Raw genomic sequence first — 57,671 nt, 5'->3', positions numbered from 1 at the left:
TCGGAATATTCAACAAGATCAAACGGCGGGTCCCCGCCCACATCGCCGTCTGCTGCTCCGCCTCGGTGTCGAAGAGGCGTACGGCCACGCTCGTGCCCTCGTCCACCAGCGCCGGGTACGCCTTCAGTGGCTGGCCCCCGCGCCGGGTCTCGAACGTGCGCGGCAGCGTGCCGAGCGTCCAGGACGTCAGGCCGGTGCGCTGTTCCAGGCCGGCCGGCGCACCGCCGCCCCCGGACGCACCGCTGCCGCCGCTCCTGGCGGGCCGCTCGGCGGCCTGCGCGAAGGCCTTGCTGAGGGCCGCCTGCGTCTTCGGCTTGAGCTTGAGGCGCAGCGCTTCGAGGTCCTTGGCCTCGGCCAGCTTGCGGCGGCGCTCGTCGATCACCCGGAAGGTGATCTTCAGATGGTCCGGGACCTTGGCCACGTCGAAGTCGGCCGGGTCGACCGGGACGCCGACCATCCGCTGGAGCCCGGCCGCCAGGGACGTGGTGAGCGCGCCCTGGAGGGGCACGGTCGAGTCCAGGAAGCGGGCGGCGAAGTTCGGCGCCGGCACGTAGTTGCGACGGATCGGTTTGGGCAGCGAACGGATCAGTTCGGTCACCAGTTGTTCGCGCAGGCCCGGGATCTGCCAGTCGAAGCCTTCGGAAGAGACCTGATTGAGCACCTGGAGGGGGATGTGGACGGTCACGCCGTCCGCGTCCGCGCCCGGCTCGAACTGGTACGTCACACGGAACTTCAGCTTCCCCTGCCGCCACGAGTCCGGGTAGTCGTCCTTGGTGACGGCCTCGGCGGACTCGTTGATGAGCATCGAGTGCTCGAAGTTGAGCAACTCCGGCTCGTCATGGCGCTTCTTCTTCCACCAGGAGTCGAAGTGGGCTCCGGACACGATGTCTTCGGGCAGCCGCTGGTCGTAGAAGTCGAAGAGCGTCTCGTCGTCCACGAGGATGTCGCGCCGCCGGGCGCGGTGCTCCAGCTCCTCGACCTCGCCGAGCAGGGTGCGGTTGTCGTGGAAGAACTGGTGGTGGGTGCGCCAGTCGCCCTCGACCAGGGCGTTGCGGATGAACAGGTCCCGGGAGGTCTCCGGGTCGATCCGTCCGTAGTTCACCTTCCGCTGGGCGACGATCGGCACGCCGTACAGCGTCACCCGCTCGTACGCCATCACCGCGGCCATCTTCTGTTCCCAGTGCGGCTCGCTGTACGTCCGCTTCACCAGGTGCTGGGCCAGCGGCTCGATCCACTCGGGCTCGATCCGCGCGTTCACCCGTGCCCACAGGCGGGACGTTTCGACCAGCTCCGCCGACATGACCCAGCGCGGCGGCTTCTTGAAGAGCGCCGAGCCGGGGAAGAGCGCGAACTTCGCGCTGCGGGCGCCGAGGTACTCGTTCTTGGCGTCCGTGTCCTTCAGCCCGATGTGCGAAAGCAAACCGGACAGCAGGGAGGTGTGGATGGGTGCGGGCGCCGCGTCCTGCTCGCTCAGGTGGACGCCCATCGTCTTGGCGACCGTCCGGAGCTGCGAGTAGATGTCCTGCCACTCGCGTATGCGCAGATAGTTCAGGAACTCGCTCCGGCACATGCGGCGGAACGCCGAGGACGACAGCGCCTTCTGCTGCTCGCGGACGTACCGCCACAGGTTCAGATACGCCAGGAAGTCGCTGGTCTCGTCCTTGAACCGGGCGTGCTGCTGGTCGGCCTGCTGCTGCTTGTCGGCGGGCCGCTCACGCGGGTCCTGGATGGACAGCGCCGCCGCGATCACCATGACTTCGCGTACGCACCCGTTGCGGTCGGCCTCCAGCACCATCCGGGCCAGCCGCGGGTCCACCGGCAACTGGGACAGCTTGCGCCCCATCGGGGTGAGCCGCTTCTTGGGGTCCTTCTGCTGGGGGTCGAGCGCGCCCAGCTCGTGCAGCAGGTCGACGCCGTCCTTGATGTTGCGGCGGTCCGGCGGGTCGATGAACGGGAACTTCTCGATGTCGCCGAGGCCGGCCGCGGTCATCTGCAGGATGACGGAGGCCAGGTTCGTGCGCAGGATCTCGGCGTCGGTGAACTCCGGCCGGGTGAGGAAGTCCTCCTCCGAGTACAGCCGGATGCAGATGCCGTCGCTGGTCCGGCCGCAGCGGCCCTTGCGCTGGTTGGCGCTGGCCTGCGAGACCGGCTCGATCGGCAGCCGCTGGACCTTGGTGCGGTAACTGTAGCGGGAGATCCGGGCCATGCCGGGGTCGATGACGTACCGGATGCCCGGGACGGTCAGCGAGGTCTCCGCGACGTTGGTCGCGAGCACGATCCGGCGGCCGGTGTGGCGCTGGAAGACGCGGTGCTGCTCGGCGTGCGACAGGCGCGCGTACAGCGGCAGCACCTCGGTCTGCGGCAGATTCTTCTTGTTGAGCGCGTCCGCGGTGTCGCGGATCTCCCGCTCGCCGGAGAGGAAGACCAGGATGTCGCCGGGGCCCTCGCCGCGCAGCTCGTCCACGGCGTCGCAGATCGCGGTGATCTGGTCGCGGTCGCTGTCGCTGCCGCCCTCCTCCAGGAGCGGGCGGTAGCGGACCTCGACCGGGTACGTACGGCCGGAGACCTCGACGATCGGCGCGCCGGCGGGCTCGTCCCCGCCTCCGGCGCCGGCCGCCGGTACGGAGGCGAAGGAGCCGAAGTGCCGGGCGAACCGTTCCGGGTCGATGGTCGCGGAGGTGATGACGACCTTCAGGTCCGGCCGCCGGGGCAGCAACTGGGCCAGGTACCCGAGGATGAAGTCGATGTTGAGGCTGCGTTCGTGGGCCTCGTCGATGATGATCGTGTCGTACTGGCGCAGCTCGCGGTCGGTCTGGATCTCCGCGAGGAGGATGCCGTCCGTCATCAGCTTGACGAGGGTGTCCGGGCCGACCTGGTCGGTGAAGCGGACCTTCCAGCCGACCGCCTCGCCCAGCGGGGTTCTCAGTTCCTCGGCGACCCGCTCGGCGACCGTGCGGGCGGCGATCCGGCGCGGCTGGGTGTGCCCGATCAGCCCGCGTACGCCGCGGCCCAGCTCCAGGCAGATCTTGGGGATCTGGGTCGTCTTGCCGGACCCGGTCTCACCCGCGACGATCACGACCTGGTGGTCGCGGATCGCTTCGAGGATCTCGTCCTTCTTCTGGCTGACTGGCAACTGCTCCGGATACGTGATCGCGGGCACCGCGGCGCGGCGCTGCTCGACCCGCAGCTCCGCCTCCTCGATCCCGGCGACGATCTCGGTGAGCACGGCCGCGCGGGCCTCGGGCTTGCGGATCCGGCGCGCGCCGTCGAGCCGGCGCCCCAGCCGCTGCTGGTCGCGCAGCATCAGCTCGGGCAGCCGCTCCAGGAGAGCGGGCAGGGCGGGGGCGGCACCGTCGGGCCGGGCGGAGGCAGGCTGACTGGACATACGAACCCCAGGATCTCACCTCCGCGAATACGGTGGCGAACGAATTGCGGGCGGTGCGCGGACGGGAGGGGACGCGGCGCCCGTACGGACGGGGTCGCCGGCGCGTCCCGGGCCGCCCGGTGGGCGCGCCCGCCGCCCTCCTCGCTGTTCCCTCGCACAGTGGGCCGACCAGCAGGAGAATGTCCGGGTTGGGTGCTTTAGCGTGGCCATATGTCTGATCAGCACGGTGACCTCCCCCAGCCGCACGGCGCCCACGGACGGCCTCCCAGCAAGGCCGAGAGATGGGCCGCCTTCAAGAAGTCGCCGTTCCTGCCCGCCACCGTGCTGGTCTTCATCCTCGCCATCGCCGCCGGTCTCTTCGCGGGCTCGTACACCTACACCATGGCCAACCCGACCCCGCGGCACATCCCGACCGCCGTCGTCGGTCCGCCGGACTCCCCGCACGGCAAGGCCTTCGTCGGCGGCATGGAGAAGGCCCTGAACGCCTCCCTCCAGCTCCATGCGTACGACTCGTACGCCGCCGCCGAGAAGGGCATCGAGGAGCAGGAGGTCTTCGCGATCCTGCGGGTGCGGGACAAGAGCATGGAGCTGGACGTGGCCGGGGCGGCGGGTGCCCAGGTCGCGCAGGTGCTCGAACAGGCGGGCCCCGAGGTGGGCCGGGCGGTCGGCGTACCGGTCGAGGTCAAGGACCTCAAGCCGCTCCAGGAGGGCGACCCGCGCGGGCTCGCCCTCTTCTACATCTCGCTCGCCGCGGTGATCATCGGCTTCGTCGGCGCGATCCAGTTGAGCGTGCACGCGCGCGGGCTCAATCCGCTGGAGCGGATCGCCTTCACCGCGCTGTACGCGCTGCTCGGCGCCTTCGCGATCGCCGCGGTCGTGGACTGGCTGCTGGGCGCGCTGGACCTGCCGTTCGTGGAGTCCTGGCTGATCCTGGCGCTCACGATGTTCGCGTCCGGCATGGTCTTCACGATGTTCAACACCCTGATCGGGCGCTGGGCGATGATCCCGACGTGGGGCCTGATGGTGCTGCTGGGCAATCCGTCCTCGGGCGGCGCGGTCTCCTGGCCGCTGCTGCCGTCCGTCCTCGGGCACATCGGCCGCTGGCTGCCGCCGGGCGCCTCGATCAACGCGCAGCACACGGCCGTCTACTTCGGCGGCTCGCAGCACCTCTTCCCGTTCCTGGTGCTGGCCGGCTGGGCGCTGGTCTCGTGCGCGGTCTTCTGGACGTGGCGGCACCGGCACCCGGGCGGGCGCGAGGTGGGGGCGCTCACTTCGGGGGCGCACCGGGCGAGCGCTCCGGGCGCGCCGGGCGCCTGACGTACGCGGGGCCGGCCCGCGAGGGGCCGGCCCCGGCGTCCGCCATACGGGCGAAGGACAGCGAAAGGAAGCGATAGGAAGCGAAAGGAAACGAAGGGCAACGAACGAAAGAGGCCCCGATCCGAAGATCGGGGCCTCTTTCCACTGCTGGTGGCTGGGGCCGGGGTCGAACCGGCGACCTATCGCTTTTCAGGCGATCGCTCGTACCAACTGAGCTACCCAGCCACAGCGGTCCTGACGGGATTTGAACCCGCGGCCTCCACCTTGACAGGGTGGCGAGCACTCCAAACTGCTCCACAGGACCTTGCACTGTGCGAGATCAGGCGTACCTAGTCTCGCACACGGTAATGCGTGCCCCCAACGGGATTCGAACCCGTGCTACCGCCTTGAAAGGGCGGCGTCCTGGGCCACTAGACGATGAGGGCTGATGGCCCGCCTTGGTGCCTTGTAGGGCGCCGTCGGGGACGTGAGAAGCATATGGGATGCAGGGACCGTTCGCCAAAACGGTTTGTTCGAGCCCGGCGGCGGAGGTGTTCGGCAGGGTGACCGGCGGGCGGCCGGGGCCGGTGCCGCCCGTGCTCCCCGGCCGCCCCGCGGGCCTACGGGGTGCCCGGGGAGGGCGAGCCGGGCGGGGCCGAGGAGGTTCCGGGGGAGCGGGTGTCCGGGGACGGGGTGGCCCCCGGCCGGTTCTCCTGCGGCAGGTGGCGGCTGACCTCGGCCTTCGACAGTCCCAGCCCGCCGAGGGTGATCTCGTCCCACGCCTGGAGGCGCCGGGTCTCACGGTCCAGGTAGAGGACGGACGCCTGCACCGGAGCGGGTTTCCTGCCCTGCACCGCGCGCAGCCCGCCGCCGCCCGTGGAGCCTTCGATCATCAGCCGGGTGCCCTGGGGGAGCACGCTGTTCTCGCGGTGGTGGACATGGCCGGCCAGGGCCAGCGGGACCAGGCCGTCGGCCTCGCCCGCCGCCACCGGGTTGTGGGCCAGCGCGATGTCCACGGGCGTGCCCGCGAGCCGCTGCGTACGGAGCGAGTCGGCCAGTTTGCCGCCGGCCGTGCGCTCGGAGAAGTCCCCCTCCGCGACGACCGAGCGGTCCGGTGTGAACTGCGGGTCGCCGACCCCCGCGATCCGCAGCCCGCCGACGGTGACCGCCCGCCCGTCGTCGAGGACCGTGGCGTTCTCGCGGCTCTGGAGGTACTTCTGCGTCGTGGCGGAGTCGTGGTTGCCGCGCACCCAGACGTACGGCGCGCCGAGCGTGGCGACCGGGTCCAGGAAGGCGTTCTCGGCGGCCGAGCCGTGGTCCATGGTGTCGCCGGTGTCGATGATCACGTCGATCTTGTACTGCTTCACCAGCGACTTGATGATCTGCCAGGCCGCCGGGTTGAGGTGGATGTCGGAGACGTGCAGCACGCGGATCGTGGTGGGGTCGGGCGCGTAGGCGGGCAGGGTCGAGGTGGCTTCGTACAGCTTGGTCACGTTCGTCACCAGGCGCGCCAACTCCCGCTGGTAGACGTCGAACTCGCTGACGATGTTGCGGGCGTTGCCGACCACCGAGGGCGCCGAGGACAGCAGCCCGGAGAACTTCGGCTCCAGGACGGACTTCGGGTTCCAGGTGGCGTACGCGGCGGCGCCCGACGAGGCCAGCAGGACGAGCGCCAGCCCGCCCGCGGCCAGCGCGCGGCGGGGCCGCCGGTAGACGGCCAGGCCCAGCGCGGTGGCGCCGGAGACCACCGCGACGCAGGAGCGGAAGGCGAGGGTGCCGGTGCCGCCGAGGACGTCGCGGGTGACCTGTTCCTGGAGGCCGGCGAACCGTTCCGGGTGGTCGACCAGGGCCTGGGCCCGTACGGGGTCCAGCCGGTCGACGTCCACGTCCAGGCGTATCGGCGCGTAGTGGCTGCGCAGCTCCAGGGCGCCCAGTGGCGAGACGTTGATCTTCGTGCCGCCGGAGAACGACGGGCGCAGTGTCATGTTCGTGTCCACCGGCCCCACGGGGGTGTGGACGCTGCCGACGATCAGCAGACCCAGCCAGGCGCCGAGCAGGGTGACGGCGAGCAGCCCGAGGCCCCGGGCATACGGGTGCGGGGTGTGGGTGAGGGTGCTGGTGGGGGCGGTGTGGTGGGAGCGGTAGTCGCGGAGGACGGCGGCGGGCAGGCCCCGCACCCGGGCGAGCGAGGCGCGGAGCAGCCGGAGCACGGGAGAGCCGGGGGAGGAGCCCCCGGGCGGCGCGACACGGGCCATTGGGCACGCATGCCCGGGCGCCGCGCCCGTCATGCCCGGAAAGCGGCCCCCGGTGCCGGCCGTCGGCGATCTCGCGCGGCACCGCTGCCGTACGGCGGCGTGGCGGACAATGGGTGGTGTGCTGGAGATGACGCGCGAGGAGTTCGAGGAACTGGTGGCCGAGGCGCTGGACCGGATCCCGCCGGAGCTGACACGGCTGATGGACAACGTGGCGGTGTTCGTCGAGGACGAACCACCGGCCGAGGACCCCGATCTCCTGGGGCTGTACGAGGGGACGCCGCTGACCGACCGCGGCGAGTGGTACGCGGGTGTGCTGCCCGACCGGATCACCGTCTACCGCAACCCGACCCTGCGGATGTGCGACACCCGCGAGGACGTGGTGGCGGAGACCGAGGTGACCGTCGTGCACGATACCCCGTCGTACACCTCTCTGGGTGATCTTCGCCTGATCGGGTGATGCCGCAAGGTTTGCAGCTAGCCCCAGCCCAGTGCGTGGAGCCGTTCGTCATCGATGCCGAAGTGGTGCGCCACCTCGTGAACGACCGTCGTGGCCACCTCGTGAACCACTTCATCCCGGTCCCCGCACATGCGGAGAGTAGGCCCCATGTAAATCGTGATCCGGTCAGGCAGTACACCCGCGTACCACTCACCCCGGTCGGTCAGCGGCGTGCCCTCGTACAGCCCCAGGAGGTCGGGGGCCTCGGCTGGAGGCTCGTCCTCCACGAAAACGGCCACGTTGTCCATGACCCGTGTCAGCTCCGGCGGGATGGTGTCCAGCGCGTCGGACACCAACTCTTCGAACGTCTCTCGCGTCATTTCCAGCACACAGCCATTGTCGCTTGGTCTGGAGGACGCTGGGAGGAGCACAGGACCCCGCCCGCACGCCACGAGGGAGCGCACGGGCGGGGCCGGGGCCCGGGTTACGACTGGGCGTGTACGGGAGCGCCCTGGGCCCGGAGCTGGGCTAGCTGCCGCTGGTACAGAGGGCCCGCGACGTGCGCTGCTCGCGCCTCAGACGGCGCCGCCTCCTCGATGAGGTGGTGGGCCGCCGCCTTGAGGTATGCCGCCCACGCCAGCACGTGCTGTTGCGCACTTCGGCCGCACTCCTGGGGCTCACCTGGCAGACAGAGCGGGAGGGCCGGACTTACCTTGTTCGCCGCGTGTCGCACGCACCGGGCGATCGTCAGCCACTGGTCCTCGGACCGATGAGCGCCCGTCTGTCCTTCCTGAAACCACCGGCCGAAGTCGTCTCCGTGATCATCCATACGTGCGCTCCTGCGGTCCTCTGAGTTACGCGGGTGCGGCGATCGTAGCGGCCTTCGCCGCCGCGTCTGCCTCCTGCGGATCGCAGTGCCCCACAGAGGGGACGCAGGGCGTGCACGGGCCGCACATGGGCAGGAACTGCGGGGGTGTACAGGACTGTGCCCCCTCGCCGTGTACGGCGGTAATGCCGGCCGTTACGGCGGCCATCCGTGCGCCGCCCCAGATGTCGGCGAGTGGCGTTTCCCGCACGTTGCCCATGGTCAGGAACCGGCCCAGCACGCACGGCCACACATCACCGGTCGGACTGATAGCGCACTTCTCGTGACCGCAGTGCCCGCACAGGTCGGCGATCGTCGGTGCGGCCCCTCGGCTGGCCCGTCCGAACGCCCGGGCCCGGTCACCTCCGACCGTGCCCACGCCAAGGTTCATAAGGTCCTTGGCCGCTTCCTGGACGCGCTGCTCCTGGCGGACAGCGACCACGCCACCGCGCACTGGGATACCGAGGCTGAGCGCCTTTTGGATGTTCCTTCGGGTCCGGCGGTGTGATCCCCGGAGGTTGGTCACCTTGTCGTGGTCGTCCGGCGTGTCGGAGTAGTACGACGCGGCGAGCTTGACCCCGCAGTCCGTGAAGGTCGCCCACAGGTGATCGCGAACGTGGGCGAGGTTGGAGAAGACTTCCACGGACAGGCCCGCCCCGTGGGCGTGCCGGATCAGGCTCGACAGGTGCGGATAGAGCGTCGGTTCTCCGCCGATGAACTGCACGTCCAGCGCGCCCAGGGCCGCGAGCTGGTCAATGGTGCGTTTCCAGTCCTGGAGGGTCATCGTGCCGTGCGTCCCCTTCGGGGACGAGTCCGCGTAGCAGTGATCACAGAACTCGTTGCAGAATCCCGTGACCTCCAGCCATGCGAATTTCAGTCGGTTCCGGGCAGGGCTCATCGCCGCCTCCTTGCGACTGTGGATGAGAGATTGCCCGCCCCTCAAGCGGGTTGCGCGGCGTGGGGGAACACGGTGTTGCGCGCCGTCAGGCCACCGCGAGAGGGGCGGGGGCTAGCGGGCCGTGCGTTCCTGTTGCGGCCCTTCGGACGGAAGCGGCGGGATCGCCGCCCGTCCCTCGTTCAGCTCCAGACGGCGCACGAGCGCCACGTCCTCGTAGGTACGGGCGAACGTCGGGTGCCCCGCGCGGCCTGTGTGCGCCATCATCGCCAGGTCGGCCGCCTTCAGGTCGGTGGTCGCCGCCAGCGTCCACGAACATCCGCCGCTCAGGCACTGCGCCGTCACGGTGACCTCGCTTTGCGGATGTGTGCCGATGGCGTGCTTCACGGCGCGGATCACGCTGCGGGTGCTCACGGCCGCACCACCGGGGGACCGATCGGCAACGCCACCATGCGCCGCTCGTGGGGGTGGTTGCGGATCTCCACGTTGCAATCGGCTGCCGCCGACCGGTCCACGTAGCCGTTGGGCGCGCCGTTGCCCGTCTCGTACGCCGTCCGCCAGCTCGCAGCGTGCGCGCATACCGGGCAGCCTTCCACCGGCACGGGCCATAGGTCCGGCAACGGCAGTTCCACCAACGGTTCCGAGTAGCTGCGTCGCGGCGCGAAGTAGGCCCGGCTCACGACCAGCTCCCGACGGGGCGAGTCCAGACCCGCGCCCGCGCGTGCTCCTCGTCGGTGGGCTTGCGTAACTGGTCCGGCCGGACTGCCCACTCCGCACCGCCACCCGGAGGAACGAGGTACGCGGACCCTTCGAGGAGTCTGCGTACCTCGCCGATCCGATCGTTCGTTGTGTCCACCGCGTATGTGCCCGTGGTGGGGGTCCAGTCGTGGGCCATGATGCATCGCCGTCCCCTCGCGTGGTCCGATGACATTCCACGCTAGGAACGGCAACTCTCAGTTGTCTGTGGCACTTTGGAGACCCGCCAGCGGGAAGTACCACAAGCCTTTAGAGCGGCAGCCCCACGACGTCAGCCATGGCCCGCATGTCCGTCGTCAACGTCCGCCGCCCCCGGATCACCCGGCCGAGGATGTCACGGGCATAGCGCTGGTTCGGTAGCCATTCCGGGCTGTCGGAGCGGATCTGTTCCAGCTTGCCGAACGCCTCTGCATAGTCGCCGGTCTTGGCGTACGCGTCGGCCACGTCCAGCAAGTGGCGGTTTCGGTTGTTAGACGTGGGCTTGAGGCTGAAGACGGGCACGCGTTCGGCGATACGGAGCACCATGTCAGGCCGGTCGGTCACGCTGGCGTTCTCGGCGGCCTTGAGCTTGACCGTGGTCGGCCCGAACGTGCGAAGGAAGTCATTATTCGGGGCGTGCTCACGCCCCAGCGCCACGGCTGCCGCTGTGGCGAACTTCAACGCGTCCTCGGCGTCGCCAGGCTGCGAGTTCCGCACGGCCGCAGCGGACACGCGTAGCAGCATCCAGCCCCACGTACTCAGCTCCGCCGGGGTCGCCCGGGACATCCGGGGCTCGGTCTCGTCGGCCCACTTCACGGCCAGGTCATACGCCTTGCCCAACTCGCCCTGACGTAGCAGCAACCAGCACAGCGTGTTGACCGTGGCCGCACCCTCCATGCGATCCGCCGAGTCGTCGAGGGCGCGGTCTAGCGCCGTCTCGGCGGCTTTGAACTGGCGGGTCTGGACCATGAGCCACCCAGCGAGCTGCAATAGCCGTACCCGGACCGCACGGCCCTCTGAGCCCAGCGCGTCAGCGTCCCGCAGCAGGGGCGGCAGCAGCACCGATAGTGCCGTGTACTGATCGCCGGAGAATAGGGGCGCCGAATCCTTCAGGGCGCCACGTACCCCGCTGACCGTCGGCGGCTCGTCGTCCAGCCCTGGGGCGACGGGGGGACGCTCCAGGGCATCCCGAACGGCCGCCCAACGATCCACTGTGTCCGCACTGGCATCCTCCGGGTTCGGTTCACCGGCCAGGCGCATCGTCGGCACCCTCAGCGCGTGTGCGAGCTTGCGCAGTGTCTCCAGACGGGCCGTCTCCCGCTCGCCCTGTTCGAGTTTCCGGATGGCCGAGAGGGAGACTCCCGACGCGTCCGCTAACTCACGCTGTGACAGCCCGCGACGCTTGCGGACTTCTTTTACCCTCTGCCCCGCAGTGCTCATGCTCCGAGCGTACGACGCGGACCCCGCCCAGGACACGGGAAAGGCCCCGCACCTGCCCAGCGAAGGGCAGGCGCGGGGCCATGGAAACGAAGGGGAGCGGGAGCCCAGTAACGCCAAGGCGTCCGGCCGTCCGGGCACCTCACGCCGGCCGGGGGCAAGCCTTCGGATCGAAGGGACTCGGAGCGCCGAAACCCCGGTTACGGGCCCTTACGGGAAGCCGCCGATCCGACGTACCCACTGGTCACAGGCCAGTTGGTGCGTGGTCGGCGGTCTTTGGCGGACCTTGGAACCCGTACAGCCAGCGGCCCGCTATCACGCTTCGGTCTTCCGACCCGGCCGAAGGGGGTCACCCCCCAGGGCGAAACGGACATGCCAGGCGCCGCGGGCTTCGGATTGCGATCACGGACCGTGAGGCCGGCGGACGACACAGCGTGATCACTCACGCCAGGTCGCCCGGATGCCGACGCTCCGGCCTCCGCCGGGACGGGCGCCGCCGACGTGCCGCCGCGCCCTCCGCGCTGGACTTCCGCGCGTGATGCCAACGACACAGAGCCTGAAGGTTCGCCACGTCGTGGTCATCACCCGGGACGATGTGGTCCACCTCCGTGGCTGGTGCCGTGCACCGCGCCCCCGTGTCCCGCAGGACTCCCCGGCACTGGAAGCCGTCACGCTTCGGTGCGCTGGCCGGGGCGGAGGGGGCATGCCCCACCTCTGTGGGGAGCAGATCACCTTCGGCTCCCGGTCAGTTCGTGTCGTTCCTCTTGGAACAGGTCAGCCATGTGGCCGACGCGGTAGCGGGCGTCCGCCACGTCCACGTCCGCCGCCTCCAGGCCCAGGGCGGGGGCTAGCGTGCGGATCTCATCCACGCTGCCGGAGTGCGGCGTCCACCCCGTTGCTAGGTGATTGGTCAGCGCCAGAGCCACACGGCCTGTGGCGTCGCTGCGGTGAGTCTGGCCCGTGAGCCAGGTGGCAAAGTTCATGTGCGCCTCCGCGGCGTCTCAGCGGCCCCGCGGAGCCGCGTGCGGAAGGCGGGGGCCCAGGTATGCCAGACCCCCGCCAGAAGGTGTGTCAGGCGCCGGGAAGCAGATCCTTGGCCTCCGCCGGGGACATATCCGCCGGTACCTCCAGAGCGCTGATCAGGCGACCCTCCGCCCGCTCCTTCAGTTCAATTCGTCGGAGCCTGGCCCGGTCCTGGCTGCGCGGGTGGTTGCGGGCCAGGATTTCCCGCTGCCACACCGGAGGGTCCGCCAGCAGTTCCTCACGGCTCATGGTCGCCCAACGGCCGGATGCCACAGGGTCGTTGGTGCCCAGGACGCGGTACAGCTTGGCCCATGTCTCATGCGCCTCGTAGAACCAGCCCAGTCGCTCCTTATCGATAGACGGGGCGTGCCCCTTCGGACCGCCTCCCAGGCCCAGGTCTGCGGTGACCTGACCCAGGCTGTTACTCACTCGAATCCAGGTGTTGAACGCGGTCTCGGCCGCCGTGACGGCCTCCAGCGCCTTGGCCTGGAGGCCGTCGAACTTGGTCAGCAGACGTTCCCGGGTCTCCTCAATGACACCGGTTTCCTTGAGGAGCTGGCGGTATTCATGCCGTGCGCTTTCGACCAGTTTCACGCGAGCTTCGCACTCCAAAAGTGCGTCCGCGCGCCGCGCCTCAATGTCCATGCGCTTGTATGCACCCTTGGGCTTCGGTCCCTCGCCTGAGAGGTAGGCATGGTGCTCCGCCAGTCGGCGCTTTTCCGCCTCTTCTCCCTCGTGCCCCGCCCGCTGCCAGTTGTCCAGGGCGTCCGATGCCTGGTCGTGCAGTTCCGTGACCTTGGCCCAGGCAGAGTGCACCCGTTCCGGCGCTTCCGGGAGGTGTTCCCGAACCGTCAGGTGATTGTAGAGGCGGCCATGCAGATGGCCGGACTTACGATCCAGCTCGTCCATTTTCCTCATGATTCATTTCTCCAGATGAGTTGAGATTGGTTTCCGGCTCAGGTGCTTGCCCGGGGCGAGATGCTTAGGAATTTGTTTGCTGATCCTCATGCCGCGTTGAGTAGATGGGCCGGAGGGCGGAGCGGGCATCGGGTTCGGCTATTCCGCCGTTGTTGTAGGCGTTGCACACAACGTCACCAAGGTCCCGGCAGGCTTCGCCCTGCAAGGCGGAGAACTTGGCGGCGAGGTCGCCGGAATCTGTGCGGTTTGCCAGCTCATGCGCATCGCCAAGAGCAGCGATGATCCGCCGTGAAAGGCGAATGCGGTTGAGGATCACGTGATCTCCATGGGATTTGGGCATATGAAAACCCCGTGCCCCGGAGTTCCGGGACGCAAGGGTGGTGGGCCGGTTGGTGCCCGGTCGCCGCCGGATGAGGCAAGCCCTAGAGACGCCTAGGGCTTTCTACGTGAGGGTTAACTGGGGGGCGTGACACCAGGGGGATGGCGCGGATACATCGCCCCCGGAATGGGGCGGCCGGCCGGGCTATTGCATTTTTCCGCCAGCGCAATGCTGCTGCCTTTCCTGAGTGTCCCGTTGTCCCGTCCTGTCCCGCCCCGCGCGGAGCTATCGGGCCTGGTTGAAAATGTCGGTCGCCGGGGGCGCCGACTCGGATTCCGGCTCCTCCGGTTCGTTGTCGTCCAGGGGAGGCAGAACGCGTTCCCACGCGTCGCGGAGGTCTTCCCAACGCCAGCCATATGTCCGTTCGCTGCCACTCCGGACGCGGACGGATTTCAATCCGTGTTCCCGCAGTAGGCGCCCCACGTCCTCCGGCCGCAATTCCTCTCGTCCGTCGAACCGGGAGAACGCCAAGGGGTCGAGGTCCAGTGCGGCCGTACAGGCGTCATTACGGCTGATGCTGGCTGTGAGCCTGCCCCGGCGCTCCAAGTCCCTGAAATGGGTTTGTAGCGCCGCCAGGAGACGCATGGAGGCGGAGCCTGTGGCGCTCCCGTCGCGTGATTCCTCTTGGGCCGCATCTAGCGCCGCCATGCAGCGTTCCTGCCAGTAATCTCCGGCGGTAGCCGCAACGGCCCACAGACACGACCAGATCTCATGGTCGCGACCGTCCACCTTGTCCCTGACTTCCGAAGCCAGGAGTTCAGCCAACAGCTTTTCCTTTTTGGTGAACCTGTGGGCCGTGTCCTTGGCCCACCGGGCCACGCTTTCTCGAACTTCGGCCAGTTCATCATCATGCGCCAACGGGAAATACGACTCCGGCCGTTCCTCCCGGCGAGCGCGCGTGGTGTGAATAACGAACGTGCGCGTCAGGAGGGCGTCAGGAAGACGAGCCGTCGCCAGTCCGGCGAACGCCACCGGGGCGAAACACGAGTACCGGATCACTTCCGTTTGCTTGTCCTTGTGTGCACGGTGTACCACCGCGCCGCGCTTGTATCCGGCGTTAAGGATGATGGTTAGGTCATCCTGGCTACCGGCTGAATTGGCGGAGTAGGTCCGATCCAGCTCATCAGGGAAGAGCACGATGGGGAAGGCGCCCAGTTCTCCCGACTCTTCCGCCGCCGCAATGAGTCGCAGCATGGCCGCCGACGACATCGAACCCACGTCCTGGCCATTGGCGACCAGCTTGGAAAGGATCTCCAGAGCGCGTGTCTTACCGGACCCGGGAGCGCCGGAAAAGATGCCGAGTCGTGGTGCAATGGGAAGTCCGGGGCACTGCGTCAGCAGGTGTGTGTAGGCCGTCCACAGAACCGCCACCGTGAAATGGTGCGGACTGGGGAACCATATGAACCGCCGTAGCGCCGCCTCAATGTCCGCCAATGCTTCCGCACCGGTCGGGATCGGTGGTTCTGCCTTTGCTTCTGTCTCTGCCAGCTTGTCCGCCTGGAAAGTCCACCCATCAATCTCGATGATGTCCGTCATGCGTCCACCGCCGGAACAAGGCGGTAAGAACGGCCCCGGTACGGAGTGGCGTCGAACACGCGCCTGCCCCGCAGCACGATGTCCGTACAGTGAGAGCCACGGGGGCCGTAATGGGTACTTGCGTCTGTGGCGGACCGCCCGGCACCGTGAATATGGATGCGGGGGCAGTAGGGGCACTCGACCCGATACGTCCACGGGTCGCCGGGAGCCTGTGGCTCTACCGGACGCGCGGGCGCGTCGGGTAGTTCTTCGGTGTGGCACATTCCGGGTTCCTCTCATTCAGCTCACGGTGCGTACCGCGCGCTAGCGTCATTCACAGAGACCCGTTACGCCTTGGGCCTCGTGGTGGCATCCACCGGGGCCCGTGACAACCGGGCGCCCAAAGGGTGTGCCGCCGCTGTGCGCATCTACCGGGGACCGTGACAGCCACGCAACCGCCGCGCGGGGCGGGACAGGACGGGACAGCGGGACAACGCAAAGGGCCCGTTCCTCCCAGAAGAAGGAACGGGCCCTGGGGCTCATTGGCGCCTTTTTAGTTACCGGTCGTCAGCCAAGACCATGGAGACGCCTATATCTGTCGGTTCGGGATCGCCAACCCACCAGAACCGGAATCGGTCTACAGAGGGCCGCACACCGGAGGTAGGGGCCTTGAACAGCCAAGCACGCTCTAGGACAAGGCCGAGGATTTCCCGGCGTTCGGCTAGGGGCCAGTTCTCCCATGCCTCCTCAAACAGCATCCAGTCCCGCAGGAAAGTGATATCTGCGGTCTGGCCACTTGGGAGGGCGGCCAACTCCTTTTCGTATTGCTCCAGTCGGTCGTTGCTGGCGTTGTACCTACTGCGGAAACGTGCCTCACCTCGGTTGCCCTTGAAGAGGCCGTTCAGCTTTTCGTCTTCCAGTCGGTCGAGGAACTGTTCCTCTTCTTGTATTCGGGCTTCCAGGTCCCGCCTGCGGGTGACTCGTTCGGGGTGTCGCAAGTCGGTCCAGCGTTCTGCAATGGCGAGCAGTGCCGGATGGTCATCATCCAACGCAGCCAGACGGGAAACCATTGCCTGAGTGACTATGCGGTCTGCGTAATCACCCTTCATGAGAGTTCCTGGGCACCGCCCGGCGAACTGCCGTCGTAGGCACCGGTAACGAGGCCAGGGCTTCCCGTTTCGGACCCAGTACGCGTCGTACGACTCTCGCGCTCCGCACTCGCCGCAGTGGAGGTAGTCAGACAGAAGGCCAGTTACAGCACGGCCGGTTTCTTTGGATCGAGATGCAGGGACGGCGGAGCGCTTCCAGTGCACTGGGACGCGTTTACCGAACAAGGCCCGGAGTCGAGTTGAGTCCGCCAGAGAGATGAGTTCCGGGGCGACGCGGACCATTTCACCTGACTCGGAATGGCGATATATCTCGCCTTTGTGAGGAAGGTATCCGGTGAGCACAACGCTAGTCACGAGCTGGCGCACGACCGGCCATGACCAAGAGTTAGGAGACTTCATTGGCTTCTCTCGAAGCTTTTGGGCCTTCAGTGGCTCGCCCTTGGCCTCCAACTGGGCAATGCGGATCTTGCGGCTTGCCCAGCGCGGGCAGTCGTAACCCTGGGCGTTCAGCCACGCCGCGATGGAGCGCAGCGACGCCGGTTCCTTTGTGTCCAAGAGCTTCTTCACTATGGCGCGTATGATCTCGGCCTCTTCCGGGTGAAGTTCCAGCTTCCGTTCCGGCGTGACCATGAAGCCGTAGGGGCGTGAGCCCATCCACCGGCCCGCGTCCCGCTCGTCCGCCCGTAGGTCAGTGACCCGGATAGACGTGTTCTTGGACTCCTTGTGCGCCTGGTGCGCCGCCAACGTGAGCTGGATTTCCCAGCCCTCGTTGTTGGAGTCGATACCGTCGGCAATCGAGATGAACCGGCACCCGGTCTCGTAGACAACCCGGATGATCTCGGATGCCTGAGGGATGCCCTGGCGGGTGGCACGGTCCACCTTGAAGACGATCAGCACGTCCGCCAGTCGCTGACGGAGCATGTCCAGGGCGGCGTCCCAGTCGGGACGCTCCACGTAGGTGTGGTAACCGCTCTTGTCCTCATCGGTGAAGACCTTCACGACCTCGGCGCCCAGGTCATCGGCCTTCGCTCGGCCTGCCTTCTCCTGCCTGGGGATGGACGTGGACGTGTCCGTCAGGTCCGAGATTCGGCAGTAGAGGATGGCGCGGAGCAACGCGCCCATAAGTTCTCGCGGTGACACTTTTTCTCCCATGGATACCCAAAGCAGACTAAGCCCGGCCTTCGGACCCGTGTTCGGTGGGTATCTGTGGGTGCACGAGATCGCGCACCACTTCGGGATCGACGACGAACGGCTGCACGCGCTGGGGTACGGCTGAGGGCCGGCGGCGGGCGGTCGCCGGCGGGCGGCCGGAGCGGGCCGGCGGCGGGGGCGGCCGGTTCGCGGCATTCGTGGCGTTCGAGGTGGTGCCGGTGGTGTCCGGGGAGGTGAGCCGGCCCGTACGGACGCGATCTCGTGCGTACGGCGCGTGTCCTCGGACGGTCGGCGGGAGTTGGGCAGGGCGTTCATCTCCGCAGTCTCGTTCTCCGCAGTCTCCGCGCTCCGGATCCGGAGGTCCCGCCCGTGCGCCCGATCGCTTCCCCCCTTACCGGCCCGGCCCTGAACCGGCTCGCCGCCGCCGTGGCAGCCGCCTCCGCCCTGGCCGCGTCGCTGAGCGGCTGCATGAGCGTGAGCGACGCGGAGCCGCCCAAGCCGTCGGGCTCCTCCACGCGGCCCGACGGCGGGCCCGCGCCGGACGGCGGCACGGTGGACACCCGCGGCGGGAGCCCGGACCGCAAGGGGCGCGCGGGCGGCGGCCACGGTGTGGAGGGGCACGCGGGGGCGCCCGCGAGCGATCACACGCCGTCGGCTCGCGAGGCGGAGCCGAAACCGGAGCCTGCGTCGGGCGCCGCGCCCGGCCCCGAGAAGCCCGGGCCGCCCGGCTCCGGCCCCGCGGCGCCCGCTCCGGCGCGGCCCGGCAGCGGCCGGCCCTCGGCCTCCGCCCACCCGCCCCGTACGACACCGACCGTGAAGCCGACGCCGAGCGCGAGCCCGGACCCGCAGCCGAGTTCCCCCGCGCCGTCCCCGACGTCCGTGCCGCCCGCGCCCCCCGAGCCGGAGGGCAGCGGATAGGGGGCGGGCAGGCCGGGCACGGGGTGGACAGAGCTGGGCGAGGGGCCGGGGAGACGCGGTGGGGCACGGGGATTCGGGAGGGCATTTGCCTTCCGGGGGCCGGAGTGAGTATGGTGGTAGATCGTTTGATCCCATTTGCCCGGCGCATGATGCAGCGCCGTGTGGCGCGTTCTCTCCCTTGCCGTGGCTGACCGCATTGAGGCGGTCGTTTGTGAAGTCTCACGGAGTTTGGGCGCGTGCCTGTGCCGAGACTCCGGAAGGTTTCGCATTTAGCATGTCTGTTTCCCTTGATCAGTCCGTCCTGCCCGCAGCCGACGAGCAGGCGGTCCCCCAGCAGGACCAGGCCGTCGTCGAGACGCCTGCCGAGGCCCCTGAGGTCACTGAGGCCGCTGAGGTCACAGAGGCCCCCGAGGTCACCGAGGCCACCGAGGCCACCGAGGCCACCGAGGACGCGGCCCCCGAGGTCACCTTCGGCGACCTCGGCCTCGACGAGAAGATCGTCCGCAAGCTGGCCCAGAACGGTGTCACCACCCCGTTCCCCATCCAGGCCGCGACCATCCCCGACGCGCTGGCCGGCCGCGACATCCTCGGCCGCGGCCGTACCGGCTCCGGCAAGACCCTCTCCTTCGGTCTGCCGCTGCTGAGCCGGCTGGCCGGCGGCAACACGGCGAAGAAGCGCCCGCGCGGCGTCATCCTCACCCCGACCCGTGAGCTGGCCATGCAGGTCAGCGACGCGCTGCAGCCGTACGGCGATGTCCTGGGCCTGAAGCTCAAGGTCGTCTGCGGCGGTACGTCCATGGGCAACCAGATCTACGCGCTGGAGCGCGGCGTCGACGTCCTCGTCGCCACCCCCGGCCGCCTGCGCGACATCATCAACCGCGGCGCCTGCTCGCTGGACGACGTCGAGACCGCCGTCCTGGACGAGGCGGACCAGATGGCCGACCTGGGCTTCCTGCCCGAGGTCACCGAGCTGCTCGACCTGGTGCCGTCCGGCGGTCAGCGGATGCTGTTCTCCGCCACGATGGAGAACGAGATCGGCACCCTGGTCAAGCGTTACCTGACCGACCCGGCGACCCACGAGGTCGACAGCGCCCAGGGCAACGTCACGACCATGACCCACCACGTGCTGGTCGTGAAGCCGAAGGACAAGGCGCCGGTCACCGCCGCCATCGCCGCCCGCAAGGGCCGCACCATCATCTTCGTGCGCACCCAGCTCGGCGCCGACCGCGTCGCCGAGCAGCTCTGTGACTCCGGTGTGCGCGCCGACGCGCTGCACGGCGGTATGACGCAGGGCGCGCGGACCCGCACGCTGGCCGACTTCAAGGACGGCTACGTCAACGTCCTCGTCGCCACCGACGTCGCCGCCCGCGGCATCCACGTCGACGGCATCGACCTGGTCCTGAACGTGGACCCGGCCGGCGACCACAAGGACTACCTGCACCGTTCCGGCCGTACCGCCCGTGCGGGCCAGTCCGGCACGGTCGTGTCGCTGGCCCTGCCGCACCAGCGCCGCCAGATCTTCCGCCTCATGGAGGACGCGGGCGTGGACGCCTCGCGGCACATCGTCGGCGGCGCCGGCGCCTTCGACGAGGACGTGGCCCGGATCACCGGCGCCCGCTCGCTCACCGAGGTGCAGGCCGACTCGGCGACCAACTCCGCCAAGCAGGCCGAGCGCGAGGCGCAGGAGCTCTCCCGTGAGCTGGAGCGCGCACAGCGCCGCGCCACCGAGCTGCGCGAGGAGGCCAACCGGCTGACCGCCCGCGCCGCGCGTGAGCGGGGCGAGGACCCGGAGGAGGCGGTGGCCGCCGCCGAGGCCGCCGTGGAGGAGGCCGCCGAGGCCGTCGTGCCGGCCCAGGCCGCCCCCGAGGCCGACGAGGCGCCGCGCCGCACCTCGAACCGTGACGAGCGGGGCAACTACGAGCGCCGGGACCGCCGGGACAACGACCGTGGCGACCGCGGCGACCGCGGTGGCGACCGTGGCGGCTTCAACCGTGACCGTCGCGACGACCGCTCCGGTGGCGGCTTCAACCGCGACCGCCGGGACGACCGGGGTGGCGACCGTGGCGGCTTCAACCGTGACCGCCGTGACGACCGCTCGGGTGGCGGCTTCCGCCGCGACGACCGCTCCGGTGGCGGCTTCAACCGTGACCGTCGTGACGACCGGGGTGACCGCGGTGGTGACCGTGGCGGCTTCCGTCGCGATGACCGTTCCGGTGGTGGCTTCAACCGTGACCGTCGTGACGACCGTTCCGGTGGTGGCTTCAACCGTGACCGTCGTGACGACCGCTCCGGTGGCGGCTTCAACCGCGACCGCGGCGACCGCCCGAACCGTTCCTTCAACCGTGACGACCGCTCCGGCGGCCGCTCGGCCGGCGGCTACCGCTCCGGCGGCGGCGACCGTCCGTACAACCGCGACCGTCGCGACGACCGTCCCGCCTCGGGCGGCTACCGCTCGGGCGGCGGCGACCGCCCGTACGGCCGCCGGGACGACCACCGCGGCGCCGGCACCGGCTCCTCCTTCGGCCGCCGTGAGGACAAGCCGCGCTGGAAGCGCAACGGCTGACGGAGAGCGTGACGCCTGACGGGCGTCGCCCTCCGGGACCGCGGGGCCCGCGCCGCACTTCCGTACTCCGGTACGGGGTGGGCGCGGGCCCCGCGTCTCAACTCCGCGCCCCGCGCGCCACCTTGGCCGCGCACCCCGCCGCACGGCAGCTCCGCGCGCCACGCCCGCCCCGAAGCGGACGCGGCGCCTCCGCCGGTTCGATGACCCATGCCTTCGGGCTGCGGCGGGAACGCGGGCTATGCTGCTCGGTGCGGGCCATTAGCTCAATTGGCAGAGCAGTGGACTTTTAATCCATTGGTTCAGGGTTCGAGCCCCTGATGGCCCACCAGGTACACACCGGAAGAGAGCCTCCGGACCACCGCACAGCGCCCCGCGCCGGGGATCACCGGCCGGGGGCGCTGTCGTGTTTCCGGGGGGTGAGGGAGTGCTGTGAAGTCGCGCGGGGGAGAGGGCGGGCGCCGTGCGCGCTGCCGCTCTCCCGCGGCCCGAATGACCCGTTCGGCCCAATCTGATTCGCCGCCCGGCCCGCCAGCGGAAAACCTTGGGACGGCGACGGCGGTCGTACGGACGGGCGCGCGGGAGTGGGAGGCAGGCCGGTGCGGGTGCGTCGAGGCGGCAGGGGCCGTACGGGCGATCGGGAGCGGCGGCGCCGCCGCTCCGGAATGTCGCCGTTCGGCCGGCAGTTGGTCTGCTGGCTGCCGCTCATCCTGCTCGTGGCAGGGCTGATCTTCGACAGCGGGACCCCCGCCCGGTACACGGCCGCGCCCTTCTTCTCCGCGGCGCCCTTGGTGGCGGCACCGCTGTACTCGCTGCGCAGTACGGCCGTCATCGCGGCGGCCGCCGTCCTCGCCGAGACCTGGGTCGTGCTCTACCACGGGGACCGCGACACCAACCAGTCCTTCACCGAGGGCCTGACCGTCCTGGTCGTCGCCGTCCTCGCGCTGGGCATCAACCGGGTCGTACGGATGAGCGATGCCCGGCTCGCCTCCGTACGGTACGTCGCGGAGGCGGCCCAGCGGGCCGTGCTGCCGACGCCCGCCGAACGGATCGGCGGGCTGGCGGTCGCGGCGCGCTATGTGGCGGCGCAGGCGGACGCCCGGATCGGCGGCGACCTGTACGCGGTCCAGGACACCCCGTACGGCGTACGGCTGATTGTCGGCGACGTCCGGGGCAAGGGCCTGGAGGCGGTGGAGGCCGCGGTGATCGTCATCGGCGCCTTCCGTGAGGCCGCGGAGCAGGAGGCCAGCCTGGAGGCGGTGGCGGGGCGGCTGGAGCGGGCGCTGCAACGCGAGGGCAGCCGACGGGAGGGCCTCGACCAGTTCGAGGGGTTCACCACGGCCGTACTGGCGGAACTGCCCTCGGACGAACACGCCGCGCTCCGCGTCCTCAACCGCGGCCACCCGGCGCCGCTGCTCCTCGCCCCCGACGGCGACCTGCGCGAGCTGACCCCGAAGTCGCCCGCGCTGCCGCTCGGCATGAGCGAGGTGGCCGGCTGGCCGGACCGGGCGGATGAGACGGCCTGCCCCGCGGGCTCGATCCTGCTGCTCTTCACCGACGGCGTGACCGAGGCCAGGGACGCCGACAACGTCTTCTACGAACCGGCGAAGCGGCTGCGCGGGCGGGTCTGGGCCGGCGAGGGGCCACAGGCCCTGCTGGACGCGCTGGTGGAGGACGTGGCGGCGCACACGGGCGGGGCGACGGCGGACGACATGGCGTTGCTGGCGGTACAGCGGCCCGTGAAGGGGTGAGGAGCGGGGGGACGGTCCGGCTCGGAGGTGGGGCGGAGGCGGGCCTGGGCCGGGTGCCCGGTTCGGCTCAGGAGCAGGGCACCCGCTCGGGCCCCGATTCACCGCAGGGCTCAGGCGCGCGGTCTCACAGCCACTGGAGGCTCTGTCCGTGCTGGCCGGTCAAGGCGACCGGCCGCTCGTCGAGGGCCAGGGTGAGCAGCCGCTCCGTCGTCTGGAGGGGGTGCGGCGGACGGGGTGCGGTGATCCAGGGGAGGACGGAGCGGTGCTCGTTGGAGATCCAGTGCCCGGGGCGGTCGCGCTCCTGGAGGACGGTCCGGACGAGCCGGGCGAACTCCTCGCGGCGCGCCGGCGGGAGATACGTCAGCGCGGAGGTGTGGAAGACGACGAGCGTCGCCTCGGGCGGGGCTTCGGCGGCCAGCGCGGGCAGCGCGTCGATCAGGTCGCCGCGTACGACACGGGGGTGCGGTGCCGCCCGTACGGCCTCGACGGCGGCCCGCTGACGCCATACGCGCTCGTCGGTGGCGCCCGGCCAGACGAGGGCCTCCAGCCAGCGGACGTCGTCGGGGTCGGCCGGATCGAGGGGGTGCAGATCGATGCCCGCGCGCCAGACGATGTCCGGGACGCGATCGGGTACGGGCGTGCCCGGCCCCGTACGGCAGGAGAAGACCGCGGCGCTGTCCGGGGCGCCGAACTCCGGCCGGTCGTCGTAGCGGTAGCGGTAGCGGTCCGGGTACAGGCACAGGCCCGCCGACGCGCCGACCTCCAGGAGGGCCAGCGGCTGGGGGAGCCGGGCGAGGAGCGGCAGCAGGGTCGCGCAGCGGGCCGGTTCGTTGGTTCGCGTCGGACGCCGCATGACGACGGCCCGGACGTCCTCCCAGTGGCGCAGCGTCCACTCACGCCAGCCGCGGTACGCCGCGTCGCCGCGCGGCCCCTGCTCGGCGTACGGGCCGTCGAGGTAGCGGACCGCGGCGAACAGGAGGTTGGGCTGCTGTTTGTCGCCGACGGGCAGGGAGCGCGCGAGGTGACCGCAGAATTCGGGGTCGTGACCGATCCGCGCGGCGAGTTCCTCGTGGGCGTCGGACTGGCCCCGCGCCTGGTACCACGCGAAGTCCACGTACCGATCCGCCAGGGCCTGCGCGCTGTTGACGACCATGATCAGACGTTACTGCGCTCACAGGGGGTGAGTACCGGGCACCCCTGCGCATAACAACTCCCGCACAATCACGCATCACAGGTTTGACGACCGCCCGGCAACTCGCCCCCATTCATGCCCTGATGGGCGTTTAAGTTCAGGCCAAAGCCACCCCAAAACGACCAAGGATTCGGCGGAACGCTTGGTATCGGACCATCGTTTCTATTACAGTCCGATAACGCAGCGCGGTCGTCCCAGCCGTCGCAAGAGGCGGCACCGTGCGCCGACGCCTAATCCCGTCAGCAGGTTCACAACTGAATCACCGTTGGGGCACCGCTGGACCGGCCCGCGGCCGGTGCCGTACGAGCGCGTGTCCTGGGAACCGGGGAACCACCACGTTGGGGTGCGCCGGGCCGGACGGCCGCCGATCCTTCGGAGGCCGCCCGCCGTCCGTGGCAGACCTTCCTGCTCCGAACTCCCCAGCGCCTGTACGACTCTGGAGGCCCCGCCCCCGGTGCCGGGCAGGCCTGGGGGCGGCCCCACCGCTGACCCGGTAGGCAAGAGGAAGGAAAGGAGTGCGCCCCCGTGGCGTCCAACAGCCCTGCCGGCTCCGTCCCCGAAATTCCTTTCGGCGCCGCTCCCGGCGCCTCCGGCCCGCTCCCGGTGCTCGACGCCGGTACGGCCGGTACGGCCGGTGCTGCCGGTTCTGCTCCCGCTCCTGACGCCGCTGCCGCCGCTTCCGGTGGGTTTGCTGCCGCCGCTGCGGTCGCCGGTCCTGGTGCGTTCACTGATCTTGGGGCGTCCACCGGTTCCGGTGCGTTCACCGGTTCCGGTGCATCCAGTGTTTCCGGCGCGTCCACCGATCCCGGTGCGTTCGCCGTGGAGCCCGGGGAGTCCGGCATCGGCGTCTGGGAGGAGTGGAACCCCACCGAGGACACCGTACGGCCCGTACGCGGCAAGCACCGGGTGGCCGGCAGGCAGCGCGGCGGACTCGCCCGCAGCGGTACGGTCCTGGGCGTCGGCGTGATCGCGGCGGTCGGCGCCGGCGGCATGGCCACCGCCGAGGAGAAGCCGCTGCCGGCGATATCCCTGCCGGACGTCGGCGACCTGGCGGACGACCTCGCGGCGAAACTGCCGGACGCCGAGTCCCTGCCGGGCATCGGCGACCTCATACCCGACTCGCCGGGTTCCTCCGGCTCTGCTGCCGATCGGCCCGGTGAGGCCGCGGTCGGCGCCCCCCTCTCGCAGGCCGGGCTCACCCAGGCCGAGGCGGCGCAGGGCATGGGCGCGGGCCAGTCGCTGCGCGACCGTATCCTCCACCAGGCCGACCGGCAGCAGAGCGCCGCCGACCAGGAGGAACGCCGGGCCGCGGAGCAGGCCGCCGCCGAGCAGGCGGCACGGGACGCGGCCGCGCACCAGCAGCAGGCCGAGAAGGCCGCGGCCGCCAAGGAGGCGGCGGAGCGCGAGGCCCGGCGCGCGGCCGAGGCAGCGGCGCGCGAGAAGGCCGAGGCCGAGCGCCGCGCCGAACTCGCCCGCAGCTACGTCTCCCCGCTCACCTCCTACACCCTCACCGCCGGGTACGGCCAGGCCGGTGATCGCTGGGCGGCCAACCACACGGGCCTGGACTTCGCCGCCCCCACCGGCACCCCGGTCAAGGCGGTCCACGGCGGTACGGTCACCCAGGCGGGCTGGGCCGGCGCGTACGGCTACCGCGTCATCCTCACCTTGGCGGACGGTACGGAACTGTGGTTCTGCCACCTGTCCTCCATGGTGCGGACGACCGGCAAGGTCGCCGCCGGCGAGGTCATCGGCCGGGTGGGCGCCACCGGCAACGTCACCGGTCCGCACCTCCACCTGGAAGTACGGCCGGGCGGCACGCCGGTCGACCCGAAGCCGTGGCTGCGCGAGCACGGGCTCGACGTCTGATACCCGGGCGCCCCCTGGGGCAGCCTCTCCTCCACGACACGCGTACGGCGCCGCGGCCGACCTGCCCCGCTGGGCCGCCCCCTCATAAGAGAATCCCTCAACCCGGGCATTTCCCCCGCTTCGCGCGCTGTCCGCCGGGCACTCGGATGGCTGCGCCGCCGGGGTGACCGGCCCCGGCCCGGTTCAGGAGGGTGCGATGAGTCCGAAGGACATGGCGGGGGACACATCCGGGGCCGAGCACGGCGAGGGAGCCGCGACGCCCGGCGGCCACAGCACCGCCGATCCGACCGGCCCCCACCCGCCGCCCGCAGGCCTCCGCAAGGCCACGGATCCCCACACATCCGCCGCCCTCAGCCCGTCCGCCGCCGAGCCCGCCGCCGTCACCACTGCCGTCCCCGCCCGCCTCGACCGTCTCCCGTGGTCGCGCTGGCACTGGATGGTGGTCGTCGGCCTCGGCACGGTGTGGATCCTCGACGGGCTGGAAGTCACCGTCGTCGGCAACATCGCCGGGCGGCTGTCCGAGCGGGGCAGCGGGCTGCCCATCTCGTCCGCCCAGGTCACCGGTATCGCCGCGGCGCTGTACGTGGCCGGCGCCTGCCTCGGCGCGCTGTTCTTCGGACGGCTCACCGACCTCTTCGGCCGGAAGAAGCTCTTCCTGATCACGCTGGCCGTCTACCTGGCGGCCACCGCCCTGACCGCGGTCTCCTTCTCCACCTGGTGGTTCTTCCTCTTCCGCTTCCTGACCGGCTTCGGGATCGGCGGCGAGTACGCGGCGATCAACTCCGCCATCGACGAACTGATCCCCTCCGCCTACCGGGGCCGCGTCGACCTCGTCATCAACGGCAGCTTCTGGCTCGGCGCGATCGGCGGGTCCCTGCTGTCCATCGTCATGCTGGACACCGCCCTCTTCCCCATGAATCTCGGCTGGCGGCTGACCTTCGCGCTCGGTGTCGTCCTCGGCCTGGTCATCCTCCTCGTACGCCGCAATGTGCCCGAGAGCCCACGGTGGCTGTTCATCCACGGCCGGGGCGACGAGGCGGACCGACTCGTCGCCTCCATCGAGAAGCAGATCACCGACGAGAAGGGCGAGCCCCTCCCCGAGCCGGCGGGCGAGATCACCATCCACCCCCGGTCGAGCATCGGCTTCCTGGAGATCGCCCGGACCGTCTTCTCGCGCTACCGCCGGCGCGCCGTCCTGGGCCTCGCCCTCTTCATCGGCCAGGCGTTCCTCTACAACGCCGTCACCTTCGGCTTCGGCGCCATCCTCACCGCGTTCTTCGACGTGTCCACATCGAGCACCGGCTACTTCTTCGCCGTCATGGCGGCCGGCAACTTCCTCGGCCCGCTCGTCCTCGGCAAACTCTTCGACACCGTCGGCCGCCGCATCATGATCTCCGGCACCTACCTGCTCGCCGGCGTGCTCCTCTTCGCCACCGCCTGGCTCTTCTCCGGCGGCCACCTCACGGCCACCACGCTCACCGCCTGCTGGTGCGTGGTCCTCTTCTTCGCCTCGGCCGGCGCGAGCAGCGCGTACCTGACCGTCTCGGAGATCTTTCCGATGGAGACCCGGGCCATGGCCATCGCCTTCTTCTACGCGGTCGGCACGGCCGCGGGCGGCATCAGCGGCCCCTTGGTCTTCGCCGAGCTGACGGAGTCCGGCGTGGCCGCCGACACCGCCCTCGCCTTCTGCATCGGCGCCGCTCTCATGTGCCTGGCCGGCCTGACCGCCGCCTTCCTGGCCGTACGCGCGGAACGCCGCTCCCTGGAAAGCATCGCCAGCCCGCTGTCCACGGCCCCGGGCTCCTGACCCTTTGCCTCCCGTTTCCCCCCGCCCGACTGCGGCTTGGTCTCGCTCCCCTTAGGTTGGAAAGATCATGACTGCGACACAGAAGACTCTCGGCTCCCTGTCCGTCTCGCCGCTCTCCCTCGGAGGCAATGTCTTCGGCTGGACAGCGGACGAGCCTCAGTCCTTCGCCGTCCTGGACGCCTACGTCGCCGGCGGCGGCAACTTCATCGACACCGCAGACGTGTACTCGGCCTGGGTGCCGGGCAACAAGGGCGGTGAATCGGAGACCGTACTCGGCAACTGGCTCGCCTCCCGCGGCAACCGCGAGGACGTCGTCATCGCCACGAAGGTCGGTGCCCACCCGGACCTCAAGGGCCTGGCACCGGCCACCATCAAGGCCGCCGTCGACGCCTCCCTCACCCGCCTGCGCACCGACTACATCGACCTCTACTACACCCACTACGACGACGAGTCCCTGGAAGTCTCGGAGTTCCTCCCGGCCCTCGACGAACTGGTCAAGGCCGGCAAGGTCCGCGAGATCGCCGCCTCCAACATCTCGGCCCAGCGCCTCGAAGCCGCCCTGACCTTCTCGGCCGGCGAGAACCTGGCCCGCTACGTCGCCATCCAGCCGCACTACAACTTGGTTTCCCGTGAAACATACGAGGGCGAACTGGCCGACACCGCCGCCCGTCACGGTGTCTCCGCCATGCCGTACTACGCCCTCGCGTCCGGCTTCCTCACCGGCAAGTACCGCCCGGACAGCGACGTGAACAGCGCCCGGTCCGAGAAGGCCGCCCAGTACCTGGCCACCGACCGCGGCCGTAAGGTCCTCGCTGCCCTGGACACGGTCGCCTCCGCCCACCAGGCCGAGCACGCGACCGTCGCTCTCGCCTGGCTCACCGCCCAGCCCACCGTCGCGGCCCCCATCGCCAGCGCCCGCACCGTCGACCAGCTCCCCGCCCTCATGGCCGCCGCCGACCTCCACCTCACCAACGACGACCTCGCCCTCCTCAACGAGGCCTCAGCCTGAAACCCGCACCCCCACGCGAAAGGGCGGCCGCGCACCCGATGCGCGACCGCCCTTCGTACGTTCCACCGGCCTACTTGCCGCGCCGATCAGCCACCACCCACGAAGCCGCCCCCACGACCCCCGCCACCGCGAACACCGACGGCCAGGCCCCCACCTTCTTGGCCAACGGATGCGCCCCGGCAAACGCCGCCACATAAGCCCCACTCAACGCCACCGCCCCCTTCTTCCCCACCTTCCGCTCCCACTCCCGCGCAGCCACAACCCCCACCGCCGCCAGCGCCACCCCACCAAGCGGCCGCTTCTTCGTCCACCGGGCCACGCCATAACCACCCACGAGCCCCGTCATAGCAACCAACGAACTTGGCACCCTGGCCATGCTTGTACCTCCGTATTGGGGACAACTGGTCCGACCTTACGCTCGGGCTTAACAGCTCTTTCGGTGAGCGCGAGACAGATGTACACCGCTGTGCTCTGCACCGTCGGCGCAGGTCACACAGGCGGGGAACGAGCCGCCAGGCAGCCCGCGCGGGCCTGGCTAGCGCGCATGACTGTGACCGCCCCGTGGCAGCTCCCCTCGGATTCTGTGCCACGGCGTCGCGGCCGTCAGATGGTGAGGTTCAACTGACGGCCGCGACCTGGTCTCTGAAACAGATGGTCAGTGGTGCTTAGTGTTCAGTACTACCGCCGCCGGCCACTGGCACGGCGGCGGCGCAGCCCGCCGTGGGCCTGGTTCCGCTGACACCACGCCGCATACAGCGTGCCGACGGTGTACACGATCACCATGGCCCAGAGGTGCTGAGCATCCTCCGGCTGGCCGATGGCGATCATCACACACGGAGAAACGTTCCAGATGGTGGCCACGGCCTGGGCCGGGGAAGCGATGGAACCGGGGTTCGTGGGATCGTAGGTCATGCGTCATTCCTTCGTTCTTGGATGAGGACAAGGTCGGCGCGAGGCCCGCTGCTCCCCCGGCCTAGACAACCGGGAGCAGCGGGTTCTTGACTGAGGCGGGGCGCGCCCCAGCGGTCTGCGGGGAGGCTTGGCGTTGCTTCGGCGAAAGGTTTCTCCGGCATGCACGGAGGAGCGTCGCGGGCCGGTGGCCTCAGGAATGACCGAGCAGCAGCTCTGTGCCCCTTCCGGACGCGCAGCCGGAGTGAGCGGGAGGAACCTCATGAGGTCCTTTCTGTAAGAGTTCCGGGCCGCCTGACCGTGCTCTGTCCGGCTTATGAGGTCTGGACGGTTGAGCCCGTCCGGCGAATGGCAGCGCTGACCAGCGTCGCGGCGTCATCGGGCCGTTGGGCATCAAGGAGCGCTCCGACGATCCGGAGAACCGCTTGGGCGTCGCGGGCGGCAGCGCTGGAGAGCAAAGTTTCGGCCGCATCCTTCCGCCCGGCGATGTGATACGCGGCGACCGCGTCCCGGATCTCGGACGGCGTGTGATTGCGGCCTGCATGCCACAGCAAGGTGTAGGCGTCCCCCTCCCGTCCCGCCTGCAGGTACCGCAGTGCTTCGTCATCCGGGGGAGCGGAAGATGCCCGCACTGCCGGCGCCGGGCGAGAGAAACGGGGCTTGGGCACGTTAGCCCGGTTTCCCGGTACAGAACCGTGCCGGGACAGGATGGCGTCGCAGCGCGCCTCAAGCGCATCGGCCAGGGGCGGCGGGCCGTCGGAAGAACTGGAATGGTCAGCGAGGGTCCAGAGCCGCACCAGAACGTCCTCCGAGGGGATTCGGCGGCCACGCAGGAAGTCTGAGAGCGACGAACGTGAAACCAGGATGGCGTCGGCAATGGACTGCTGGCTGGCGGATTCCTTGCGGGCCAGCCTGCACAGGTCTGCCAGGAATACGGCGAGCTTCCGCCCCTCGGGCGTGGCGTCGGGGTGGATGCGGTCGCTGACCTGCCCTCTCGGAGGCACCTTTTTCCCTTCTGTATGCCGGGTTCTAGACGGGTTTTTTCGGGTCGCCCTGGTGTCGGCGCGCTGCTTCTCCCCGCGGCGAGCGTTCCGCGACGGATTCTGTCCGAAGATTCTCCCCCCAAGGGGATGGGGAATGTCAAGGAAAAAATGGCGGCAGTCGATATCGATGTTTAGGATTCACCTTTCGCTGCCCCGGTGTCAGGCAAGGCTGGCTCTCGTCGACACGTGGGCAATGCCGTCAGACCTTACCCTCTCGCCCTTCGTGCACGGAGGTGCGGTGGCCGCGAAACTTCATGCCAGTTGGTCTGCAATGCCGCTTTCGACCTATTAGTGGCGATTCGAGTCGTTAGGTGAGGGTGGGGTCGGCGGGAACCGAATCCGCGCGCCGACATGGGGGGCGCCTGTGGTTGCCTGCCGGTCCCCCTCGGGAAGGCTGCCGGTGAGTGCCATGCTGGTGAAAGTTGCAGGTAGAAGCCCTACAGAGGAATGGTGAGCGTGTTCGCGCGCGTGTTCGCGGGCTGTGCCGTCTCGGCTTGCGAACAGTTGCCGGTCGGTTCCTTTTCGGTGTCCGGCGGGTGGCGGGCTCGGCTTGCCCGGTCCCCCCCTTTTCGGGGTTCGGGCGCCCGGCGACGGCTAAATTGTGGCGCGCATCACACATTCTTTGGCATCTCTCTTTCTGCTAGCTGGTCCGGGATTCCTCGTCAAGCCTCCCCTGTTCGCAGTTCCGCGAACAGGGGCAAGAGGAATTCGGTTGCATTCTGGGCTGTTGCCTGGATCATGGAAGGGACACGAGTGCCGACCTGACGCTGGTGCGCACGGTCTCCTGAAGCCGAGTCGCCGCCTGCGACGAACTTCCTTATGTGAGTGAGAGGTAGCCGCATGATGGACTTGCCGTCCTGGACTGATGAGAAGTTCGGCACGATGAAGCGTGCCGCGCTGTGGCTTGTCACCGTTGTCGGTGAAGGGAACGTGTTCACCAAAGCCGACCTGCGGGAGGCCTTCCCCGGAACCGCGCAGATCGACCGGCGCATGAGGGACCTGCGGGATCACGGCTGGCGCATAGACACGAACCGAGAGGACAGTAGTCTCGAATCTCATGAACAGCGGTTTGTGCTGCAGGGCGAGCCGGTCTGGGAACCGGGTAAGGGGCGCCCTAAGTCGTCCGTCGCTATCACGGCGACGCAGCGCCGGGAGATCATCGCCAAGGACGGGAATTTCTGCCGCTCGTGCGGTATCTCCGGTGGCCAGATTTATGCCGGCACATACGAAGCCGCTCAGCTCGACATCGCCCGTCGGCAGGTACGCCGGGCTGATGGGAGCACGGAGGTGGAGCTGGTCACCGAGTGCAACCGGTGCCGGGTGGGTGGCCGGGGACTGACGTCTGACCTGGGTGATGTTCTTGGAGAAGTGCGGAGGCTCGGGCAGATGGAACGTAAGCTCCTGGCCGGCTGGGTAGCGAAGGACCGCCGCGACTTCAGCGACCTTGAGCGGCTCTGGGCCGACTACCGGTCTCTTCCCGAGGAGTCCCGGGAAAAGGTCCGCCAGGAGCTCGCCCTGAAGGACGGTATCTAGAGGCCAGGCCGGCGTAGGGCCCGTGACCACTGTGAGCCAGGAAAGCAGGACATGAACACCACGGAGTATGGAAGCCCGCCGCAGGCGGCCGCCAACCAGGAGCTGATCCGGCAGCGGATCAGGGACGCCGAGTCGGCTTCTGGCACCAGAGAAACACTGACCATCGAATGGCGGGGCAACCCCATGCATGTCGAGGTCATCGACATGCCGGTTGACGCGCTGTACTACAACCCGAGCACTCATCGCATCAGGGCTCAGCGTACCTACGACCCAGCACGTGACCGCGAGCTGCGCGAGGCCCCGTGGAGCGTCACCAGTCAGGACTACCTGCACCACCTCCTCAAGGGACTGCCCTCCGATCCTTCCAAGGAGGACCCGGACTTCCTTGCCCTGCAGGAGAGCCTGCGTGAGTTCAAGCAGAATGAGCCGGGCCTCATCACGCGTGATGGTGTGCTGGTCAACGGCAACACCCGACGGGCCGCACTCAAGGAACTGGGAGCCGCCCATATCCGGGTCGGCGTGCTCCCGGAGTCCTGCACCTGGGCCGATGTCAACGCGGTAGAGCTGTCCCTGCAGCTCCGCAAAGACCATCGGCGCGAGTACTCATACATCAACCGGCTGCTGGCCATCGAAGAGCAATACGAACTGGGGCGCTCGACCAAGGACATAGCGCGCGAGTTCCGTATCCATCAGCAGACGTGCGAGCAGGACCGCTGGATTCTGTCCTGCCTGCGGGACCTGATCGAGCGGAGCCGCGGGGAGGGGGCTGAGCTGCGACTGATCGACTTCGAGCAGCACCAGGAGAAGCTTCGCGAACTGCACCGCCGCTACGTCAAGGAAGCCAAGGTGAGCAAGGCCAACGCCGACGCGATGAAGGAAACGCGGCTGGCGGCGGTCGTCCTTGGCTTCTCCAAGACGGATCTCCGTTTGATAGAGCCGGATTTCGGGAGCCGCTACCTTGACCGGCACCTGCCCGATGAGCTGAAGACTCAGTCTGCCGCGTCGTCGTCGGTCACCATCCCAGGGCTCGGCAGGACTATGAAGGCTGCCGATACCAAGGTGACTATCGCCAAGTCGCTCACCGACACGGTCCTCAAGGCGAAGGCAGTGAGCACGGCAGCGGCAAGCGTTTCCGCCGAGCGGGTGCAGGCGACCGAGCAGACGTTCACCATAGCCAAGGCGGCGTTCGAAGAGGCCCTGGTTCCCGCCGGCAAGGATGCCAGGATCCGCAAGCGCAAGCAGGCCGCTCCAGGCCGGATCACAGACGCGTGCCAGGACATCGAGCAGTGTGTGACGGACCTCGTCATGGCCAGGGCGTCTCGGAGCCTGGATGAAGAGGCGTTCGATGAGGCGGTGCTGAAGCTGCGCGAAAGCCTGGGAAAACTGGCCGTGGAGACCGCCCGTAGCATCGAGGTACCTGGCGATGGCGTCGAGTGGCTGCTCGACGCGATGCGGCAGAAGGACTGACGGAACGTGGCAGACAGCCAGGAGCCTTCGCTGCGGATCGGGTTCGACGTCACCCGGACCAAGGCAGCCCTGCGGGTGAACCCAGCCCACGAGAGTGCACTTACGCAGCTAGTGGGCTGGTTTCCCGCCAGCACGCGGCGCGGGCCGCAGGCCGTGGACATCGAACTGGACGACTTCCTGGTTGGTCTGGACGCGTTGGGCAGATGGCCGTCACCAGAGGACGTCGAGTGGGAGGAGGCCTTCGCGGAACTCGTTGGCGGGGTCCTCGACGATGCGGAAGCCGCCGAGCGGGCACTGAGCGGTGAGGGCTCTGGAGGGCTGTCGGTCGCCGCGGAGGATGTGGTTCCTCTTCTCGGTGACGACTGGGCCGCTGACCTCACATCGTTTCAGCGCCGGGACATCGCCCACCTGCTGTCAATGCGGCACGGAGCCAACTTCAGCGTGCCCGGAGCAGGGAAGACCCGTGTGGGGCTCGCGGTGTACGCCGCTTTGCGTGAGCGCGGCGAGGCCAGACGGCTGCTGGTCGTCAGCCCGAAATCGGCGTATGAGTCATGGCTCTACGAAAGCGGTGTCTGCTTCAAGGAGCCTCTCGCGGCAGAGGTGCTGTCGAAGAGCCCCGAGATCGGTACGGAGCTGCTGCTCGTGAACTATGAACGACTGGACCGCTCCCTGCCCCATCTGGCCGCATGGCTCAGAGCGGCGCCGGCCATGGTCATTCTGGACGAGGCGCACCGGATGAAGCTGGGCGCACGAGGCGTCTACGGAAGCTCCTGCATGATGCTCGGCCCGCTCAGCCGCCGACGGCTGATCCTGACCGGTACGCCGGCCCCGAACGGCGCCCGCGATCTGGAGAACTTGCTGTCCTTCGTCTGGCCCGGGCACGGCAGGCGGGTAGTGACCAGCGCCGTTGACGGTGGCGACCTCGCGCACGCCAGCAGAGTGCTGCGGCCGCTCTTCACACGGACCACCAAGCACGAGCTTGGTCTCCCGCCATACGAAACCAAGATCCGGTACGTGAAGCTTCCGCCGCTGCACCGCGAGATCTATGACGCGCTGATCGGCACGGAGACCACTGCCCGGGCTCAGGCGTCGCAAGCGGATTTCGACGCCCTGGGCAAAGCCATGCTCCGGCTCCTTATGGCGGCGACCAGTCCCGCCCTGCTGCGGGAGGGAAGCAGCCGGTACGAACCGCTGTCTTACCGGGTTCAGCCGCTCGAGGTCCCCGAGGACGACTCGCTCTTCACGCTCATGCGCGACCTCCCAAGCTACGAACTGTCACCGAAGTACGCGGAAACGCTGAACCTGGTGGGCCAGAACGCGGCCGCTGGCCGGAAGACCCTGGTCTGGTCGACGTTCGTACGCAGCCTGACAACGATGGAGAGGATGCTCGCCCCGTACCAGCCGGCCATGGTTCACGGTGGTACGCCTGACCGTGAGGAACAGCTCCGGCGCTTCCGGGAAGATCCGGACTGCCTGGTACTGCTCTCTAACCCGGCGACCCTGGGGGAAGGCATCAGTCTTCACCAGGTGTGCCACGACGCGGTCTATGTAGACAGGGACTTCATGGCGGGACGGTTTCTGCAGAGCCTGGACCGTATTCACCGGCTAGGCCTCGACCCCGACGCCGAGACGCGCGTCACAGTGCTCGCCGCCTCGGGCACGGTCGATGAGGTCGTAGAGCTCCGCATGAAGGAAAAGCTCGACTTCATGGGCCGCATTCTCGACGACCCATCCGTCTGCCAGCTCGCTGACCTGCAGGAAGAGACGTCTGTCGTCGGCGGAATGGATGCTGCTGACATCGAGGCCCTGCTCCAGCATATGGACGAAGTGGCCAACCGCCGACCAGTGTGAGCCACCTCCCACGCGGACCTGCGGGCTCCCGATACGCCCGTGGAGGCTTGACGGAACTGAAGAGCGGCATGGTCCGGGTACAGCATGATGTCCTCTGCTACGACACAGCTTCCGCGCGGTGAGTCATCCCGGAGCCGGCCGGTGTGCCGGGGAAGCAATACTTAGACAGTGCGCTGTGATGTGCGAGGTGTCCGCGGCAACGCGGAATGTACCGCACACTTGATGGAGGTCGAGTTGTCAGTGGGGTCTGTCACCCTCTGTGAGGGCGGGCTGCAAGGTGTGTCCGCCGTGGCACGTAGGAAGGAGGGTGCATGACCCGCACTGAGTCCAAGTTCACCTCAGTGGAGATCTGTGCTGGAGCCGGGGGGCAGGCGCTGGGGCTGCACCAGGCAGGGTTTCGTCACCACGCGCTGATCGAGATCGACAAGCACGCGTGCGAGACGCTGAAGCTGAACGTCACGGAGGAGAACGGCTGGGGCGACTGCAAAGTCATTCCGGCCGACCTGACGAAGTTCGATCCGGCAGAGCTGGAGCTGGCGGAGGGCGCCCTCGACCTCCTGGCCGGCGGTGTGCCGTGCCCGCCTTTCTCGGCCGCTGGCAAGCAACTGGGCCGGGACGACGAGCGCGACCTGTTTCCCATCATGCTCGACCTGGTGAGCTACCTGAAGCCCAAGGCCGTCATGATTGAGAATGTGCGGGGCCTGCTCGAACCGCCGAAGAAATTCGAGACCTACCGCGATGAGATCAAGGCACGCCTCCGCAAAGAGGGCTATGTCATCTGTGACTGGCGGGTGATTGAGGCTTGTGATTACGGGGTGCCGCAGCTCAGGCCGCGTGCCATTCTTGTCGCGATGAGGCCGGAGTTCGCCGGTCATTACACGTGGCCGGACCCGGACGAGATCGAGCTTGTAACGGTGGCGGAGGCGCTCGCGCCGACGATGAAGGAGCGCTTCGGCGACTCCAAGGAAGGCAAAGCAGCGTTCAAGCGTTGGCATGAAAAAGCCGCCGCCGGAGTAGCACCCACGCTGGTAGGCGGGTCCAAGAAGCACGGCGGCGCCGACCTTGGACCTACGCGAGCGAAGAAAGCCTGGCTGAAGCTCGGGGTCGATGCCATGGGCGTAGCTAACAGTCCTGAGGAGATGAAGGATCCGGATCGCGATCTCTACAGCACTGACAAGCAGGGTGAACTGATTGGTCCGAAACTCACCGTCACCCAGGCAGCGATCATCCAGGGCTTTCCTGCGGAGTGGAAGTTCTTCGGCCGTAAGACAGCGGCTTACCGGCAGGTCGGGAACGCTTTCCCGCCGCCGGTCGCGAGGGCTGTCGGCGAGCAGATCGTCGCTGCTCTGGAGAAGGGGCTGAAAGACCCCCTCCCCGTAGAAGAGACACTGGAGCGGGAGGCGGCGAGGGAGGTACGGGAGGCGGCTCTGTTCGAGATTCCGGGCCAGTCAACGCTGATCTCCGCGGAGCCTGCTGACCGTGCTGGCGATCTTGAGGGCGCAGTCGCCCGGTGACTCGTGCTCCCAGAACCGGAGGATGGTCCACCCCGCTTCGATGAGCCGCTGGTCAGTGTCCCGGTCGCGCGCCATGTTCCGCGCCACCTTGTCTGACCAGTACCCAGGGTTGGTCTTCGGCGGTACATAGTGCTCCGGGCAGCCATGCCAGTAGCATCCGTCGATGAACACCGCGACCTTTGCCGGACGGAAGACCATGTCGGCTGTCCGGCGGAGGTCCGGGAGAGGCCTGGCTGCGACGCGGTACCGGAGCCCTTGCGCATGTACGAGCCGCCGGATGAGCTGCTCTGGCTTGGTGTCGCGGCTGCGGATCGCCTGCATGTTGCGCCGCCGGGCGGCGGTCGACGCCCAGGAGCCGTCCGGCGGGATCCATGCCGCGCTGTCAGGCGGCTGCTGCCCCTGAGCAGAGCTGTTCTTGTCAGTCACGGTTCTTCTCAGTGTGCTTCGGGAGGAAGGGCGCTGCCTGGGGCGGGTCCTCCGGGGTCGCGAGCACCCACGCCCGGTTATCGAGGATGACACGTGGGCGGCCTTCGTGGTGGGCGGCCGCTTCAGCGACCCGGAAACTCACCAGCTCACCGACGCGCGGCACAGGAGCTCCGAGCCCGCGCGCGACGGCCTGGTGGCTGCCGTAGTGCCCTGGAATGAGGATTCCTTCCTCGCGGAGGACTGTTCGCGCACGGCCCTTTGCCTCACGTACTCGGGCCATATAGTCGCTTTGCTGAGCGACGGTACGCACGACTCCTCTGCCGATCGGGCGCATCTGAACGCGGCGGAACAGTTCGTTGACTCTCGTCTGTCCGGAGGAAGGGCCGAGAATCATTTCGCGTGTTTTCTGATCAAGGTGCAGGAGTACGTTCTCCGGCAGTGGAGCGTCCTGCCAGAGCCAGTAAATCTTGTCGCGGTGCTCAGCTTTGATGGTCAGCTTGCGGTCGCGGTTGTTGCCTTTGTTGAGGAGTTCCGGGCGGATACGAAGCAGTCCGGCGCTCCAGCGGCTCTTCTCATCGTCGGCCCAGACCAGCAGGCAGATGTGATCTTCTGCTTCGGGAGGAATCATCCACCCTCCGAATTGCTGGGAGTACTTGCAGTCGACCTGGATCCCGGCTATGCGGTAGTCCGTGACGTCACCGTCATCGAAACCGAATTCGCGCTGCAAGTTGATCTCGACAATTGACCCTGCGTGCGTCTTCTCCGTCTTGGACAGAGTTTTCCAGTCGTAACGTCCGGTGACTTCGCCGTTGAGTAGCTGGTCGATGGTGTCGCGCAGTACTCGAGCGAATCGCTCGCCTTCTGGGTCAAGCTGCCGGAGGTTCTCGCGGACAGCGACAAGTCCGCCGTCCGATTCGGCTAGGTCCGAGGCCACAGTATTGAGAGTGGCCGAATGATCCAACGGAAACATGACGTCACCTCATCAACTAGCTGGCACCACACCAGCGTCAGGCTCGTGAGCCTGCCACAGACGGAGAGTTGACGTATCCGCCGTCTGGCTGCAGGCAGGTACCTCCTGCTCCTGATGAGTCACTGACCGTAGGGCGGCAAGTGCCGTCCACATGATGGCCACGGTGATGGGCCGGGCACCGGCCGATGAGTCGTGTGGAAGGCCTGGAGCAGGGCTGGGTGGGCCAGGGGTTTGTGGTGCCAGAGGTGGTGGAGGAGGGTTTTTTCCTGGGTTTGGAAGGTGGGGGTGGGGCCGGTGCGGTGGGCTCGGCGGCGGAGGAAGGCGAGGGAGGTGGCTGCGGCGGCGTATTCGGAGACGGCGCGGGCGGCGGTGGGGCCGTGGGTGCGGCGGGCGATGTCGCGGGCCACCGAGCGGGTCTTGAGGGAGGACAGGGAGAACGGTTCGGTGGGGGAGAGCCAGCCGGTGCTGACGTACGGGGGGAGGTAGGTGCGCAGGGCCAGGAGTTCGCGATGGCGGGCCCAGACGGCCAGCCAGGTGAGGGTGGCGAAGACCGGCAGCATGAAGAGGCCGTAGACGGTGATGAAGCCGAGGTCGCCGAGGGTGGTGGCGGCGTTCCAGATGGAGTGCAGGAGGACGGCGGTGGCCAGGCCGACGAAGGGCAGGGTCAGGCGCAGCGGCCGGCGGTGGGGGTAGCCGGCGGCGGCTATGCCGAAGGCCAGACCGGTGAGCATCGTGAACAGCGGGTGGGCGAACGGCGACAGGATGATGCGTACGAAGAAGGTCGCCGCGGTGAGGGAGTCGAGGCCGGTGTGGCCGAGGGACTGGTCCTGGCCGAAGGCGTTGCCCAGGTAGAGAACGTTCTCGGTGAAGGCGAAGCCGGTGGCCGTGATGCCGGCCAGGACGAGGCCGTCCGTGACGCCGTCGAAGTTCTGGCGGCGGAAGAGGAAGAGCAGGACGACCGCGGCGGCCTTGACGGTCTCCTCGATGATCGGCGCGAAGACGGTGGCGCCCCAGGTCTGGGCGTCGTCCGGGGAGAGGGTGGAGAGGTTGTTCTCCAGCCAGTTCGTGGCGAAACCGTTGGCCAGGAGCGCTACGAGGGTGGCGGCGCAGGCGCCCCAGGCGAAGGCGAAGAGCAGGTTGCGGCGTGGTTCGGGATCTATGCGGTCCAGCCAGCAGAAGCCGGCTATGAGGACGGGTACGGGGAAGACCGCCAGGCCGAGGCCGACGAGGAACCCTTGGGTACCGGTCTGCTGGCGGACCATCGCCAGGATGATCACGCCGGAGAGGGCGAGGAGGGAGAAGAGGGCGACGGCACGCGCTGTCTTGCTGTGCCAGGGCGCCGGGCGGCGGCGCGGTGCGTAGTGCCACTGCGCCGCCGCGGGCGACGCGGCGGGAGCGGCGTAGCGCGGATCGGGCGCGTACGCCGGTTTCGGCGGAAGCGGAGGCGGCTGCGGCGGATTCACCCATCGACCCTAACCACCGCGGGGTGGACTATGCCGGGCGCCGCCGGAAGAGGAGGTCGTGGACGACATGCCCCTTGTCCAGGCCCTGTCCCTCGAACTTGGTGAAGGGCCGGAAGTCCGGGCGCGGGGCGTAGCCGGAATGCAGGTTTTCGAGCGTCGGCTCGGCGGAGAGGACCTCCAGCATCTGTTCGGCGTACGGCTCCCAGTCGGTCGCGCAGTGGACGAGGGCGCCCGGCGCGAGACGGGTCGTGACCAGGGAGAGGAACTCGGGCTGGATCAGGCGGCGCTTGTGGTGCCGCTTCTTGGGCCACGGGTCCGGGAAGTAGACGCGCAGGCCGGCGAGGGACGCGGGGGCGAGCATCTCGCGCAGCAGGATGATCGCGTCGCCGTTGGCCACCCGGATGTTGGACAGGCCGTTGCGTTCCGCGAGGCCGAGCAGGTTGCCCTGGCCCGGGGTGTGGACGTCGCAGGCGAGGATGCCGGTGTCCGGGTCGGCGGCGGCCATCTGTGCCGTGGCCTCACCCATGCCGAAGCCGATTTCCAGGACGACCGGACGGCCCTCGAAGAGCTCGTCCAGGTCGATCCGGGAGAGGCCGTCGATGTCCAGGCCCCACTTGGGCCACAGGCGCCGCAGGGCGTCGGCCTGGCCGGGGGAGACCCGGCTGCGGCGCGGCTGGAAAGAACGGATCCGCCGCTCGTGGTGTGAACCGGCCGGGTCAGCCGCGGGGCCCGTGCCGACGGGGAACATCGGCTCGGGGCGGCGGCGCTGCGGGGCGGCGTGGGCGCCGGCGCCGGCGACCGCGTCGGGACCGGGCTCGGCGGCGGGGCTGGATTCGGGGGTGGCGGGGTTCTCGGACACAGTGGGTCGATTCTACGGGCGAGGGGAGGGAGAGGGCGGGGGTGGAGGTAGGGCGGGAGCGGGGGCGGAAATGAGGGCGAGGAGGGGTGCGGATGCGGACGGGGCGGAGGGGAGGGAAGAGGCGGGGGCTGGAGACGGCGGGAGATGGGGTGTACCCCATAGGCCGGCGCATTCGTCGGCCTCGGTGGCAATCCCGATCCCTGGCCTCGGCTCCGTCCCCCGGCTCGGCCCGGTTCCCAACCTCGGCCCCGTCCCCTCAGCCCTGGCCCCCCGCCCCCTCCAGCATTCGCAGGGCTCGCGCGGCTATCTCCCTGCCGATCGGGAGGGACGCCGTGGCGGCCGGGGACGGGGCGTTGAGGACGTGGACGGTGGAGGGGGACTCGGTGATGAGGAAGTCGTCGGCGAGGGTGCCGTCGGGCAGGACGGCCTGGGCGCGGACGCCGGCGGGGGACGGCTGGAGGTCTTCCTCGCGGATCGCCGGCAGCAGGCGGCGGACCGCTTCGGTGAAAGCGCGGCGGGACAGGGAGCGGCGCAGTTCGCCGGCGCCGTAGCGCCAGTGGCGGCGGGCTATGTGCCAGGAGCCCCGGTACGCCAGGGTGCCGGCCAGCTCGGTGGGGCGGACGGTGCGCCAGTCGTATCCCTCGCGGGCGAGCGCGGGGACGGCGTTCGGGCCGATGTGGACGGAGCCGTCGATCCCGCGGGTGAGGTGGACGCCGAGGAACGGGAAGGCGGGGTCGGGGACCGGGTAGACCAGGCCGCGCACCAGAGAGGCGCGGGCCGGGGCCAGGGTGTAGTACTCGCCACGGAAGGGGACGACGCGCATGCCCGGCGCGTCGCCCGCCAGGCGCGCGATCCGGTCGCAGTGCAGCCCGGCGCAGTTGACCAGGGTGCGGGCGCGGAAGGCCGTACCACCGGATGTGCGGACCGCCACGCGGCCGGGGCGACGGGCGATGGTGGTGACCTCGCTGCCGTACGAGATGTGGGCGCCCGCGTCCGTGGCCAGGGCGGCGAAGCGGCGGGCGACCGCACCGAAGTCGGCGACGCCGGTCGTGCCGACATGGATGGCGGCCAGGCCGCTGACCTCCGGCTCGTACGTCGCGAGCTGGGCCGGGCCCAGCTCGCGGACCGGGATGCCGTGCTCCCGGCCGCGCTGGATGAGGCTGTGCAGGCGGGGCAGCTCGGAGCGGTCGGTGGCGACGATCAGCTTGCCCGTGACCTCATGAGGGATGGCGTGGTCGAGGCAGAACTTGACCATCTCCGCCGAGCCCTGGAGCGCGAAGCGGGCCTTCAGGGAGCCGGGCGGGTAATAGATGCCGCTGTGAATCACGCCGCTGTTCCGGCCGGTCTGGTGGCGGGCGGGGCCGGGCTCCTTCTCCAGGATCACCACACGGGTGCCGGGAGCGGCGCGCGTGATCGCGTAGGCCGTCGAGAGGCCGACGATGCCGGCACCGATCACCAGCACGTCGCAGTCGTACGCCATCACAGCACCTCCCCTGGAATCAGACGTATCCCATCATGACCCGGGGGTCTGACAACGGGCCGGGCGAGCGGAGGACGAGCGTCCGTGCGCGGGGCCCCGCCCGTCACGACCCAGCCCGTCACGGCCCCCGTCACGACTCCTCGCGTCACGCCCCCTCGCCTCGGGCACTCGCATCCCCGCGCGCCATCGCCGTAGCCTGCCCGCGCTTCAGGCCAGATACGCGTCCAAGTCCGCCCGGCCCGCCCGGCCCGCCCGCGCCCCCTACGCGCCCGCCTGCCAGCCCGCGCCCCCCGCCACCTACGCCCACGTCTGCCCACCCGCCCCACCTCAGCACCATCAGCCACCCCAGCACCCCACACCCGCATCCGCATCCGCCCCGCACCCGCACTCCAGCACCCGCACGTGCCCCCGCCCCCACCCCACACCCCCGTAAGTGCCCCTACCCCCCGCCGCCCCTAAGCCGGCGCCACCAGCAGTGGCCGCGCCCGTTCGCGCAGCTCCACGACGCGGGGCTCGTCGCCGTACGGCTCCAGGCGGTGCAGGAGATCCCGTACGTACTCGGTCGTACGGGCCGACGAGATGCGGCCGGCCACCTCGACGGCCCGCGTGCCGGCCGCGCAGGCCGCGTCCAGGTTGCCGGACTCCAGCTCGGCGACTGCGGAGACGACGAGCCGCAGCCCGTGCGAGCGGACGTACTCCTCCGTGGGGCGGGACAGCGCCTGTTCCGTGAAGCGGCGTACCTGGCGCGGCAGTCGCAGGTCCCGGTAGCACTCGGCGGCGTCGGCGGCGAACCGCTCGTACGAGTAGAAGTCCAGCCAGGACGGGTCCGGGTCACCCTCGCGGGAGCGCTCCAGCCAGCCCTCGGCGGCCTTCAGGGCCACCTCGCAGGCGCGCGCCTCGTTGGCCTTGGCCTGGGCGCGGGCCTCCACCAAGCGGAAGAAGCTCATCGTGCGGGCGGTGGCCAGTCCGCGGTTGCGTTCCAGAGCGGCCTGCGCCAGGTCGACGCCCTCGTCGGCGAAGCCGCGGTACGTCGCCTGGAGTGACATCGAGGCCAGGACATATCCCCCCAAGGGGACGTCGGCCGCGGCGCGTGCCAGGCGCAGCGCCTGGATGTAGTAGCGCTGGGCCGCCTCCTGCTGCCCGGTGTCGAAGGCCATCCAGCCCGCGAGTCGGGTCAGTTCGGAGGTCGCGCCGAACAGCGCCCGGCCCACCTCGTCGCTGTACGAGGCGAGGAGCAGCGGCGCCGCGTCCACCCGCAGGCACTCGGGCACCATCGAGGAGCGCCAGTCGCCGCCCCCGTACTTCGAGTCCCAGCGGCGGGCGTCCTCGGCGGCCTCCCGCAGCTTGGTGACGTCGCTGTGGCCGACGTGCTGGGGCGCGGTGTCGGCGCCGGCGGCACCGTCCTTGCCGGCCGCGCCGTTGCCGTCCCGTACCTCCCGAAGGTCAGGCGCTTCGCGGGCGACGGAACTGTCGGCCGGGGATATCAGCCATCGCGAGGCGGGCGTCGCGTACGCGCTCACCGAGAAGGATCCGGCCAGGCTCTGCCAGATGCCCCCGCCACCGCGGCGTCCGGCCAGGTCGAGGCGGTACAGCTCGGTCGCGGACCGGACCGCGGCGCCCACGTCGCGCGGGAAGGCGAGGCCCACCTCGGGGGCCGGGTCGGCGTCGGCCAGGCCGATCTCGTGGAGCGGCACCGGGCGGCCGAGCTTGCCGGCTATCGCGGCCGCGATCAGATGGGGCGCGGCGCCCTGCGGCACCATGCCCTTGGACACCCACCGGGCCACCGACGTCTTGTCGTAGCGAAGCGTCAACCCGCGCTGCGCCCCCAGGTCGTTGACCCGGCGGGCGAGCCCGGCATTGCTGATCCCCGCGAGGGCGAGAACGGTGCCGAGCTTCTCGTTCGGCCCGCGTATATCCCTTGACATGCGCACCCCTCGACACAGCGACGGCAGCCCCGGTACCCCGGGGCACGCGTCCACCCAGAGTAGTTCGCCGAATCCCTACCGTTAAGGCCCGATGTCCCGGATGGCGGGTTTCAAGTCCAAGCGTCCGTAGGGGGTTTGGCATGTGCTCCGGGTACGTGTTGCCGTGCGCCCGTGTGTGCGCGCTGGCCGGGTTGGTGCGGGAGCGCTTCCATGAGACCTGCGTGGGTCGGCCCGCTGCACTGGATCCAGTGGGCTGGGGGACACCGCCACCTCATTCCCCGCGGGTGGCGGTCCGGTCCGGGGGGCGAGTCCCGCCTCCCGGACTGTCGCATTGTGCGGGAGAGGCCCGCCGGGACGGCCTGAGGGTGTCCACTCGATCCCGGCGGCGTCCGGGAGGGTGCCCGGCCGTTTCGGCGCCGTGTCCCGAGGGGTGCGCCCGGGCGTTCGAGAGGGCAGCCCGGCGGGTGATCGGCCGGGGTCCGGCGGCCCTGGCCGGTATCGGGCCAACTGGCCTTCGCAGCACAGATTTTGGCCGAAAATCGACGTACGAGGGTTTGCCTTCGGGATCGGGGGCGTGCGCGCGTCTCCGTGCGCGCTCGCGCGTGGGGGCGGGGGCGCCCCTGAAGGCAGGGAGGCCGTAGGAGAAGGACCTTTCCTGCACCACCGCGCACCCCGCCGTGCGCGGCCGGGCCCGAACTCGCCCTCGCGCCCGGCCCGTCCGCCCTCGGTAACGTCTTCCGAACACCCCGTACACCGGCCCTCCGCGACGCCTCCCGAGCGCCGCTGTCGTGGCAGCATGGTCCGCACAACAGCTTGGCAACGGCTTGGCAATGGCTTGGCGATCCGCTGTGCGGGGCGGCGGTCCGGTCCACCCTGCCGACCACCAGGGCGATCCTGAGGTGGGCGGGCGTCCGCTCGGCGGACGGACGGGGGCCGCCCGGCGGCGGCGAACAGGGTGGAGGCGGCGATGCGCTGGCTGGTGGGGTGGAGCAGTACCGCCACGGGATCGGCCCCCACCGAGGAGGCCCGTACGGTCCTCCCCGTAGGCGCCCAGCTCCTGTGGGGCGACCCCGATCCGCTGTGGGCGGTCGGTGACTGGCGCCCCGACGAGGTGCGCGTCGTCCAGGCCGACTCCGAGACCCGGCTCGCCGTCTTCGGCGTCTGCGGCGCCACCGACGACCAGTTGCGGGTCGGCCTCTTCGCGGCCCGCGGGGGCGCGCTGCGCCACCTCACCGCCTGGCCCGGCAGTTACACGGCCGTCGTCCAGGTCGGCCGGCGGGTGACGGTCACCGGTGACCTGGCGGGCGCGCGGCCGGTTTTCCACACCCCCTGGGCGGGCGGTACGGCGTACGCGACCGCAGCCCTGCCGCTTGCCGACCTGATCGAGGCGGGCCTGGACGTCGGGCATCTGGCCGCGCTGCTGGCCTGCCCGGACGCGCCCGAGGCGCTCGGCGCCGGCACCCCGTACGAGGGGGTGCGCCGGGTGCCGCCCGGTCATGCGCTCGTCCTGCGCGGCGGCAGCCACGACATCACCTCCTACGAGCCGACGGCCTCGCTCGCCGTCGCCGCGCCGCAACTGCCCCCGGAACAGGCCGTCGACGGCGTCCGTGACGCGCTGGTCGAGGCCGTACGGGCGCGGCTGTCCGGGCCCCGGCACGCACCGGACCCGGACGGCCTGAACGGCCTGGACCCGGGGCCCGTACCGGGCATGGGCCCGGCCGAACGGCGGGCCGCGCGCGGCGCGCCGGCGCCCGGTGTCGGCGCCGACCTCTCAGGGGGCAGCGCCTCCGCCACCCTGGCACTGCTCGCGGCCGGACTGCCCGGGGTGCCCGGCACGGTCAACGGGCGCGGAGAGCGCCTCCTGGCCGTCACCTTCAACGACCGCGCCACCCACGGGGGCCGCCCCTACCGCGAGGCCGAGCTGGAACGGGCCCGCAGCATCGCCGCCAACCCGCGCCTCCACCACGTCGTCGTCGCGGCGGGTGAGGAGGCCCTCCCGTACGCGGGCCTGGAGGCCGGGCCGCTCACGGACGAACCGGGGCCGGCGCTCATCACGGCCGGCCGCCACCGCCGGCGGCTGCTGGCGGGGAGCGCGGACCACTTCGTGGGCGCGGGCGCCCGGCAGGTCCTGGACGCGCACCCGGCCCGCCTCGCCGACCTGCTCCTGGACCGCCGCAGACGCCATCTGCTGCGGCCCGTCACGGCACTGGCCAAGGCCGACGGGCCGCTGTCGCAGTCCGCCCTGGTGCCGTTCACGGTCTACCGTGCGGCCCGCAAGCTGGCCCGTACGACGTACGGGGCGGGCATCGCCGATACGGCGACGCGCCTGAGGGAGCGGCAGTTCGCCGACGAGCCGGTGGCGGGCGGTGGGGCGGTGGACGCGTCGCTGGCGGCGCTCTCCTGGTGCCGGCCCGGTCCCGCGGCGCGTTGGCTGACCGGGGAGGCGCTGGCCGAAGTATCGGTTCGTCTCAATGGCGCGGCCGCCCGGACACCCGCCGTCGGACGGCCGGGAGAACGCCGGGCACGCGCCGCGCTGGCCCGGCACGCCGCCGACCACCGGATCTTCGAACAGGCCGTGGAGGTACGGAACCAACGGCTGCACGCCCCCTTCCTGGACAACCAGGTGGTGCTGGCCTGCCGCGCGCTCCCGGACACGCTGCGCGTCCAGCCGGGGGCGCGGGCCGCTGTGCTGCGCGCCGTCCTGTCCGGCGCGGGCGTCCGCGACCTGCCGCCCGGCTGGGGCGCCACGTCCCACATCACGCACGCCGCAGCCGTACGGGCCGGCCTGCGCACCTCCATCGGGGACGTGGTCGGCCTCTTCGACGCGCCACTGCTCGCCGACGCGGGCCTGGTCGAGGCACGGGTCGTACGGAAGGCCCTGCGCGCGGCGGCCGAGGGCGCCCCGCTCCCCCTGGACGGGCTCGCCGAACTCGTCTCCACCGAACTGTGGCTGCGGCGGCTCCTCGCCCGGCGCGGCACCTGCTGGACCGGCACGGCCGCACCCCGCCGGCGCGCGGTGGCGGGCGGGGTACCGCCGCGGACCAGCCTCTGAGAGGAGGTCTGCCGCGAGGCGCCCGCGTCGGGGGCGGGGCCGGGGGCGGCGCCCCGCGTCAGTGGCAGACCGGGAGGGGCGGTGCCGTCAGCGGGAGGCCGGGAGGGGCGGTGCCGTCAGCGGCAGGTGATCTGCGACTCGGCCCAGTCGCCCAGGAACATCACGGTGTGTGACGAGCCGGGCTCGACGACCAGCCGCAACGTCCGGTGGCCGCGCAGCGGCACATGCACCGGGACGGCGGACCGGCCCCCGCGCACCACCCCCGAGCGCCAGAGCCGCTGCCCGTCCGCGTACACGGAGAAGCGCAGCGCTCCCAGGCCGAGCCCCATGTCGTCCACGCCGGCGAAGGCGTCGTACGCCGTGCACTGCCGGTTCAGGTCGATGGTCACGGACGACGGCGCGTGCACGGTCACCCCGTGCCGGAACGTCCGGCCGCCGATGCGCAGCCCCTGCCGCTGCCACAGCCAGTCGCTGTCCGCCATGCGCACCTCGGGCTTCGTGCCGTCACCCATGAAGTCCCACGTCAACTTGTTGATCTGGTACGGGGACGGGGCGGGGGCCGGTGGGGTCGGCGTCGGCCTCGGGGAGTGCGGGGGCGGATCGGTGGGTGCGGGGGAGTGCGGCGGCTGCTCGGGCGCGGGAGTGGGGGAGGGCTTCGTCGGCGCCGGTGACGGTTTCGGCGTCGGCGTGGGTGTGGGCGTGGGATCCGGCCGGGGTGTGGCGGTGGGGCCGGGGACCGGCTTCGTGGGGGTGGGGGCGGGCGTCGGGGGTGACTGCTCCGGCGTGCGCTCCGGCGGATTCGACGCGGAGGGTTGCGGAGCGGCCGAGGCCGCGCCGGGCTGCTTGGCCTGCGGCTCGGGTGTGGGCTGCGGATCGCCGATCAGCGCCAGGGCGAGCGCGGCGCCCGCCACGATCGCCACTCCCGCACCGATGGCCACCTTCGCAGGCGCACCGAGCCCCTCACTCACCGCGGCACCACCACCGGCACCGCCGGCCCCACCTGCCCCGCCGACGCCCGCCCCCGCGGCCCCGCCGGCTCCCGCCGCCCCACCAGACCCGGCAGCAGCACCAGCCCCACCGGCCGCCCCCGCCCCCGTGCCGCCGGCCGCCGCGGCCGCACCGGCCCCCGCCGCCGCGCCCGCACCACCGAGCCCCACCACGGCCGCGGCCCCCTTGACCGCGTATCCGGCGGCGAACCAGCCGATGACCGCCACCGGCAGGACGACGCGGATGTGCTCGTTGACGTCCGCGACCTCCGAGGCCGCCGTGCGGCACCGGGCGCAGTCCTCCAGGTGCTTGCGCAGCCCGCGCTCGGCCCGCATTCGCAGCCCGCCGCGTGCGTACGCGCCGAGCCGGTCCGCGTACCGGGCGCAATCGCCCTCGGCGGTCAGCGAGCGGCTCACATGCGCCTGTAGGTAGGCCTGCTTGAGGCCCTCACGGGCGCGGTGGGCCAGGACGGCGGTGGCGTTGGCCGTCAGCCCGAGCAGCGGCGCGACCTCGCTCGGCGACTCCTCCTCGATCGTGGTGTGCCACAGCACGGTCTGGTAGTGCTCCGGCAGGCTCCGGAACGCCCGTACGGCCATGGACTGCTCGGCCTCGTGCATGGCGCGCACGTCCGCGCCGAGGTCGAGGGTGTCGTCGTCCAGGGCGGAACCGGCCGCCGACACCGCGAACACGGCGAAGTCCTCCACCAGTTGCTCGCGCTTCGCGCTCCTGCCCCAGGCGGCGGCCACCCGGCGGACGGTGGTGAGCAGATAGGCGCGTACGGAGGAGTCGGGGCCGGAGCCGCCGCGTACCGCCTGGAGGGTGCGGGCGAAGACTTCGCCGGTCAGGTCGTCGGCGGTGTGGGCGTCCCGGCAGCAACCACGCGCGTAGCGCCGGACCGCGTCGGCGTGCCGGCGGTACAGCTCCTCGTAGGCGCTGTCGTCCCCGCCCCGCATACGGTCGATCAACTCACAGTCCGAGGACGGCAGTCCGGGCTGCCCGACCGGGTCCTCCTGCGGGGCGGGCCCCTCTGCCGCGCCTGGGCCCACCTGGGCGCCCGCCCCGAGCGGCCCGCTCGCCCCGTCCGGACCGCCTGTCCCGCTCGCCCCGTCCGGTCCATTCGTGCCGACAGAGCCGCGCAGCCCAACAGAACCATCCCGCTCGGCAGAACCGTCCCGCCTGGCCGAGTCTCCCGCCCCGGGGGCCTTCCGGCGGCCCGGCTTCCGGTGGGCGCCCCGGTTCTTCGCGCCCCGCGCGCTCCTCAGGTCCTGGGTGTCACTACGTTCCTGTGCGTCGCCCGGACCGAGCGGAGCCTTCGCTCGCTCGCGCTGGGGAGGAACGCTTCGTTCGGCCGGCCCGGGCCGGTAGTCGTCCTCGGCCCGGTCGTGCCGCTCCATGGGACGGCCCGAGCCACCGGGGCCCGACGCGCCCGAAGCACCCGACGCACCCGCGCTGCCTGTACCTCCGTCGGAACCGCGGACACCACCGATACCGCCCCGCCCATCCCCCCTGCCCGCCCCGTACGACCGCTTCTGCCCGGGAACCTGCGGCCCGCGCGGCCCGGCCGTACGACCCATGCCGCCCTTACCGGCCGCCTCCTCCGCCCCGGCGTTGCCGCCACGCCGCTCGTCCCGCCCGTCCACACCCATCGTCGAGGCCCCCGAACACGCCGTCACTGCGGTAAGACGGCGCAAGCGTGCCACAGGCGGGCTCCTGGCTCGCCCGGCAAGCAGACCAACCACTCGTCCGGGGCGAGTTCACGGCCGCGAGCACTAGACGTCACTCGTACGGGGAATACTCGACCGGCTCGCGTCCCGGGCGCGCGGCGCAGGAAGCACGGGGCGCGGCACCGGCCACAGCCGGTCCCACACCCCGCCCCCTCTGACGACGCCTGCCGCCCGACCTCAGTCAGGCAGCAGGCCACTACCGCGCCCCGGCCACCGGCCGGCTACGGCGTCCGCCCGCTCCTCACTCGGCAGGCCGCGACCGCAGCCCCTCCAGCAGGATCTCCAGCAGCCGGGCCGAGGCGGCCTGTTGCTGGGCCGGATCCGGCAGGGAGGGTGCGCCGGTGGCGATGACGAGCAGTACGTCGGCCACGGTCACGTCCGCCCGCAGCTCGCCCGCCTCGCGGGCCCGCTCGACGAGCTGCCCGACGACCTCCAGCAGCGCCCGGGCGCCACCGTCCGCCGCCGCCTCGCCGAAGCCGGCCGGCGCCTCCAGCGTGCCGCGCGCGGACACGCCGTTCGACGGGCCGGCCGGGACCCCGTTCGGGACTGTGGCCGGTACGTCCGAGACCTCGGCCTCGGGCGCGCCGCGCTGCGCGACCACGCGGAACTCCGCGGGTACGTCGGCCGTCAGCGCGCCGGGCACGTCTGCCGGAAGGTCCGCCGACACGGCCGGTACGTCGGCCGGGGCCGCGGACACCGCCGGCCCGCCGACGCCTAGGCCGCCGTCGGCACGGACGCCGGGCAGGCCCGCGGCCGGTCCGCCGGCCGTCGTGCCGTCCGGCCCGTACGCCTGGCGCTGCTGCGGGACCCGCGCCTCAGCGGCACCGGGACCGGCCGAGCCGTCCGGGGCCGGAGCGCTGGCGCTCACCCGCAATATGCTCGGCGGCAGCAGCCGCCCGGCACCGGAGGCGACGGACGTCCGCAGGAAGCGCGAGAGCGCCGACCACGGGTCGTCCTCCTGTCCGAGCGCCGTACGCGCCTGGTCGGTGAGCCGAGAGGTCTCCTCCTCGGCTATTCGCCGGACCAGCACGTCCTTGCTCGGGAAGCGCCGGTACACCGTCCCCACCCCGACGCGGGCACGCCGCGCCACGTCTTCCATGGGCGCGCCGTAGCCCAGCTCGCCGAAGACCTCGCGAGCCGCCCGCAGGACGTGCTCAAGATTGCGCTGCGCGTCCACCCGCAGGGGTGTGCTCCGGCCACCGGCTCCGGCGCCGGTGTGCGCGCTTGGCGCGGTGTGCGTGTGCGTGGTGCCGTTTCCCCCGCCTCCGGAAGCGTGCGCGGTGGCAGTTACGGCAGTCGGCCATTGAGAGCCTTGAATGTGCATAGATGATCCCCCGGTAATGACGTCTCCCCCCGGAGACTCCCCGCCCTGACTGCTGGGGTGTGACACGTGACGACGAGAGGCTGCACCCCAACGAGGTACGAACATAGTTGAGCCCAGGTCAAGAATGAAGGGGGCAGTTCCGCACAGTCCGTGCACCGATCGGAGTACGGATCCCATCCGCCCCGATTCCGTACCCTCCATACGCCGTAGAACTGCCACTTGACCTGCACTCCTGCACCCGGCCGCGCGGAATCCGGCCCTCCGGGCCCATACGCCGGGCCGGTCATACATTTCGTCGGGCCTGTGGACAAAGGCGTGTCGCCGGTGCGTCATGGAACAGTGCTGCGTCCTTGTGGGGGCACAGTGCCTGGTGGTGGCAGGCCGGTCGGCCGGCGGGCGGCAGTCCGCGCGGGCCGGTCTTTCGATGTCGCGAGGAGAACCTCTGTGAAGGAACCGGCGCGCATTCTCGTTGTCGGCGGGGGCTACGTGGGGATGTACACCGCCCTGCGCCTCCAGCGGAAACTGAAACAGGAACTGCGGCGGGCCGCCGTCGAAGTGGTCGTGGTGGATCCCGACCCGTACATGACGTATCAGCCATTCCTGCCGGAGGCCGCGGCCGGATCCATCTCGCCGCGGCACGTCGTCGTACCGCTGCGCCGGGTGCTGCCGCACTGCGAGATCATCGTCGGTGAGGTCGTCGCGCTCGACCACGCCGCGCGTACCGCCACGGTCACCACGCCGGCCTCCCGGGAGGACGGCACCGGCGGCCTGCAACTCGCCTACGACGAGCTGGTGCTGGCCCCCGGCTCGGTCTCCCGCGCCCTGCCGGTCCCCGGCCTCGCCGAAGGCGGCATCGGCTTCAAGACCGTCGAGGAGGCCATCGGGCTGCGCAACCACGTCCTGGAGCAACTGGACATCGCCTCCTCGACCCGCGACCCCGCGATCCGCGACGCCGCCCTGACCTTCGTCTTCGTCGGTGGTGGGTACGCGGGGGTGGAGGCCCTCGCGGAGCTGGAGGACATGGCGCGCTACGCGGCGCGTTACTACCACAACGTCGAGCCCGATGACATGAAGTGGATCCTGGTCGAGGCGACCGGCCGCATCCTGCCGGAGGTGGGGACGGCGATGGGCCGGTACACGGTACGGGAGCTGCGCGCGCGCAACATCGACGTACGGCTGGAGACGCGCCTGGAGTCGTACCTGGAGCGGGTCGCCGTCCTGAGTGACGGCACGCGCTTGCCGGCTCGCACTCTCGTGTGGACCGCCGGCGTCCGGCCGCACCCGCTCATCGCTGCTTCCGGCCTGCCGCGCACCGCGCGCGGCCGCCTCAAATGCACCGCCGCCCTCCGGGTCGACGGAGTCGAACACGCCTGGTCGGCGGGGGACGCCGCGGCGGTGCCGGACCTGACGGCGCAGCAGCCGGCCGAGCCGGACGCACCGCGCGAGGAATGTGCGCCCAACGCCCAGCACGCCGTCCGCCAGGCGCGGGTGCTGGCCGGGAACGTCGCGGCGGCGGTGCGCGGCGGGCCCGTCACGGACTACGCGCACAAGTACGCCGGGTCGGTCGCCTCGCTCGGCCTGCACAAAGGGGTCGCGCACGTCTACGGGCGCCGCTTGAAGGGCTACCCGGCGTGGTTCATGCACCGCGTGTACCACCTGAGCCGGGTGCCCACGGTCAACCGGAAGGCGCGGGTGCTGGCCGAGTGGACCCTGGCCGGGCTGTTCAAGCGGGAAATCGTTTCTCTCGGCTCCCTGGAACACCCACGTGCCGAGTTCGAGCTGGCGGCGGGCACCGGCCGGCGCCGCGACCCGGGCTGACGGCCCGTCGTACACCGACAGCCGTACGGGCCGCCGGAGCCGGGTCCCCCGGTCGTACGACGTGCCGTGCCGGTTCCGCGCCCGTACGGCCTGCCGGCCGGGGCGCCGCCCGTACGGCCTGTCGGCCCGCCGTGTCCCCCGAACCCGGAGTCAGGAACTCCACCTCGTACCTCCGGCGTCTGACGGATGTCAGTCCGGTCGGCCACACTGGACGTGTGACCATGGGTGGGCTCGTATCTGCGAAGAGTGACAATCACGAGGATTCTGGACGTTTGCTGCAATCCGCCAGAGGGCGCCGAGCGTGCCCCCAGCCGACACCGCTCCCCGCGTCCGCCGGGCAGGCGTCCCTCCGGCGTGCGCGCGGGGAGTCCCACCGAGCCGACGGCCCGATCCCGCGCGACGACGCGAAGTAAGAGGTACACCTCCGTGAACTTCACGCGCTGGAGCGCCCGTCTCCCCGGCACGCAGCGGCGGAGCGCCGCCCGGCCCGACCGTGCCGCGCCGACGTCCACCGCCGTACCGGCCACGTCCGCCGCCCCGGCTCCGGGCGGCCCGCCGGCCGCGGGCCCCGGCGCGGTCCCCGCCGCCCGCGCCGAACACCCCCTTTCCGGCGCGGCCGGTGACGGCCCGTCCGCCGCCCCGGGCCGCACGCCCAGCGTCGACGCGCTGTCCGTGCACGACATCCTGGGCAAGGTGCCCGCCCTGGTGGCGGTCGTGTACGGACCCGAGCACCGCATCGCGTACGTCAACGGCGCGTACGCCACCGTCTTCGGCCCCCGTCCGCCCGGTGCCACCGCGCGCGAGGCCCTGCCCGAACTGGACGCGCTCGGCCTGCTGCCGCTGATGGACCAGGTGCTGCGCAGCGGCCGGCCCCGTACGGTCAAGGCCCGCCGGGTGCCCGGCGGCGCGGGCGCCGACCAGTCCCGCGACGGGTACTACACCTTCACCTGCACCCCCATCGAGGTCGCCGCGAGCGGCCCGGCGCCCGACCCCGAGGTCGCCTGCGTGGCGCCGCACAAGGGCGTGCTCGTCTTCGGCGCGGACGTCACCGACCAGGTGGAGTCCACCGAACGGCTGCGCGCCAGTGAGGCACGTCAGCGCGCGGCCGCCGTGACGCTCCAGCGGTCCCTGCTGCCCCAGGAGCTGGAGCAGCCGGACGACCTACGGGTCGCCGCGACGTACCAGCCGGGCGGCACGGACGCCGCGGTCGGCGGGGACTGGTACGACGTCATCACCCTCGGCGCGGGCCGGACGGCCCTGGTCATCGGTGACGTCATGGGACGGGGCGTGCGCGCCGCGGCCGTCATGGGGCAGCTCCGTACCGCGGTCCGTGCCTACGCCCGGCTCGACCTGCCGCCCCACGAAGTCCTCCAACTGCTGGACGGGCTGGCCGCCGAGATCGACGCCAGCCAGATCGCGACCTGCGTCTACGCGGTCCACGACCCCAACGAGGGCCGTCTGGTCTACTCCTCCGCCGGCCATCTGCCCATCCTGGTGCGCGACGCCGAGGGCACGGTCCACCGCGCCGCCGAGCCGACCGGACCGCCGCTGGGCACCGGCGGCTGGCTGCACACCTCCGGCAGTGTCCCGCTGGGGCCCGGTTCGACCGCCGTCCTCTATACGGACGGCCTGGTCGAGCGCCGTGACAAGGACATCGACCACGGCGTGGAGGCCCTGGAGCGCGCCGTCGCCGGGGCGACCGGAGCGCCGGACATCATCTGCGACCGCCTGCTGCGCGCCCTGGGCATCACCACCGATCACGACGACGACGTGGCCGTCCTGGTCCTCCAGCACCCCGCCCGTACGGGGCACGACGCCGAGCTGTTCCACAACGCCGCCCTCGAACTGCACGGCGGTACGGAAGCGGCGCCCCGCGCCCGCGCCTTCGCCTCCGGGGTGCTCGCCTCCTGGCGTTTCTCCCCGGAGCTGCACGACCTCGGCGTGCTGGCCGCCAGCGAACTGGTCGCCAACTCGCTCCAGCACGGCACACCACCGATGCGGCTGCGGCTGCGCCGTACGGACCGCCGCCTGATCGTCGAGGTGACCGACGGCGACGACCACCTGCCGCGGCGGCGCCGGGCCGAGCCCGTCGACGAGGCGGGACGCGGCATCTCGATCGTCGCGACGATCGCCTCGGCGTGGGGTTCGCGGCGGACACCCGGGGGCGGCAAGGCCGTGTGGTGCGAGTTCGCGCTGCCGCGGGAGTAGGGGAGGGGCAGCGCGCGGGCGCACGTAGCCGAAAGGGCCGGGTCCTGCCTGAAGCGGCAGGACCCGGCCCGTCCGGAGCAGCGGACTCGCGGCCTACGCCACCGCCGTCACGGACTCACGCCGTGGCGCACCCGCGTCGGCCGTCGCCTCGCCCGGCCCCTCGGCCGTCGCATCGGCGCCGACCGTCACCTCCGTGGCCGTACCGGCCGGTGCCTGCGGAGTGAAGGCCCGGATGTGCGGGTTGTCCTGGGCAGGGCTCAGCATCCGCCCCAGCCGCAGCGCCAGCAGGCTGATGCCGACGGCGCAGAGCACCAGCATCCCGATGTACGGGGCGGCCATGCCGTGGCCCACCATCAGGGCGCCGACGGCCGGACCGATCGCCAGGGCGAGCTGCTTCACCAGGGCGAAGACCGAGTTGTACTGGCCCACCATCGAGGCCGGTGCCAGGTCCGCCACCAGCGGGGCCACCGTCGGCGACAGCAGCGACTCCCCTATACCGAACAAGGCGTAGGTCGAGATCAGCAGAGTGGTGGCCACCGCGTGCGCCCCGTGCACCAGGCCCGACAGTCCGGCGGCCAGCCACGCCACGGTCCAGATCAGCCCGACCACGGCCATCACCCGGCTGCGCCGCCGCCGCTCGACCAGCTTCAGCACGATGAACTGCGCCGCCACGATCGCCGCCGTGTTGGCGGCCAGGGCGATGCCGAGGGTGGACGGCGAGATCCGCGTGACCTCGGTCGCGTACGCCGCCAGCCCCGACTCGAACTGGCCGTAGCAGGCGAAGAACAGCACGAAGCCCAGCACGCACAGCCACACCATGCGGCGGTCGGCGAAGAGCGCGCGCCAGGCGCCCTTGGCCCGGGCCTCGCTCGGGACCGGGTCGTCGACCCGCGGCGTCCGCGGCAGCCGTACGGTCGCGATGGCCGCGCCCAGCACCAGGAACATCACGGCCTCGATCGCGAAGAGGCGGACGAAGCTGCCGGCCGCGGACTCGTCGACCAGCAGGCCGCCTATGAGGCCGCCGATGCCCAGACCGAGGTTGTTCAGGAAGAACTGGGTGGCGAACGCCCGCGAGCGGGTGACCGTCGTCGAGCACCAAACGATCATTGTCGCCAGGGCCGGCTGGATCACCGCTATACCGGCGCCGAGGGCGATGGCGGAGGCGATGACCAGCGGTTCAGTGGTGGACAGGCCCAGTCCGAGCGAACCGACGGCCGCGGTGACGGCACCGACGACAGCCACCGGCAGCGGACCCTTCCGGTCGATCGCCCGACCGGTCAGGGGCAGCACGGCGAGCGCGGCGACGGCCAGCATCGCGAGTACGACACCGGCCGTACTCGCGCCGAGATCCCGCACCTTCGCCACATAGACGTAGAGATACGGAACCGTGAAGCCGTTGCCGAACGCGCTCAGCGCGTTGCCAAGCTGGATCCGGCGCAGCGCGGCGCCCATCGCGGTGGTCACACTCACCTACCTAGGTCAGATCGAAGGGGACTGGACAGTCACACCCTGAAGACTTCAACACTAAAGTTCGAAGCTAAAGAGTACATGGCGAAGGACTTCAACGCCAATGAGCTACATGCCATACTTCCCGGCATGTCAGAGCCCTCAGATGCGGCCCACAGTCCTGCGGAGCCGAGCCTCGAGGAACAGATCGCGGCCTATCAGCGCGAGTTCCAAGATCTCGATCCCCAGGTGGAGCAGGTCGTCTCCGCACTGCAGCGCCTCAACCGCCGGATGAACGTCGCCTACGGGCGGCAGACCGCCACCCTCAACATGAGCAACGCGGAGTGGGAGGTGCTGAAGGCCCTCGTCGTCGCGGGGGCGCCCTATCAATTGGGCCCCGGTGAGCTGGCCAAGCGCCTCGGCCTCACGCCGGCCGCCATGACCCACCGCATCGACCGGATGGCGAGCGAGGGCCTGGTGACACGGGAGCGCGACGAGGCCAACCGCGTACGGGTGATCGTCGAGCTCACCCAGGAAGGCCGCGAGAAGTGGGTCGAGGCGATGCGGATGGCCTCGGTCTTCGAGGAGGACCTGCTCCAGGACCTCTCCACCGAGGAGCGTGGCCAGCTCGGGGAGATGCTGACCCGCCTGCTCTGCCGTGTCGAGGACGCCCAGCCGGACGCGGACGGCCGGCTGAACGACCTCGACTGAGCCGAGGAGCGGGCCAGGACGGTACGGGCGCAGGTCGTCCCGGCGCCGCCAAAACCGGTTGACCGGTGGTGGTTGACATGACCCGTCGCCGTACGTAAGGTTCTTCGAGTTGCCATGGAGCCGTAACGGTTCTGCGGTAGCCCCTCGCGCCGCACCGGCGGCACAACCACTACTGCTCGACTCCCGGACGGGACGAATTTCGGCATGCCGAAATTCCGGCCGGTGACCCGATTAGGCGTCACCGGGGAAAAGCACTAAAGTAGTGATCACGCCGGAAGGCGCGAACAAACCCCCTCCGACGGGGAATTCGGATTCACATTCGAACCGACAGCTTCCTTCACCGGAAGCCCGGAACGAAAAACAGATCTGATAGAGTCGGAAAGGCCGGAAAGCGAAAGCCGGACGGCCGCCCCGCTCCAGCAGGGACCGGATACGGAAAGGCGGAAACGCCGAACGGG

41 protein-coding genes, 4 tRNA genes and 1 pseudogene (1 of these 46 running past the window's edge) are annotated in these 57,671 nt (G+C 70.4%); 17 read left to right on the top strand and 29 right to left on the bottom strand.

Going from position 1 to position 57,671, the window contains the following annotated elements; translation table 11 throughout:
* Window positions 1–3,385, bottom strand: partial view of an ATP-dependent RNA helicase HrpA gene (gene hrpA, locus ACH4EB_RS07825; protein ID WP_398346507.1) — the 5' portion only. 674 nt of this gene lie to the left of the window's left edge; the window shows 3,385 of its 4,059 coding nt (coding positions 1–3,385); it begins with the start codon at window positions 3,383–3,385; its stop codon lies beyond the left edge, outside the window.
* A 210-nt stretch (window positions 3,386–3,595) separates the two neighbouring features.
* On the opposite strand from hrpA, the gene ACH4EB_RS07820 reads away from it, so the two are divergent.
* Window positions 3,596–4,702 carry an ABC transporter permease gene (locus tag ACH4EB_RS07820; protein WP_398346506.1) on the top strand — a complete coding sequence of 369 codons (1,107 nt, stop codon included), beginning with the start codon at window positions 3,596–3,598 and terminating at the stop codon, window positions 4,700–4,702.
* A gap of 148 nt (window positions 4,703–4,850) precedes the next feature.
* Here the strand turns inward: ACH4EB_RS07820 and ACH4EB_RS07815 are convergent.
* The 4 genes from ACH4EB_RS07815 to ACH4EB_RS07800 all read right to left on the bottom strand — a co-directional run bounded on the left by ACH4EB_RS07815 (window position 4,851) and on the right by ACH4EB_RS07800 (window position 6,936).
* Window positions 4,851–4,927, bottom strand: a tRNA-Phe gene (locus ACH4EB_RS07815).
* A 4-nt stretch (window positions 4,928–4,931) separates the two neighbouring features.
* Window positions 4,932–5,006, bottom strand: a tRNA-Asp gene (locus ACH4EB_RS07810).
* Window positions 5,007–5,054: 48 nt separating this feature from the next.
* A tRNA-Glu gene (locus tag ACH4EB_RS07805) sits at window positions 5,055–5,127 on the bottom strand.
* Between the two features lie 174 nt (window positions 5,128–5,301).
* On the bottom strand, window positions 5,302–6,936 hold the full coding sequence (locus ACH4EB_RS07800) for a metallophosphoesterase (RefSeq protein WP_398346505.1): 1,635 nt from the start codon (window positions 6,934–6,936) through the stop codon (window positions 5,302–5,304).
* 118 nt (window positions 6,937–7,054) lie between these two features.
* Between ACH4EB_RS07800 and ACH4EB_RS07795 the strand changes: the two genes are divergently transcribed.
* Window positions 7,055–7,393 (top strand): metallopeptidase family protein, encoded by a 339-nt coding sequence (locus ACH4EB_RS07795; protein ID WP_398346503.1) that lies wholly within the window; start codon window positions 7,055–7,057, stop codon window positions 7,391–7,393.
* Between the two features lie 17 nt (window positions 7,394–7,410).
* Here ACH4EB_RS07795 and ACH4EB_RS07790 read toward each other — a convergent pair whose 3' ends face one another.
* The 10 genes from ACH4EB_RS07790 to ACH4EB_RS07745 form a co-directional block, all read right to left on the bottom strand.
* Window positions 7,411–7,761: a metallopeptidase family protein gene (locus ACH4EB_RS07790; protein ID WP_398346502.1), complete on the bottom strand. Its 351-nt coding sequence runs from the start codon at window positions 7,759–7,761 to the stop codon at window positions 7,411–7,413.
* A 465-nt stretch (window positions 7,762–8,226) separates the two neighbouring features.
* A complete protein-coding gene (locus ACH4EB_RS07785; protein ID WP_398346501.1) occupies window positions 8,227–9,135 on the bottom strand; it encodes a radical SAM protein in 909 nt (302 codons plus the stop codon).
* A gap of 111 nt (window positions 9,136–9,246) precedes the next feature.
* Entirely contained in the window at window positions 9,247–9,546 is a 300-nt protein-coding gene (locus ACH4EB_RS07780; protein WP_398346500.1) for a hypothetical protein, read from the bottom strand.
* Window positions 9,543–9,812, bottom strand: a complete 270-nt coding sequence (locus ACH4EB_RS07775) for a hypothetical protein (protein WP_398346499.1) — start codon at window positions 9,810–9,812, stop codon at window positions 9,543–9,545. Before ACH4EB_RS07775 ends, ACH4EB_RS07780 begins: the two co-directional genes overlap by 4 nt.
* Before the next feature lie 325 nt (window positions 9,813–10,137).
* Entirely contained in the window at window positions 10,138–11,307 is a 1,170-nt protein-coding gene (locus tag ACH4EB_RS07770; RefSeq protein WP_398346498.1) for a helix-turn-helix domain-containing protein, read from the bottom strand.
* 725 nt (window positions 11,308–12,032) lie between these two features.
* A complete protein-coding gene (locus ACH4EB_RS07765; protein WP_398346497.1) occupies window positions 12,033–12,173 on the bottom strand; it encodes a hypothetical protein in 141 nt (46 codons plus the stop codon).
* A gap of 202 nt (window positions 12,174–12,375) precedes the next feature.
* The gene (locus ACH4EB_RS07760; RefSeq protein WP_398346496.1) at window positions 12,376–13,236 is read right to left on the bottom strand and encodes a hypothetical protein; all 861 of its coding nucleotides are present in this window, start codon (window positions 13,234–13,236) and stop codon (window positions 12,376–12,378) included.
* A 73-nt stretch (window positions 13,237–13,309) separates the two neighbouring features.
* Window positions 13,310–13,561 carry a hypothetical protein gene (locus ACH4EB_RS07755; RefSeq protein WP_398346495.1) on the bottom strand — a complete coding sequence of 84 codons (252 nt, stop codon included), beginning with the start codon at window positions 13,559–13,561 and terminating at the stop codon, window positions 13,310–13,312.
* 288 nt (window positions 13,562–13,849) lie between these two features.
* Window positions 13,850–15,160, bottom strand: coding sequence for a DUF3631 domain-containing protein (locus tag ACH4EB_RS07750; protein WP_398346494.1), 1,311 nt, complete (start codon window positions 15,158–15,160; stop codon window positions 13,850–13,852).
* A gap of 536 nt (window positions 15,161–15,696) precedes the next feature.
* A complete protein-coding gene (locus ACH4EB_RS07745; RefSeq protein ID WP_398346493.1) occupies window positions 15,697–17,370 on the bottom strand; it encodes a recombinase family protein in 1,674 nt (557 codons plus the stop codon).
* A gap of 88 nt (window positions 17,371–17,458) precedes the next feature.
* On the opposite strand from ACH4EB_RS07745, the pseudogene ACH4EB_RS07740 reads away from it, so the two are divergent.
* A pseudogene (locus ACH4EB_RS07740) lies at window positions 17,459–17,524 on the top strand (metallopeptidase family protein); the annotation flags it as partial.
* A 517-nt stretch (window positions 17,525–18,041) separates the two neighbouring features.
* Here ACH4EB_RS07740 and ACH4EB_RS07735 read toward each other — a convergent pair.
* A complete protein-coding gene (locus ACH4EB_RS07735; protein WP_398346491.1) occupies window positions 18,042–18,338 on the bottom strand; it encodes a hypothetical protein in 297 nt (98 codons plus the stop codon).
* A gap of 254 nt (window positions 18,339–18,592) precedes the next feature.
* Here ACH4EB_RS07735 and ACH4EB_RS07730 point away from each other — a divergent pair, with 254 nt between their 5' ends.
* From ACH4EB_RS07730 to ACH4EB_RS07720, 3 genes are all read left to right on the top strand, one after another.
* Window positions 18,593–20,881: a DEAD/DEAH box helicase gene (locus tag ACH4EB_RS07730; RefSeq protein ID WP_398346490.1), complete on the top strand. Its 2,289-nt coding sequence runs from the start codon at window positions 18,593–18,595 to the stop codon at window positions 20,879–20,881.
* A 252-nt stretch (window positions 20,882–21,133) separates the two neighbouring features.
* Window positions 21,134–21,209 (top strand) — tRNA-Lys (locus tag ACH4EB_RS07725).
* A gap of 334 nt (window positions 21,210–21,543) precedes the next feature.
* On the top strand, window positions 21,544–22,629 hold the full coding sequence (locus ACH4EB_RS07720) for a PP2C family protein-serine/threonine phosphatase (RefSeq protein ID WP_398347043.1): 1,086 nt from the start codon (window positions 21,544–21,546) through the stop codon (window positions 22,627–22,629).
* Window positions 22,630–22,753: 124 nt separating this feature from the next.
* Here ACH4EB_RS07720 and ACH4EB_RS07715 read toward each other — a convergent pair whose 3' ends face one another.
* A complete protein-coding gene (locus tag ACH4EB_RS07715; protein ID WP_398346489.1) occupies window positions 22,754–23,782 on the bottom strand; it encodes a DUF2332 family protein in 1,029 nt (342 codons plus the stop codon).
* 564 nt (window positions 23,783–24,346) lie between these two features.
* Between ACH4EB_RS07715 and ACH4EB_RS07710 the strand changes: the two genes are divergently transcribed.
* The 3 genes from ACH4EB_RS07710 (at window position 24,347) to ACH4EB_RS07700 (ending at window position 28,503) form a co-directional block, all read left to right on the top strand.
* The gene (locus tag ACH4EB_RS07710; RefSeq protein ID WP_398346488.1) at window positions 24,347–25,687 is read left to right on the top strand and encodes a M23 family metallopeptidase; all 1,341 of its coding nucleotides are present in this window, start codon (window positions 24,347–24,349) and stop codon (window positions 25,685–25,687) included.
* 196 nt (window positions 25,688–25,883) lie between these two features.
* Window positions 25,884–27,494 (top strand): MFS transporter, encoded by a 1,611-nt coding sequence (locus tag ACH4EB_RS07705; RefSeq protein ID WP_398346487.1) that lies wholly within the window; start codon window positions 25,884–25,886, stop codon window positions 27,492–27,494.
* A 67-nt stretch (window positions 27,495–27,561) separates the two neighbouring features.
* A complete protein-coding gene (locus ACH4EB_RS07700) occupies window positions 27,562–28,503 on the top strand; it encodes an aldo/keto reductase (RefSeq protein WP_398346486.1) in 942 nt (313 codons plus the stop codon).
* Between the two features lie 70 nt (window positions 28,504–28,573).
* Here ACH4EB_RS07700 and ACH4EB_RS07695 read toward each other — a convergent pair whose 3' ends face one another.
* From ACH4EB_RS07695 to ACH4EB_RS07685, 3 genes are all read right to left on the bottom strand, one after another.
* Window positions 28,574–28,879: a hypothetical protein gene (locus ACH4EB_RS07695; protein ID WP_398346485.1), complete on the bottom strand. Its 306-nt coding sequence runs from the start codon at window positions 28,877–28,879 to the stop codon at window positions 28,574–28,576.
* A gap of 302 nt (window positions 28,880–29,181) precedes the next feature.
* Entirely contained in the window at window positions 29,182–29,415 is a 234-nt protein-coding gene (locus ACH4EB_RS07690; RefSeq protein ID WP_398346484.1) for a hypothetical protein, read from the bottom strand.
* Between the two features lie 311 nt (window positions 29,416–29,726).
* Window positions 29,727–30,416: a helix-turn-helix domain-containing protein gene (locus ACH4EB_RS07685; protein ID WP_398346483.1), complete on the bottom strand. Its 690-nt coding sequence runs from the start codon at window positions 30,414–30,416 to the stop codon at window positions 29,727–29,729.
* A gap of 882 nt (window positions 30,417–31,298) precedes the next feature.
* Between ACH4EB_RS07685 and ACH4EB_RS07680 the strand changes: the two genes are divergently transcribed.
* The 4 genes from ACH4EB_RS07680 (at window position 31,299) to ACH4EB_RS07665 (ending at window position 36,820) form a co-directional block, all read left to right on the top strand.
* Window positions 31,299–31,988, top strand: coding sequence for a hypothetical protein (locus ACH4EB_RS07680; RefSeq protein ID WP_398347042.1), 690 nt, complete (start codon window positions 31,299–31,301; stop codon window positions 31,986–31,988).
* 51 nt (window positions 31,989–32,039) lie between these two features.
* Window positions 32,040–33,455, top strand: coding sequence for a transcriptional regulator (locus ACH4EB_RS07675; RefSeq protein WP_398346482.1), 1,416 nt, complete (start codon window positions 32,040–32,042; stop codon window positions 33,453–33,455).
* A gap of 6 nt (window positions 33,456–33,461) precedes the next feature.
* Window positions 33,462–35,306, top strand: a complete 1,845-nt coding sequence (locus ACH4EB_RS07670; protein WP_398346481.1) for a DEAD/DEAH box helicase — start codon at window positions 33,462–33,464, stop codon at window positions 35,304–35,306.
* A 311-nt stretch (window positions 35,307–35,617) separates the two neighbouring features.
* Window positions 35,618–36,820 carry a DNA cytosine methyltransferase gene (locus ACH4EB_RS07665; protein WP_398346480.1) on the top strand — a complete coding sequence of 401 codons (1,203 nt, stop codon included), beginning with the start codon at window positions 35,618–35,620 and terminating at the stop codon, window positions 36,818–36,820.
* On the opposite strand, the gene ACH4EB_RS07660 is transcribed toward ACH4EB_RS07665, so the two are convergent.
* From ACH4EB_RS07660 to ACH4EB_RS07635, 6 genes are all read right to left on the bottom strand, one after another.
* The gene (locus ACH4EB_RS07660) at window positions 36,755–37,189 is read right to left on the bottom strand and encodes a very short patch repair endonuclease (RefSeq protein WP_398347041.1); all 435 of its coding nucleotides are present in this window, start codon (window positions 37,187–37,189) and stop codon (window positions 36,755–36,757) included. The genes ACH4EB_RS07665 and ACH4EB_RS07660 overlap by 66 nt on opposite strands.
* 49 nt (window positions 37,190–37,238) lie before the next feature.
* Window positions 37,239–38,216, bottom strand: a complete 978-nt coding sequence (locus tag ACH4EB_RS07655) for a NaeI family type II restriction endonuclease (protein WP_398346479.1) — start codon at window positions 38,214–38,216, stop codon at window positions 37,239–37,241.
* Between the two features lie 119 nt (window positions 38,217–38,335).
* The gene (locus ACH4EB_RS07650; protein ID WP_398346478.1) at window positions 38,336–39,679 is read right to left on the bottom strand and encodes a PrsW family intramembrane metalloprotease; all 1,344 of its coding nucleotides are present in this window, start codon (window positions 39,677–39,679) and stop codon (window positions 38,336–38,338) included.
* 28 nt (window positions 39,680–39,707) lie between these two features.
* A complete protein-coding gene (gene trmB, locus ACH4EB_RS07645) occupies window positions 39,708–40,538 on the bottom strand; it encodes a tRNA (guanosine(46)-N7)-methyltransferase TrmB (protein WP_398346477.1) in 831 nt (276 codons plus the stop codon).
* Between the two features lie 256 nt (window positions 40,539–40,794).
* On the bottom strand, window positions 40,795–42,021 hold the full coding sequence (gene lhgO / locus ACH4EB_RS07640) for an L-2-hydroxyglutarate oxidase (RefSeq protein ID WP_398346476.1): 1,227 nt from the start codon (window positions 42,019–42,021) through the stop codon (window positions 40,795–40,797).
* Window positions 42,022–42,473: 452 nt separating this feature from the next.
* A complete protein-coding gene (locus ACH4EB_RS07635) occupies window positions 42,474–43,943 on the bottom strand; it encodes an MFS transporter (protein WP_398346475.1) in 1,470 nt (489 codons plus the stop codon).
* 967 nt (window positions 43,944–44,910) lie between these two features.
* Here ACH4EB_RS07635 and ACH4EB_RS07630 point away from each other — a divergent pair.
* Complete coding sequence (locus ACH4EB_RS07630; RefSeq protein WP_398346474.1) at window positions 44,911–46,995, top strand: asparagine synthase-related protein; 2,085 nt, start codon at window positions 44,911–44,913, stop codon at window positions 46,993–46,995.
* Window positions 46,996–47,111: 116 nt separating this feature from the next.
* On the opposite strand, the gene ACH4EB_RS07625 is transcribed toward ACH4EB_RS07630, so the two are convergent.
* Both ACH4EB_RS07625 and ACH4EB_RS07620 read right to left on the bottom strand, forming a co-directional pair.
* The gene (locus ACH4EB_RS07625) at window positions 47,112–48,947 is read right to left on the bottom strand and encodes a sigma-70 family RNA polymerase sigma factor (RefSeq protein ID WP_398346472.1); all 1,836 of its coding nucleotides are present in this window, start codon (window positions 48,945–48,947) and stop codon (window positions 47,112–47,114) included.
* Between the two features lie 1,000 nt (window positions 48,948–49,947).
* Window positions 49,948–51,030 carry a TetR family transcriptional regulator gene (locus tag ACH4EB_RS07620; protein WP_398346471.1) on the bottom strand — a complete coding sequence of 361 codons (1,083 nt, stop codon included), beginning with the start codon at window positions 51,028–51,030 and terminating at the stop codon, window positions 49,948–49,950.
* Window positions 51,031–51,474: 444 nt separating this feature from the next.
* Between ACH4EB_RS07620 and ACH4EB_RS07615 the strand changes: the two genes are divergently transcribed.
* A complete protein-coding gene (locus ACH4EB_RS07615; RefSeq protein WP_398346470.1) occupies window positions 51,475–52,848 on the top strand; it encodes an NAD(P)/FAD-dependent oxidoreductase in 1,374 nt (457 codons plus the stop codon).
* 426 nt (window positions 52,849–53,274) lie between these two features.
* The gene (locus ACH4EB_RS07610) at window positions 53,275–55,056 is read left to right on the top strand and encodes a SpoIIE family protein phosphatase (protein ID WP_398346469.1); all 1,782 of its coding nucleotides are present in this window, start codon (window positions 53,275–53,277) and stop codon (window positions 55,054–55,056) included.
* Between the two features lie 93 nt (window positions 55,057–55,149).
* Here ACH4EB_RS07610 and ACH4EB_RS07605 read toward each other — a convergent pair whose 3' ends face one another.
* Window positions 55,150–56,520 carry an MFS transporter gene (locus tag ACH4EB_RS07605; RefSeq protein ID WP_398347040.1) on the bottom strand — a complete coding sequence of 457 codons (1,371 nt, stop codon included), beginning with the start codon at window positions 56,518–56,520 and terminating at the stop codon, window positions 55,150–55,152.
* Between the two features lie 132 nt (window positions 56,521–56,652).
* Here ACH4EB_RS07605 and ACH4EB_RS07600 point away from each other — a divergent pair, with 132 nt between their 5' ends.
* A complete protein-coding gene (locus ACH4EB_RS07600; RefSeq protein WP_398346467.1) occupies window positions 56,653–57,213 on the top strand; it encodes a MarR family winged helix-turn-helix transcriptional regulator in 561 nt (186 codons plus the stop codon).
* Window positions 57,214–57,671: the final 458 nt, after the last annotated feature.

The organism is Streptomyces sp. NPDC018045 (assembly GCF_044327445.1).
GTDB lineage: Bacteria > Actinomycetota > Actinomycetes > Streptomycetales > Streptomycetaceae > Streptomyces.
This window is presented reverse-complemented; position numbering and strand designations above follow the sequence as displayed.

Excerpts from the sequence above, each read along its gene's own strand:
- ACH4EB_RS07820 (WP_398346506.1), top strand. The coding sequence starts at position 3,596 with ATGTCTGATCAGCACGGTGACCTCCCCCAGCCGCACGGCGCCCACGGA.
- ACH4EB_RS07800 (WP_398346505.1), bottom strand. The coding sequence starts at position 6,936 with ATGGCCCGTGTCGCGCCGCCCGGGGGCTCCTCCCCCGGCTCTCCCGTG.
- ACH4EB_RS07785 (WP_398346501.1), bottom strand. The coding sequence starts at position 9,135 with ATGAGCCCTGCCCGGAACCGACTGAAATTCGCATGGCTGGAGGTCACG.
- ACH4EB_RS07770 (WP_398346498.1), bottom strand. The coding sequence starts at position 11,307 with ATGAGCACTGCGGGGCAGAGGGTAAAAGAAGTCCGCAAGCGTCGCGGG.
- ACH4EB_RS07760 (WP_398346496.1), bottom strand. The coding sequence starts at position 13,236 with ATGGACGAGCTGGATCGTAAGTCCGGCCATCTGCATGGCCGCCTCTAC.
- ACH4EB_RS07750 (WP_398346494.1), bottom strand. The coding sequence starts at position 15,160 with ATGACGGACATCATCGAGATTGATGGGTGGACTTTCCAGGCGGACAAG.
- ACH4EB_RS07745 (WP_398346493.1), bottom strand. The coding sequence starts at position 17,370 with ATGGGCGCGTTGCTCCGCGCCATCCTCTACTGCCGAATCTCGGACCTG.
- ACH4EB_RS07730 (WP_398346490.1), top strand. The coding sequence starts at position 18,593 with ATGTCTGTTTCCCTTGATCAGTCCGTCCTGCCCGCAGCCGACGAGCAG.
- ACH4EB_RS07720 (WP_398347043.1), top strand. The coding sequence starts at position 21,544 with ATGTCGCCGTTCGGCCGGCAGTTGGTCTGCTGGCTGCCGCTCATCCTG.
- ACH4EB_RS07715 (WP_398346489.1), bottom strand. The coding sequence starts at position 23,782 with ATGGTCGTCAACAGCGCGCAGGCCCTGGCGGATCGGTACGTGGACTTC.
- ACH4EB_RS07705 (WP_398346487.1), top strand. The coding sequence starts at position 25,884 with ATGAGTCCGAAGGACATGGCGGGGGACACATCCGGGGCCGAGCACGGC.
- ACH4EB_RS07700 (WP_398346486.1), top strand. The coding sequence starts at position 27,562 with ATGACTGCGACACAGAAGACTCTCGGCTCCCTGTCCGTCTCGCCGCTC.
- ACH4EB_RS07695 (WP_398346485.1), bottom strand. The coding sequence starts at position 28,879 with ATGGCCAGGGTGCCAAGTTCGTTGGTTGCTATGACGGGGCTCGTGGGT.
- ACH4EB_RS07690 (WP_398346484.1), bottom strand. The coding sequence starts at position 29,415 with ATGACCTACGATCCCACGAACCCCGGTTCCATCGCTTCCCCGGCCCAG.
- ACH4EB_RS07680 (WP_398347042.1), top strand. The coding sequence starts at position 31,299 with ATGGACTTGCCGTCCTGGACTGATGAGAAGTTCGGCACGATGAAGCGT.
- ACH4EB_RS07675 (WP_398346482.1), top strand. The coding sequence starts at position 32,040 with ATGAACACCACGGAGTATGGAAGCCCGCCGCAGGCGGCCGCCAACCAG.
- ACH4EB_RS07665 (WP_398346480.1), top strand. The coding sequence starts at position 35,618 with ATGACCCGCACTGAGTCCAAGTTCACCTCAGTGGAGATCTGTGCTGGA.
- ACH4EB_RS07655 (WP_398346479.1), bottom strand. The coding sequence starts at position 38,216 with ATGTTTCCGTTGGATCATTCGGCCACTCTCAATACTGTGGCCTCGGAC.
- ACH4EB_RS07635 (WP_398346475.1), bottom strand. The coding sequence starts at position 43,943 with ATGTCAAGGGATATACGCGGGCCGAACGAGAAGCTCGGCACCGTTCTC.
- ACH4EB_RS07630 (WP_398346474.1), top strand. The coding sequence starts at position 44,911 with ATGCGCTGGCTGGTGGGGTGGAGCAGTACCGCCACGGGATCGGCCCCC.
- ACH4EB_RS07620 (WP_398346471.1), bottom strand. The coding sequence starts at position 51,030 with ATGCACATTCAAGGCTCTCAATGGCCGACTGCCGTAACTGCCACCGCG.
- ACH4EB_RS07600 (WP_398346467.1), top strand. The coding sequence starts at position 56,653 with ATGTCAGAGCCCTCAGATGCGGCCCACAGTCCTGCGGAGCCGAGCCTC.